Below are 57671 nucleotides of genomic sequence, written 5' to 3'. Positions count from 1 at the left end.
AGGACATCTTTTTCTTCAAAATTTGTATAGGGCATTTGTTTTTCAAATCCAAAAGCATCCCATAAATTTTCGTATTCTCCTTGGGTGGTCGCTTTTTTCACCCAATATTGATAGTGAGGCACCTCCTCCCTCTCAAATGGAACAATCTCTATATGATCCCATGATGGCAATGTCTTCTCACTTGCAATCAAATCGTACTGACCGCTTTGTGGTCCGCTGTTACTGCAACCTATAGATAATAATAATACAACTAAAAAGAGTGTTGATTTCCAATAACTCATTACTATCCCCTCCCCTTCTCAATAGGTTAGACGTTTCGGATATCCAAATGGTCCTATTAGTAAAGAAAACTTTGTAATGATGAGCCTTAGCGCAGGCTGAGCCTTAGTTGCCTTTATATTGAAGATTTTTAAATTTAAAAAGCCCGGATCTGCTCCGGGCTTTCGAATAATATGTATTAGTGCTGTAAATACGGTTGAAGCTTGGCTTGCATAAGGATGCTCCACGATGAAAAGGCTGGGATCAACTTCGATAAAACGATGTTCTTTTTACTATCCTCATTATGAAAATTCACTTCCAGCTCCTCGACGATTTCAATGATTGAGCTGAACATCTGGACTTCTTGTATAATCACATCTTTCCCGAATGCTTCCACTAAAGTCTGGTTCGCCATCTCGAATTGTGAAAATGCGAGAAACACATCTCCAAGCACTCGATCCCCGGCTTCAAAATGACTTAGCTCATATTTTTCCTGAATATGTTCAAAGCCCTCTTCCACAATAGCAAGTAAATCCACATACTGCCTGATAACTTCAAACTGTTTCTGATCAATTGCTAACATTCCGACCTACTTCCTCTTATCAAAAAACATCCCATCTGCACTGTTTCCTCGATAAGGATTTGCATATTTCGTATTGTTCGTCCGTTTCGTCCTGATCTTCATAAGCTGCGACTTGATTTCCTGCATCTGATTGTCTAGATAAGGCTGGATCAGCTTGTTGATCTCAACAAGCTGCTTTCCCAGCTCTTTTTCCTCAGAAGAGTAGTTTCCCGTCAATCGATCCATCAATTTTTGCCGATAATCGATGTACTCATTCAGCTCTTCGAAATAATGATCCGGCTCTTCTTCAGGCAGCCCCTGTTTCACATGATCATATATCTTTTCTGTATGCTCCAACAACTCCTGCACCACACTCATTACGCCTGGCCCCCTGCCCCATAACTCGCTTTTCGATTTTGCTGGATGACTTGCTTCCAGGTATCCCGGAATTCCACTGTCAAACCTTCGACCTCTTCAATGATCGCAATGTCATTTTTCACGTTCGCTTCCATTAAACGGCGGTTCATATAATCATAAAGCTGCATCATCTGTTCACCTACAGGAACATCGGTATTCAACGTCACCATCAATTCCTGGATGATCTTTTGCGCTTTTAATAGATTGGTGTTTTTCTCTTCGACTTTTCCGGCTTCAATCGCACCTTTTGCCTGTTTTAAAAATTTCAAGCATCCGTTATAGAGCATTAACGTCAATTCCCCTGGAGACGCCGTTCCGACTGAGTTCTGTTGATACGTTTTGTATGCATTTAAAGACATGGTCAATCAAACAACTCCTTAGAAGTTTTCACGGCTTACATGCCGCCGCCAAATTGATTCATCAAAAACATAGACTGCTGGTTCATCCGGCTGATCGCCTTTTCCATCGCCGTAAACTGACGCCAATACCGATCCTCGATGCCGACCAATTTCCGTTCAAAATTGTCGATCCGCGAGTCAAGATCGTTCAAGTTACGGCCCATTGTGAACTGCTGATTTGTTTTTAACGCGTTTCCAGCTTTTCCTTCGACTTTTTTCATCGTGTCTGAAATAGATTCACGAAGACGACGCGCAATCCCCTGTTCACTGGTTGTCGTCCCTTTGCTCATGAACAACTCGTATACAGCATTCGGATCATCCTTGATCGCTTTTTTGAGCTTATCCGGGTCGATAATCAGCTTTCCGCCGTCACGATAATTGCTTGAAGTCGTAATCCCGATTTGTGCCAGCTGGTTATAGTTAGAAGAAACGTTCGCTCCTGTAACCTGAGAGTAAAGACCTGAGCGCATGGCGTTCAACCCGCCTGATAAAATCGTGTCGCCACGCAGCATCCCACTCTTCGCCTTCTCTTCCCAAAGCTCGACTTCACGATCTTCCATACCCTCTCGTTGCTCTTTCGTCAAAGGTTGGAAATCACGATACCGCTGTTCACCAATCTCACCATTGATCTTCTCAATCGTCTCATTGTACTTATCAACGAACTTGACGATAGAGTCAAAGATCGAATCTGTATCCTGGCTGACAGAAATGTTCGCGGATCCAACCTGTTTTAAATTGTATGTCACATCGTTGATGGTGAAAGTGTTAGAAGCTCGAGACGTTTGGAAACCATTGATTTTGAATGAAGCGTCCTCACCAGCTGTTTTACCAGTAAGATCTGTCCCAGTGGTAGCATTGCTGAATCCAAGCGCCTGGAAAAAGTCTCTCGTCGTGTCATCTCCGATCGAAATGGATGCATCTTTCCCGGTATTCTTCATGGTCAGAACAACTTTATTAGTTGCTTCATCATAAAAAGCGGAAACCCCTAACGATGTATGTGCATTGATCTTGGCCATGATATCATTGATGGAATCAGTTGAAGGATCGATGTCCAATGAGATATCACTAGCCTGGGATTCGCCAGGTTTGATGACACTTAATTTTAGACTAAAGGGCGATGTAAAGCTTTTGTCTCCACTGGTAGTACCGAAAGTAACATCCTGTATGTTAGTATCTCCTGAAACAACATTTCCATTGTTATCTAAAACTTTTGCTTCTGAACTATAAACCGCTACTTTCGCTAAACTCAGAACCTCAATATTCGTACTTGTTGCTGTCGCATTATTCCCTGCTGACGCTGTTACAGCAGATTCATTTGAACTACTAACCGACTTTGTCAGGTAAGTCGATTGTCGATATACCCCGTCAAAAATAAACTGATCGAGGTCTTTCAACAATTTATTCATTTCACGATAGTCGTCACGTTTCCACTCAAGAAACTGCTTGTCCTGATTCATTTTATCAAGTGGAATCCGTTCTGCTTTCATCAGATCCTTGACGAGCTGATCAATGTCCATTCCACTGGCAAGGCCACCAATACGCATGTCCATTCCATTTCACCTCTAAATTTTTTCGTCTACGACAATTCCTACTAATTCCGCCATCGCCGCATACATATCCAAGAACTTTTTATTCGGAATCTCTCGGATTACTTCTTTTGTTTTGTCGTTAATAACCTGAACATAATAACGATCTAACTTTTCATGGAGCTCGAATTTTAATGAAGTATGTGTAGGTACTAGGAAGTCGTTCATGCTCTCCACTTTTTCTTTTAAATCCTGTTTCGATAAAACTAGATCCTGTTCTTTGTGATTCTCTTTTTGTACCGATCGATTTTCAATATTTTGAGTTTCTAATCTTCCATCTTGTTTCGGAAAAACCGAAGGAGATGAACCGACATTCCCTACACTCATAACCTCTCCCCCTATTAACTTATCTCTATCTTTTTTATCGGTATTAATACCAATTTCTTAAGTAAATTATGTTATAATTTACAAGAACATACATTCCCATAATTAGAGGTTAAATATGAGTGAAATAGACACGATTGAAATGCTAAATAATATACTTCCGAAAAATATTATAGAAATGTTAACAGGAAAATTATTGGGTGATGGGAATATAACAATTGAGAAAGGAAAAAGAGGTAGATTGAGGTTTACCCATGCATCCTCAGATAAAGAATGGTGCAAATATTGTTATGACATGTTAAAAGAGCATCTCCCCTTTAATGCTCCTAAGTATCGAAAGCTGATAGACCCTAGAATGAAACAAGGGTTTACCGAGTGTTATTATGTACAATCCAAAACTGCAGAATCTATTGATTTCCTTAAAGCATTATGGTATCCATCAGGAAAAAAGCAACTTCCAAAGGAATTCATAAGAAAAAATCTATCCCCATTATCACTTGCATGGTGGTATATGGATGATGGGAATTTAAAGGTTCAAAACAATAATGCAACCAAAGTTATTCTCTCTACCGACTCTTTTTCAAATAATGAGGTTAATTTTCTTCAAGAGGTATTATTTTCTTCCTTTCAATTAACGTTTAAAACAGATAAACAAAATCGTCTGTTGTTATATGATAAAGCCTCCATATTTTACTTTTTAAGTATCGTAAAACCACATTTGATTCCTTCAATGGGTAGAAAATACTTTCAACCAATTCCAGCGTCACAGAATAAACCCCAGAGAACAACGATTTATCTCCCTCACGAAATTATCCTTAATAAGCCAACTAAACAAATTAACAATGTAATCACGCGTAGCCCACCTCTATTACTAAAACTAGATTCAGATATTTATAGAAAACAATTTTATGTAAAATATCAAAACCTTATAAATGCGAGAAGAGGCTATCAGATTATTATTACTTCATCTAATCAAAACCTCTTAAACACTCTTCAATTAAAAACGGGGTTCGAAAAAAGTATTTGTGCCCAAGCTTGTTTTGATTATATAAGTGAAAATGGCCGCCTCAAATGAGACGACCATTAATGAGAAATAAATTATCTAAGAAGTTGTAAAACTCCTTGCGGCTGCTGATTGGCTTGCGCTAACATGGCTTGGGCCGCTTGAGATAGAATAGAATTCTTTGTTTGGTTCATCATTTCTTTCGCCATCGTGCGAACATTTACTTTCATAAATGACCAGACTATATCTTCACCCTCTAGCAATCTAGTAGGGGCCGGGCACTTCGGATCCACATTGTTGAACCGCAATGATTCACCTACGGATTTCATCATCATAGCATTTACCTTAGATGGTCTATCCTAGTCGTTGGACCTTCTCCACTTTTTCAAGACAGGAGCTTGGCTGCTGATTGCCCAATCTTTCCTTTTTTCAAACCATCACGCTTGTCGTTTCCAACTTCGTTGTGGCAAGAAAAGCTCTAAGGGGTTTCCAGCAATTCACCCGATTATGATCACTAGCCGTTACCAGCTAGGACGACTGTGCTTGTCACTGCTTAGGCAGCTAAAGCATAATCTACGTCACGGATACGAGATTCCGCAGCAGTTAGGTTTTCAGAAGAAGTACCTAAATTATTAATAGTGTGATCTAGTCGATTTTGATATGCACCTAGCTTAGAACGTTCAGCTGATACATCTTTAATCGCAGAGTCTATTGTAGAAATTGCATCTTTTGCATTTGAGTATGAGGATACATCGATACTATCTACACCTAATGCTGCAGATCGCATATCTGACATTGCTAATCTTATTGATTGATTATCATTAGCACCAATTTGAAATTGAAGTGCATCCCCTGTAACATCAATTGTAGCATCTGTAGCAGCTGTTAATGTATTATCTACGGTTAATTCAAATCCACCTACTGAAACTGAACCATCAGTTGTAGTTGCAGTTTTAGTATCAACAGTTGCACCACCACTATCTTTTACAGTATAGGTCGCATTCATTCCAAAATCAAAAGTTGAGGTACCATTCGCAGAAATAGCGCCTGATGCAATTGTAATTTCATCAGCACCACTAGAGTCTAATGTAATAGCACCAGTTGTACTTTGACCTGTCGCTGAAATAAGTGTATTACCATCTGCATCTTGTAATGCAATATCTGCCGTATTTGCTGATCCATCGTAATTTGTGACTACAAGTTTATAAGAGTTGTTCACATCAAAATTACTACCAGTTAGTGTAAGATCAGTATCTGCAATACCAGTTGTTCCTGCGTTAAAATTAGCTGCTACTTTAGAGACGGTTCCTACTTCAACATCATAAGTATCAATATTCATGGCACTTACCGCTTTAGAAGAAACAATATTAGTACCACCCGAAGTTAACTCTGCCTTTTGTGATGCATCTCCATTAATAAGTTTTTTCGTATTAAATTCTGTTGTATTACCAATTCGATCAATTTCATCAACTAATTGATCAATTTCTTTTTGAATTTCTGCACGGTCATCACTTGTATTTGTATCGTTTGCTGCTTGAACTGATAATTCACGCATCCGTTGAAGAATACTATGAGTTTCGTTTAATGCACCTTCAGCAGTTTGGATCATTGAGATTCCATCTTGCGAGTTTTTTTGTGCCATATCTAATCCTCGAATTTGTCCTCGCATTTTTTCAGATATTGCTAGTCCAGCTGCATCATCACCTGCACGATTGATGCGCAAACCAGAAGATAATTTTTCCATTGATTTTGATTGACCCGCATTTGCAGCTCCCAACTGCCGGTAAGTATTAAGAGCTGCGATGTTGTGATTAATTCTCATTATAAATTTCCTCCTTGAATTTTGATGAACCACGTCCATGTGGTTCTCTAATTTGTGAAACATCCAATAAAGTCGGCCGCCTTCATTGTTGCTTCAGTTACATTTTTTATATCGGCTTTTGAATAGAGATCTTAATATAAAATTACAATAAAAATAAAAGTTGCCCTCTACGCTTTAATTTGTAGAGAACAACCTGTCTGTTCATTGTTATTTATTTTTAACGATTTTTGATAACTTTTTGATTAAATCTGTGTCTACAGAAGCTGCACTGCTATTTTCGTCCTGGATAGACAAATATATCTCTTTTCTATGTATATCGATGTTTTTGGGGGCGTTTACACCAATTTTGACTTGTTCACCGTCGATTCCAAGAACCTTGATTTCAATCTCTTCTCCGATTTGTATGGATTGGTTCAGTTTCCGTGTTAGAACGAGCATTTATTTTTCCCCCTTAACTGTTGTCAAGGGTTGCGGGAACAAACTATGTTTCGTTCGATATTGATCTTCATTCAAAACGATCTGTTTACCTGAACCATTTTCTATATTCAACACTATCGGTGCTTTTAAATTCGCTGTTGTTTTTTCGAATGGATCTTGTATAGTCAAAATGACAAAGACAGCTACTTGCTTTTCATCTTTTATTTTCAACTGGTCTGTAACTGCTTCTGGAATGCTAAACTCGTAATCTTGGAAAAACAGAAACGGATTTGTAATTACAAATGCCAGGGTAGGTGTTTTTACAGATTGCAATATACTTAATGGTGTTTCTTCATCCGCAAATGGAAGAATAATAAACTGTTTTTCCTCCTTGAAACCTGGCAACCCTTGAACAAATTCCAATATCTCTTTCTCTTCTACTTCCATATCCCCGAAGTATTTCGTTTCAATTTTCATTACTAATCCACCACACTTTTAGTATTAGACAAAGTCGATCGAAAGTGAATTCCTCTGTTTTAGAAAGACCTCAACATCACCTGGTTGGTACGTATGTTCAGCATTCCTTGGAGTCGTCTCGATCTTCGGTTTGTTGACTTGGACATCGATATCCACTTTAGCAGGTTGGTAATTCAACTTCACACTTCCTGCTGAAGGAATCCAACCGATGTTCCACTCTTTCATTTCATCGCCACTGTTGATACGTGCTTGTTCAGCAATTGGATTTCCACCATTTTCAATCCTCATTAACTGATCACCTTCCTGAGCCCGACGTGCAATCCCCGCTAGTAAATCTTCCCGACCTAACTGTGCCGCTTCTTCGGTCCGCACAATAACACTTTTCAAATCCATATCGTTCCATGCTTGTGTCTGATCGATCGTCAGTACCCCGTTGGTCGTACTGATGGTCATGTCTGCTTTCGGCTGTTGAATGGATTGTTCTGCTTTGGGTTGTCTGATCTGCTGCACACTTTGTGTCGTTTTTAATCCTATTAAAGCAGGCTGTGATTGTATTCTGATTTGAGGAATTTGCAATAGAGTCACCTCTTTTAGTAAAAAAAGCTATCTAAATAGATAGCTTTATCGTAGGAAATCCATTAACGTCGGCTGAATGATGCGAGCTCCTGCCGCTAGTGCTGCACGATGGATACTTTCCTGAGTCTTCAGATCAATAATTACGCGTTCCATGTCCGCATCTTCATTATCGGATAGGATCCGGCTGGCAATGACCTCTTGTTCAGCCACCCGATCACTGATCATCTCAATCCGATTATAGCGTGCACCAAGCTCCGCTCTTTCTGCTGTATTGTTATCCATATGGTTATCTAAGTTTGATAGATATGTACTAATTTCTTCATCAGATCCGCCATTTTCAAGTTTTCCGACTAACTCTTTAAGATCATCAAAAAGCTCCTGAGAAAACACATTGCTTGGTGTGATATTCGTCCTAACCTTTATCCCTTTGGATACTTCAATCTCGACTGGATTGTCATTGGCAGTCGCAGATCGTGTCCCATCTGCCCCAACTGGTGCTTCCGTCGTATTGTTCCCATTAAAAATATACTTCCCTGCAACCTTCGTATTCGCGATATCAATCAGATGATCCCTAATCTGACTGATTTCCTTTGCAATCGCACTTCGTTGTCCATCTTCATACGTTCCGTTACTCGCTTGAACTGTCAATTCACGGATTCGGTGCAGCGCTTGTCCTGCTTCGTCCAAAGCTGCATCTGAATTATCCATCCAGTTATAGACTTCTGACAAGTTGCGCTTGAACTGCTCGACTTCCGTCAGGTTCGTCCTGTATTCCATGCCTTTCATCGCTACAACTGGATCATCAGAAGGTCTGTTGATACGTTTCCCTGTTGCAAGCTGATCCTGATACTTGCCCATCCGCTCATAGCTCTGGCTTAAATTACGAAGCATATTTCCTGTCAACATACTTTGCGTAACACGCATCTTTTACCCCTACCTTCCTACTCGACCCATGCCGTTGATGATCCGATCAAGCATTTCATCGATACTCGTGATATTTCGTGCAGCTGCGTTATACGCATGCTGGAACTGCATCATTCTAGTCATTTCCTCATCTAAAGACACACCGCTTACAGATTGACGGCGTTCTTCAACGGATTGTTTCAACGTTTCGGAGTTACCCTTTAAACGATTCGCTTGCTGAGTATCGACTGCCATTTCACCGATAACACCTTCATAAAAACTCTGGACGGTGGCTTCACCAGTACTGAAATCAAATTTTGAATCCTTCACTTCAGAAAGCAATAACGCATTACTTCCATCACCGGCAAATCCATTTTCAGAGGCGGCAATGTTATTCAACCCACCCTTTTCAGTAATGTCGGTATGTAGCTTGATACGTGATGCTGCTCCTTGTTCATCTGCCAATTCTTCGAAAAAAAGATTCCCTGTATTTTCACTCGGTACATTATCTGGATCCAATCCATAACCACCACTATGGACAGCATTAAATTCAGTGGCAAACTGATACGCCATTTCATCAAGCTTCGATAACATTCCCGGATAAACTTCGTTATGTGCTACCAGTTGACCCAATAACTTTCCTTTTGCTGTGAAATCAATTTCATCTGAATTACCTGTCGGATTCCCATCCTTGTTGTGCTCCGTCAGTGTAAACTGGCTGGTACTCCCGTCTTTTAACCCCAATTCATTCCAATTCAGCTTCTCTCCATCAACCAGCGTTCCGATCGTTGTTCCACTGTCATCCACCAACTGAATCGTGTACTTGCCTTCCGCAATGTCTAGATCATCGCCACCACTATCGACCTTCGTTACCTTCACATTCGCAAGTTCAGATAACTGATCGACTAACAGATCTCGCTTATCATACAAGTCATTCGGTAGATATCCGTGCGGTTCCAACTCTCCAATTTGTCTGTTCAAATCATTGATCTGTTCCGCAATCGAGCTGATCGAATCGGCTGAGTTATCGATTTGCAGTTTGATGTCGTCTTTGATCGAGTTGAGTGAACCCGATAAATAGTTGAACGTTTCTGCAAGTGCTTTCCCGCGTTCCCGTACGACTGAACGTGCGCCTGAATCCTCCGGGTTAACTGCTAAATCCTGCAGTGACTGCCAGAATCGGTCCATCGTTTTTCCTAATCCATGGTCAGACGGTTCATTCATGATCTCTTCCATCTTTTGAAGGGCATCACTCCGCGCAGACCAATATCCTGATTTCGTATTTTCACCACGAAATTGCAAATCCAAAAAGCTTTCGCGAACACGTTGAACAGACCCTGCTTCAACCCCGGTACCAAGTTGACCGGGAATCTGCGGCCGGTTACGTCCAGGAGCAGGGAATGCTTCTGTCTGCGTAAAATTGACACGCTGTCTGGAGTAACCAGGTGTACTCGCATTCGCGATATTGTGTCCAGTTGTTTGGAGTGCGCTTTGGTGGGTCCGCAACCCTCTGAGTGATGTTTCAAGTCCGTGAAACGTTGAAGACATGGTGTTTCCGCCTTTCCTATGCTTTAGAATCAAATATCGATCGTGATTTTTGATAACCGTTCTGTTGGGTCGTCTGGCCAGGGCGTCCATAATTCGCTGTGGGTTTCTTCGGCTCCATCAATGACAACGACGCATTGACGAATTGCAGCGATTGCCTAGTCAATTCATGGTTCAACTCATTCTGTTCTTGAAGCTCTTGAATCGTTTGCCTTAATTGGTTTTGCGCATGAATGAGCTTCGCTTGTCCCTCGTGATCATAGAACCGTAACAACTGTGCAAGCGAAGGGTTTTCATCAACGACAATGCCTTGCGCATTCAATAGCGTTTCGACTTCTCGGATCCGTTCATTTTCGATTCGCTCAATGGTTTGGAGGCACTTGTTCTCCTCACTCAACAGTTTATCCAACACAGTTATGTCGTTTTTCTTTAAGGCTTCCGTCTTCTCTACGGAAATTTCTAAAAGTAATTTGTGCTGACTATGTAAATCGGACAACAGCCCGACCATGCGATCCACCCTCATATGCTCACACCCTTAGCTCTTCGTCCAAAAATCGAAGAATTTCTTCGCGACTTTCCCCGAATCCACCTGATAGTTTCCTGATTGGATTTCATTCTTCAAATGCTCGATCTTTTCAGCACGCTCTGTTGAAGTCCCTTGATTCTTCTGCATTTCAAGCGCTTCTTTTGAAATCTGGATCTTATCTTGCTTCACTTGCTGTTGTGGCGTTTCTGCCGGTTTATTAAGCTGGTGTTTGTATGGGTTGTTTGAGATGTTTCCATATCGATTGATTTTCAATGGAATTTCCTCCTCATTTCCACATTTGGATTATTTTTCTGTATGATAAGTTATTCGTTCCTCTTGTATACGTTTTTGGGTCGATTCTTCATGTGAGTGCAAATCTTTTTTCATGCGATCGTTACAATCTCCACAAATCCGACCGTCTTGAATGTTCTTTCCACAACGTTCACATGGGTATGCGAGATTCGGTAATTGATGAGCACGGATCCTGCCCTCTTTTACGAATCGGATGATCGTTTTCTCTGGAACACCCGTTGCTTCGTGTACCTCCCATAAAGATGCTTCCCGGTTCGCTTTCTTGCGGATGAACTTATACACGAGTTCAAACATCTTTTCTTCTTCTTTATAACATGCATCGCACACTTGTCGAAACGACTTCGCGAATATGCGTCCGCATTGCGGGCAATTGGCCAACTCCGCCATGGATGCTCTCTCCTTCAATTCTACTATATCTAGTACATATATCGGTCATCTAAATTGAAAGTTTAGCCTTTTCATTTGTTTAGTAGGATTTACCCTCTTGCTACTGTAAAAGACATGACTTTCCGCGCACCTTGTTCTAGTAAAATCTTACCTGCAGCCTCGACCGTCGCTCCTGTTGTGTATATGTCATCGACTAAGGTAATCGATTTTCCACGAATGTCCGAGCCACTTTTAAAAGTAAAGACTGTTTGGTTTTCAAGGCGATCTGCCCGGGATTTCTTACTCTGTTTTTCTTCGTGCAAAGGCCTTTCTAAAGCATCTACGACCGTAGAGCCTACCGATATGGCAATCAATTCACTCTGATTGAACCCTCTCTCATAGTGTCTTTCCTCACTAAGCGGGATTGGAACAACAATTGTTCCACGAAATTCCTTTTTAAAAAGTGTTCGTAGCTCGTCGCTGAATGCCTTGATCAATTCTGAGTCTCCTCGATATTTGAATTGAGCCATAAACTCCTGCATGAATGGATTATACTGTAATAAGGAGCGATTTTTACTGATCGAGGGTCCTTTCTTGCTCCATCTAACACAATCCAAACAAATGTCGTTTTGGCGATATTTCTCGGGAAATAGCGAAAAAGAGCGTCCACACTGTCGACAAATCTCTCCTTCGATCAAAACCAGCTTCTCTCGACATTCCCCGCACAACAATGGCTCGCTGTCTAAACCCAACAAATCTCTCCAACCTACTGCGGAAATGAAGAAACTTTTGCAATAAAGGCATTTCATGTATTCACTTTTTCGGATGTACGCTTGTTATGCTGTTCAATCGACTGTTTCGCCGACACCATCGCTCTCGTTTTTCCATAATGGTAATAGACCACCTCACCATATGGGTCTTCTATACTACGGCCCACTCTCCCGGCAATCTGCTCAAGTGCATTGGCGGTGAATACTTCGTGATCAGCACCGAATACGGCAGCATCGATTTTCGGTACCGTCACACCTCGCTCGAGGATGGTCGTCGTAATCAACATCGTAATCTCTCCTTTTCGAAATTCATTTACTTTCTCATTCCGATCTGGATCCTCCGCATGGACGAAATCCACAGAACCATGATCTTTCAAACATTCAAATATATCGTCCATATGCTTTATAGTAGGAACAAACAGAAAACATTGCCTGCCGCTCTCGAGTCTTTCTTTCAACCAATCCGACACCACTTTCGGCAGGTGCTTTTTCTTCAATCCTTTTTTCCAATTCCCGCACCATTCGAACCTCGGCACAGGTAAGGGATAGCCGTGAAACCGTTTCGAAATGTGGATCACATCCAGGTCTTTCTTTTTTACACGGGACAACAGGTTTTCAGAAGGAGTTGCGGATAAGTAGATTCGTGCAGAATCCTCTTTACAAGCTTTTTCAACTGCAAACTGCAGAGTTTTGTCGAATGAATACGGGAAAGCATCTACTTCATCGACGATCATGACATCGAAAGCGTCTTTGAAACGGAATAATTGGTGAGTAGTGGATAAGACAAGTGGTGATGGCCTTTCAAGACTTGAATGCCCACCATAAAGAGCCTGGACCTCAATGCCCGAAAATGCGCTTTCAAATCTCGGTATAAGTTCTGTGACAACATCTGTCCGCGGGGTAGCAAGGCATATTCGTAATCCTGCTCGCAGCGCTTTTTCAATACCAGGAAATAAGATCTCAGTCTTTCCTGCACCACAAACCGCCCATACCAAAAGCTCACCATTTCGAACAACCAAATCACTGATTTTTTCAGCGGCAGCCAATTGCAATTCAGACAACTTCCCATCCCAACGTAAAATCGGTTCCTCTACTTTAAAGTGCGGACTCGGTCCACTCCATCTCAACAACGGTGTACATTCGCTAACCCGCCCCATCATGATGCAATTCCGACAATAAGTGCAGTTCGCTTTACAGCGGTAACAAGCAAAAGCAGCAAACAATTCTTTATCCTTATTCCCGCATCTTTGACAGGAGAATCCATGTTTTTCTTTTGTTATTCCTTTTTCATAACGAATGAAACCATGTAGGTAATGATCGTGAATGAGTTTAAGGGGATAAGGAATTTCATCTAAAAGGAGATGGCGTCCGCTTAAATAATTTTGCAGATCGCGATTGAAATTGAAATCAGGTTGTAGTGGTGGATGTGGGAGTTCATCGATTTTACCGATTGGAATGAGTGAGGTGTCGTATTCAAGCAGAGGTTCGGGGCAAAGGAGAGGTCCAAGTTTGGAAGGAACGGTGGCAAAACGCATCAGTCTTGCCACCTGTATGAATTGGATAAGTGCATTATTCTTTGACCCATGTCAGTCCGATACTGCCTTCACCAAGGTGTGTACCGATTACCGGGCCAAAATAAGTGATGATGACTTCTGAATTTGGAAAATCACGCTGTAACTCTTCCGCGTAACCCTTCGCCTCTTCCTCACGGTTGGCATGAATGACAGAGATCTGTGCCATTTCGTCTTTCCCAACATCATCATGAATCAGTTCAAATAAACGTTTGATTGCTTTTTTACGTGTACGGATCTTTTCAAAAGGAACGATCTTTTTATCGACGAATTGCAGAACCGGCTTGACTTGAAGCAGGTTACCGACGAAAAATTGCGCGCTGTTCAAACGACCTCCGCGATGCAAATGGCTCAGATCGTCGACCATGAAATAAGCCCGAATCCCTTTTGCACGGATGACCTTCAGGCGGGACAGGATGACTTTCGCCGCTTGTCCTTGCTCAGCCATTTTTGCAGCTTCTAAAACGAAAAATCCTTGCGGCATACAGCTGATTTCGGAGTCGAACACGTCAACATTAATCGAGTCGACCATCGATTTGGCTGTTTCTGCACTCTGGTACGTTCCGCTGATTTCGCTTGAGAGGGTTATGACGATAGCATCGGTATACCCTTCATCAGCCAGTTTTTCATAAAGGTCTGCGAACAACCCGACCGCTGGCTGTGACGTCTTCGGCAGCTTTCCGCCTTCACGTACCTGCTGATAAAAATCATCCACAGTAAGCTCTGTTTCTTCCTGATAGGATTCATTTTCAAAAATGACATTCAGTGGGACCATTTTGATATTGTATCGGTTCCGCAGGTCCTTCGGCAGATATGACGTACTATCCGTAATGATTGCAACTTTATGCATACATAATAATCCTTTCTATTTATTTACCTACACTATGTATTTGACTAAAACTCTTAATTACCTTCCCTATTTTACTGGAATAATGTCGAAATGAACATGAAAATTTCGATAGTCTCGTAAATCACCGATATATCTCAAATTTGCTCCGATAAATCCCAAATTTGCACCGTTAATTCTCAAAGTTGCACCGATAAATTCGCGGTTTGCACCGATAATCCGGAGCCCGCTCCTCTCATAACATCATTAGAACCGTAAAAAAGAACCTTCTGGCGCGCCAGAAGGTCCATCTAATCTTCAAAACCAATTTAATTCACTTTCACCCAGCCGTTTTTGATTGCTTCGACGACTGCCTGTGTGCGGTCGTTCACGTTCATTTTCTGCAGGATGTTACTCACATGGTTTTTGACGGTCTTTTCACTGATGTAAAGTGCTTCGCCAATCGAGCGGTTGCTTTTTCCATCAGCTAGCATTTGCAAGACCTCACACTCACGCCGTGTCAAAATGTGAAGTGGTTTGCGGTACTCCACCTCTTTAAAGCCAACTTCTCCGCCAGAATTCCCGCCGTGTGTCTTGATGCGACGGAATTCACTTAACAAGTTCACGGTTACCTTCGGGTGCAGGTAAGCTCCACCGTCAGCAACCACCTTGACAGCTTCGATCAATGCATCCGCATCCATTTCTTTCAACAAGTACCCAGATGCGCCTGTTTGTACAGCATGTGTCACATAAGCCTCGTCGTCATGGATGGAAAGGATGACGACTTTGATTTCAGGAAAACGTTCAACCAAACGGCGAGTCGCTTCAACACCGTTGATATTCGGCATGTTGATGTCCATCAACACGACGTCAGGCGAAAAGGAATCAATCAAGTCGACAGCATCCTGTCCATCGTCACCTTCAGCTACTACTTCAAAATTTTCTTCCATGTCTAAAATACGTTTTACGCCTTCACGGAACAGTTTATGGTCGTCAATCAATACGATTCTTGTTTTCACGGCGTTTACTTGTGTCATTTCCATGCCTCCTGCTTACTTAATGGTATTTGAATGAATATCATAGTTCCCTTTCCAGGGTTACTTTCAATTTTGATGGTGCCTTCTAATAGATCGACTCGTTCCTTCATTCCGATGATGCCGAAAGATTGATCTTTTTTCTGTGTCTGATCGAATCCAACACCATCATCACGGATCAAGATCGACAATAACTCATCTTGAAACTCGACCTTCACCTGGATCTCAGCCGCCTGTGCGTGTTTACATGCGTTTTGCACCGATTCCTGGATAAGCCGGTATGTCGCCACCTCCATTTTCGATGGCAGGCGCCGTTCATTACCGAGACTTTTCAAACCGATTTGGATGCCCGTAGATTCCGAGACTGTACGAAGATATTTTTCCAGTGTCGGTATCAGCCCCAGGTCATCAAGTGCCATCGGCCGTAGATCATAGATGATCCGCCGGACTTCGATCAAAGCATTCTTGACCATCTGTCTCAAATCCTTCAATTCTCTATGCGCCTCGTCAACACCTTTTTGCATGTATATTTTTTCAATCAATTCTGAGCGTAATAGAACGTTCGCGAGCATCTGAGCTGGGCCATCATGGATTTCCCGTGACACGCGCCCTCGCTCTTCCTCTTGCGCTTCGATGATCTGTAAACCGAAATCCTGCTTTTCTTTGGCATCTTTCACGATTTCACCGACTTTACGAAGGTCGCTGTCCAGATAACTTAAAACGACGCTGATCTGACTGACCAATCGTTCTGCCCGCTCAACCGTTTCTTCCAACGTGAGGAGCCTCCGCTCGATATCATCTCTACGCTCCCGTAAAGACGCTTCCTTCTGGCGTGTAGAAATCAATTCCACTTGAAACTGGCTGGCAGCTTCATAAGCTTGTTTGATTTCTTCTTCCCCATACCGCTCAAAATGTTTACTGACCTCAGCAAGCTTCGTCCGAGCAAGTCGAGCTTTTGTTTCCAGGACATCCCCGCGTTGAATCGTTTCTAACACCAATTCTCGGATTTCTTTCAATTCTCTCGATAAACGTTCAAATTCTTCTCTTGATTGTTCGCCAATATCAAAGATTTGTTCTTTACTTTCAGTAACGGTGGCGATCGTTTTATCCAGGATTGAATCGATACTGCTTGGATCAAACGTTTTTGTAGGGTTCATGATAATCTGCCTCCAATACTACTGTAACGAACAATCCCCTCTAGGCACTAGGTCCTTCTTACCCATTTAACCGAAAAGTCCTATATCCAAAATTTTCCCCTATCAATTATTACACATTTCGAAATAGTTGTGGAATTTATGACTTTCTTACTCAATTTTTTTCTATTATTTCTAAAATTTGATGGGAGATAAGTCCAGATATATAATTGAAAAAAGAATCAACTAATCTGGAGGTTTATATGCTCTCATCATATTATACCGTAAAAGGTTACGGAGAACACGAAATAAACGTTCAAAAATCAAGATTTATCGCATACGTCGAAAGGGCTGAAACAGAACAGGCAGCTCAAGACTTCATCCAATCGATCAAAAAGAAGCATCATGACGCGAATCACAATTGCTCAGCCTATCTTATAGGCGAAAATGACCAAATTCAAAAAGCGAATGACGATGGTGAGCCGAGCGGTACGGCTGGAGTCCCGATTCTCGAAGTTTTAAAAAAGAGAAAATTGAAAAATACAGTGGTAGTAATTACCCGTTACTTTGGGGGAATTAAACTAGGTGCAGGGGGTCTGATCCGCGCATACGGGACTTCTACATCAGAAGGACTTGATGCGACAGGAATCGTGGAACGGAAATTGATGAATATCGTGGCTTTTCGGGTGAATTATTCCCTCTTAGGCAAATTCGAAAATGAAATCAGAAACTCGTCTTACCCGCTTAAAGCCATCAATTACTTGGATGATGTTGAATTTCAAGTCTATGTACCTGTTGATGAAAGGGACACACTTATTAACTGGATTATTGATTTATCAAGTGGAAACGCTCATATATCTGATACAGCTGATACAGAGTATCTGGAGCAAGATGTATAGAATACTGACCCTAAGACATGGAGCGGATGGATACCGCTCCAGCCTCAGTCTCTGAAAACTTCCGGCACAGCGAGTATGAAAACATTCAGCATCAGACCGATAATAACGCTGAATATTCCTCTCTTCACCGCTTCGCCATCCGTAGTTGTTACTGACATCTCTTTATGGATTTCCGTTTCTCGCAGGTTCAATAATTCGTCCGTGACCTTTGGTAAGGATTCTGCACCCGGATTGTGTTGTTCCATGTCTTCAACTTGTTTTTTCAGCATCTCTTCCTTTTGTACATAAACCTCTTCACTCTTATCTAAAAGAGACGCAACGACCATATGCAATCGTTCGCCCGCTTTCATTTTGTCCTCATCCGTCAATGAAAGCGTAAGGATCTTCCCATCTTTCAACTCAACGGATATATCCGAAAAATCTTCGTCGGAAGATGTCAACTGTTGCAAATATCGCTCTGCCTTCAGTTTTTCCAACATCAATGTATCATTCGTTAAGATACTGTCCTGGAAGTTCCCAAGCATGATTTCTACCGTTGCAGTACTGACAACAGGGGCTTGGGCTGCTAAATAGTATGAAATCGCTCCGGTAAGAAGCGGTATCAGAAGCAGCAGCCATAATAGTTTTTTTATCCTTACTCTTGTCCGATCAATGATATGACGCATAATCTTCAAAGGCTCCCTCACGTATTTTTATGTTCAGATGCATGTAATTCAAAAACCCTAATCCGAAAGCGAACAATAACCAGGTATAACTTAACGTCATGATCGAGCTTGGGCTGACACTTGCGATGGAAAAAACGACTAGCCCTAGAATTAAACTCTCACTGATCATCTTCACCTTCCAAGAGGCATATGTTCGATTGATTCTAAACAGTTTGATGACCATCCCGATATATAGAAGCAAATAACACGTAAAGATGAAGACACCATAATTCACCATGATCTCTGCCCACCAATTATGTAGATTCGTTTGGCCGAACGTCGGATAAATGCTTTCATTTTTTATATAGTACTCCGCATTCCCTGCTCCTATACCGATGCCATACGTATCCTGCAGAAAAGCCATTCCGTTTCTCAACAAGTTTTTCCGGATATCCACAGAACCTTCTTCAACCCCAGGGTCACCTACAACACTCGATACCTCAGTAATAACGTTTCCAACTGCAACCTTCACGCGCTCAAAAAACAACACCGTTCCAAGGAACACCGCACCTAATCCTAGAAATACTGTCCTTACCTTCTGTTTAAGATTCGCTAAAAAGATGAACCAAACGCTGAAACCGAGTAGGATCGCAATGATACTTGCACGCGAAGTACTGACCAATATCAGATACAATCCAGCTAAGGTGATGAACAGACCTAAGCCTTTCAACCAGAGTTTTTTCACGTGGTTAAAAAGGGCAAACCCGAAAAAGATTCCGATTACCATGAAGCTGGCAAAGTCATTTTCATTCGTAAAAACTGCCGACGGCCGTCCTCTGATGTAATCCGGCGCTGTTGCAAGCCTCGATATCGGCAAATGCTGATGAGTCAGATGATTCCAAAATCCAAGTAAGATGAAAAGCAGAACCGCACCAATCCAAATCGAAAAAAACACGACGTAATCCCGTTCTCTATAAAAGAAAAAGACGACGAACAAAATAGTCAAAATCCCTGAAGTCAAAAAGATGAAGTCCCTGGCTCCGTAGGATAATGATTTTACCCAGCTTAACGACAAAAGACCATAACCCACCCAATACACGAAGAAATAGAGGGCAGGTTTAACGTAAATCGAGTCGGTTGTTAATTTATGTTTCGGTCTGACAAATTCGAACAAAAATAAAATCCCCATTACCATCAGGAAAATGCGGTAAGGAAAAATACTGATCGGGCCTGCGGTTACATTAATGATCCCCGGTCCGATGAAGAAACTTGCGATTAAAAGGTAAAGCACCAGAGAAGTGAAAGACACCTGGTATTGGAAAATTTTCTTCACCACGTGAAGGATTGCTAGAGAAGAAACCACCAACATTCCCGGCCAAACCAGGTCGTTCCATGAGTTCAACATATACACGTGTTGAAAGGTCCAGCCAAGTATAAAGGAAAATAAGATTGCCAATATGATCTGGTTTACTCTGGTGTACGCTGCATCTAGATTCCTCATGGTTAACTCCTTCTGGTTTCTACTATCTTTAAAAAAGAGGCAAGACGCCAACTTTTAGATTTATTGGTTCCGAAGCAATTGGTTTTTCGGCACATCCCGAAGTTTCTTTGCAGGAGAACCGGCCACCAGCTCTTCTTTCCCGACATCTTTCGTTACGACACTGGCAGCAGCCACTGTCCCGTCTTCTTGTATCGTTTTTCCAGGTAAGATCGTCGAGTTCGCTCCCACTCGCCCACCATCTTTGATTGTGACACCCTTGAACTTATCGTACCGTTCTTTTGACCGAGACATATAATTATCATTCGTCGTCACAACGTATGGGGCAATGAAAACATAATCGCCTAATTCCGAATAAGCAGTGATGTAAGAGTTGGTTTCCAGCTTACATTTTGTACCGATCTTGCAATCATTTTCGATTGCTACGCCTCTGCCGACAATCGTCTTAGCGCCGATCGCTACCCTTTCACGAATCGTAGCGAGATCAGCTACAAAAACATCTTCAGCTATTTCAGCATTCGCATAAATGATCGAAGATGTTCCGATTGTGCATCCCGCACCGATCTTAGTAGGAGGCAGTTTTTTCACATCAGGAAGAATCGAGTTTTTAGCACGGGTCGGCTGTTTTCCGATTACGACATTGTCCTGTATAAGGACATTGTCCCCAATTACGGCTCCTTCATAGATCACGACGTTGTTCCCGATTGTTACATTCTCTCCGAATGAAACATCTTCTTTTATCACAACATTTTCGCCTAAAGTTGGAATGGACATTGCACATGACCTCACTTCTTTTACTTTTTCTGAAAATCAGTGAATCTAACGGACATCAGAGCCGTTATTTTTGCTAAAACACCAACATTTCAGGATCTAACGGACATGAGAGCTCTTATTTAAGGAAAATAGAGCTGATATACCACGAAAATTACAAAATAAGGTCCCTAGTGTCCGTTAGTTCAAAAAATCAGTGTAATAATCGTCAAATAAGGTCTCCTGTGTCCGTTAGCGTGTGATACATCAATGATTATTTATAAAATTTCGCGATCGTTTCTACGACATATTCCTGCTGTTCTTTTTTCAATTCCGGGAACATCGGTAAGGATAGAACTTCGTCGCATGCCTTCTCAGTCTCCGGAAGATCGCCTTCTTTATAGCCTAGTTCAGAGAATACTGGTTGCAGATGGAGAGCTTTCGGATAATAGATCATCGACGCAACTCCGTTCTCCTTCAAAAACGTTTGCAGCTCATCCCGTTTTTCAACCCGGATCGTGTATTGATGGAAAATATGGTTATTATGTTCCTCAATGAAAGGTGTCACAACCTTCTCTCCAATGTTTTCTTTCAAAAGTTTCGTGTATAGTTCAGCATGTTGTTTCCGCAGTGAACTCCACTCATCCAAATGAGGAAATTTCACGTTGAGAATCGCTGCCTGGAGTTCATCCAGCCTGCTGTTATATCCAAGAATATGATGATAGTACTTAGGTTTGCTGCCATGGACACGGATGACGCGCATCGTTTCGGCAATGTCATCATCTTTACTGACAATCATCCCGGCATCGCCATAAGCTCCGAGATTTTTCGTCGGAAAGAAACTATAACATGCGGTCGTTCCGAGTTCACCGGGTTTCTTCCCTTTATATTCTGAACCGATTGCTTGAGCGGCATCCTCAACAATTGCAAGACCATGCTTTTCAGCTATCTCAACAATTGCATCCATATCGGCCATCTGTCCATACAAATGGACCGGGATGATCGCTTTCGTTTTATCTGTAACCGCTTCTTCAATTTTTCCAGGATCGATATTATACGTTTTCGGATCGATATCGACGAATACAGGGATAGCCCCAATCCGGGCGATCGCTCCTGCAGTCGCAAAAAAAGTGAAGGCCGGACAGATCACTTCATCACCAGCTTCCACGCCGCATGCTAATAAAGAGATATGAAGTGCATCACTGCCGTTTGCTACACCTACACCGTGCATTACGTTGCTATAATCCGCAATGTCCGCTTCCAGCTTCTTGACATTGTCCCCTAAAATAAATCTTGAAGAAGACATCACTTCCTCAAGCGCCGCGTTTATCTCTTGTTTCAAATTGAAATATTGTTCACTCAAATCCAGCATAGGTACATTCATTTCCGAAACCTCATTTCAATCATTTAAATTGTTATATACTTCGAGCAATCTTTCACTCTCTTTTTCCCAATTGTATTTCTCTGCAACAGCTTTTCGGCCGTTCTCCCCCATTTGCCTGCAGCGCTCTGGGTCACCCAATAATTCGAGAATCGCTTTTGAGACTTCCGCTTCATCCAGTGGATCGACGCATATCCCGCAATCATTGTTTTCGACGATTTCCTTCCAAAGCGGAAAATTCGAGGCGATGACCGGTAACCCTGCTGACATATACTCGAACATTTTGATCGGCAAGGAAACGACAAAGCGAGGTTCCGGATGGAGCAGAACTAATCCGACCTGCGATTCAGCAAGCGTCTGTTTCACTTCCTCACGTGATAAAAAGCCTCTGTAATCGACATGTTTCCATCCAGATAACTGCTTTACCTCATCTTCGAGAGCAGGCGGCGCAAAAGTGCCACCAAGCACCAGTTCAGCTGGACGGACTTGATTGACCCACTCCAAAGCGTTGATCATCTCGACAATTCCTCGTAAGCGATAAATCCCCCCGAGGTAGACGACCTTGCCGCTTTCCATACTAGCCATCCCTGAATTTTCCTCATCGATAAGTTCACGAAGAATCGGATAGTTATGGATCGTCACTGTATTTGGGTTAAAGGGACGGAATTTCTCCATGATATAAGGCGTTGCGGTTATGACAGCATCAAACTTTCTTGAAGCTTTCTTCTCATATCGTGCAAAAGCTTTCGACATCAGTTTCCGGACTCTTTTCGGAATCCATTGCTTCGATAAAATCTGTTCCGGCACATCCTCGTGGACATCATAGATCACTTTTTTCCCTAGCTTTTTCAACTTCATTCCGATTGGAATAAGCTCTGGATCGTGAAAATGGTACACATCTGCATCCACTGATTTCGCCGCTTCGAAAACGGATCGTGTCGTTTTTAAAATCCGCTCAACCGGATGCCGTGGACTAGATGACACGCCAACAATCTTGACCCCATATTCTGTTCGGTTTTCTTCTTTCGGGACGATGTAGCTTACGTCATGCCCGGCTTTCGCCAAGGATTGGCACTCTTTGATGACGATTCGGGTGTCCCGTCCCGAATGGACGGAGGTTATATGACAAATCTTCATTGGATCAACAACTTTCAAATAGTTCAACTGGTTCTTCTTTAATATTTTCCTCCAGGTCATCGACGATACTTCTCCACGAATATTCCCGTTCTACGAATCGCCGTCCATTCCAGGAGAGTTCTTCATAGTTCTCTTCACTCATCTCCGCACATTCAATCACTTTTTCTGCAAGATCTTCAGGGTTCTCGGGTTCAGAGATGATCCCGCACTTGTTTTGTGTGATCAGTTCTTCACTTTCTCCTACACCTGAAAAAATAACCGGAACACCGGAAGATAACGCTGGGAAAATTTTAGAAGGTCGAGCCCCTTTGAACAAATCAATGTTTTTCAAAGTTACGAGGCAGAAATCCGAAATTGCATAAACATCAGGCATCTCACTGACTGGCACAGGATCATGGAACGTGACATTCCGCAAATCCATTTGCTTCGCCATTTCAACGATTTTTTGTTTTTCAGGTCCATCACCAATAAATAGGAACGCGATATGATCCAATTGTCGATCCTGAACCAATTTCGCGGCCTTCAAAACGGAATCCAACGCCTGAGCATAACCCATTCTTCCTGCGAAAGTGAAGACCTTTTTCCCGCTCAAGTTCAGTGATTCAAGCTTTTCAATATTTACATTTCCAGGCGTGAATTGGTCGGTATTTACACCATTAGGCAGCAAGAAGACATCCTCTTCGTCTTTGCCCTGCTTAAGCATGTACTCCTTGATCCCTTCTGTTGCGGTCGCAATTTTCCAGGCTTTTTTATATAAAAATCGTTCAAGCTTTTCAGCAAATCGGATACACGTTTCATTTTTCAAAATGCCCAGCTCCACAGCTGATTCTGGCCAAATATCCGCCACATTGAAGATGAATTTGGCCCGCTTCAATTTGGAAGCGAGATACCCGGTGATTCCCAAAAACAAGGGCGGCGACGTGCAAATGATGACGTCTGCAGGCTTTGCCTTGAACACAGAATAAAAGGCACTGAATGTAAAAGAAAAATAAGATGCAAGTCTGCGTAAGAAACTCCCTTTTGGAGACGGATAGATCCACGTCCGATGTACTGGAATTCCTTCATAGTTCTCAAACTGATAAAACTTACCCTTGTATTCTTCAGGAATTTCACCATGCGGGTGATGAGGGAATGCTGTCAATACCTCTACTTGATGTCCGCGTGCGATCAATTCTTTTCCTACCTCATAAAGTCTGATCTGTGGTGCGCCAACTTCTGGTGGAAAGTTTTCACTTAATAGGATGATTCGCATTTCTTCTCCCTCACTTTGTCGAGTGACTTTTAAAGAAAACCTAGTAAAGCCATGCTCTAGCGCAGGCTGAGCCTTTGTTGCCCTAATATTGAAAAGTATTTATACTAAAATAGGTCTATGTCAGCTCATCAACGATCTTCTCTGCTGCATCTGCTGATCCGAAATAAGGCTTATAGGATGGTTCAACTTCTTTTAACACTGCTTGCACAATTTCGTTTGTATTGGTTCCGACTAGAATGTTTGCATCATCTTCCAACGTCTCGACCCACTCGGTCTGTTCTCGCATCGTGACACAAGGCACTTGAACGAAATAGGCTTCTTTCTGCACACCACCTGAATCAGTCAAGATCTTTTTCGCATTCGATTCCAGCTTGAGCATATCAAGATAGCCGACCGGCTCGATGATCTTCAAATTCGGGATTGCAGAAAGTTCAAGGCCATACTCCGATATTTTATTTTTCGTTCGTGGATGGAGCGGCCACACCTTCATTTCTTCTATTTGTGCAAAAGCTTCTAAAATATTGGATAGCTTGATCGGATCATCCGTGTTTTCAGCTCGATGAACGGTGAGCAAATGATATGAACCTGATTCAATCTGTTGGTCTTTTAAAATTCGAGACTGTGTTTCCGCGAGCTGCCGGTTATATTCGACCGCATCATACATGACATCACCGACATTGATGATCTTTGCATCCACATTTTCGTTTTCCAAATTCTTGACCGCTGTCTCGGTTGGACAAAACAAGTACTCCGAAACATGGTCCGTCATGATCCGATTGATCTCTTCTGGCATCCTCTTATTAAAACTGCGCAAGCCAGCTTCAACATGGACGACAGGGATGTGCAACTTACAAGCCGCAAGCGCGCCAGCTAATGTGGAATTCGTATCCCCATAAACCAGTAGATAGTCCGGGGTTTCCGTAAGAAGGATGTCCTCGATTTTTTCCAACATCCGGCCTGTCTGCTTTCCATGCGAGGAACTTCCGATTTCCAAATTGTAATCCGGCTTCGGGATGTTCAATTCCTTGAAGAAAATATCCGACATGTTTTTATCATAGTGCTGGCCTGTATGCACGATCAGCTCTGTATGCTGTTTCCTCAGTTCCCGCGATACAGGCGCAGCTTTAATGAACTGTGGTCTTGCACCTAAAATCGTAATGAATTTCATGTGATTGCTCCCATTATTACAACTTGTAGTACTTTTCAGGCTTAGTATACTCTTTCAAAGCGTTACGTGTATCGAAAATGACCGGGCTCAGTTTGCCGATCATCTCATAATCGAATTGACTATGGTCAGTCGTCAGAAGAACGAGATCCGCTTCGTGCAGTATGTCTTCTGATAACGACACAGGCTCGATGATTTTTTCGCCAAGCTTGAATGATTTCACATGAGGATCCACCACTAAATAGTCCGCACCTTGTTCATCGAGCTTTTCGAGGATCTCCAGTACTGGTGATTCCCTCACATCATCAATATCTTTTTTATAGGCGACACCCAGCACGACCACCCGAGATCCATTCAATGGCTTTTTCTCTTTATTTAAAATTTGCATCGAACGTTCCAGTACGAATTCAGGCATGCTGTTGTTGATTTCTCCAGCGATTTCGATCAACCGGGTGTGATAGTTGTATTCACGCGCTTTCCAGGTTAGGTAGAACGGATCAATCGGAATACAATGTCCGCCGAGTCCAGGTCCTGGATAAAACGCCATAAACCCATAAGGTTTCGTAGCAGCGGCGTTGATGACTTCCCACACATCGATCCCCATCTTGTTACAAAGGATCGCCATTTCATTGGCCAGTGCGATATTCAGATGTCTGAAGGTGTTCTCAAGGATCTTTTCCATTTCTGCGATAGAAGGACTTGAGACTTCATGGACATCCCCTTCAAGCACATTGCGATAAAGGGCGGCCGCAATCTTCGTACAGGACGGCGTGATGCCACCAACCACTTTCGGCGTGTTTTTCGTGTTATAGACTTTGTTTCCAGGATCGACACGTTCAGGGGAATAGGCGATGAATATATGCTCCCCACAAACCAGGCCTGTACTTTCTAAAATCGGCTTCAACACTTCTTCTGTGGTTCCCGGATATGTCGTACTTTCAAGAACAATGAGCATTTCCGGATGCAGATGTTTCGCGATCTCCTTACCTGAGCTTTCTACATAAGAAGTATCTGGTTGCTGGTACGTGTCAAGAGGTGTCGGTACACAGATCGCTACAGCATCCACTTCCTTGATCAATGAATAATCCGTCGTCGCTTTGATCTTCCCGTTTTGCGTATATTTGACGAGCTCTTCATCCACGACATCCCCGATATAGTTCACACCGAGGTTCACCATATCTGTCCGTTTCTTTTGGATATCGAAACCGATGACATCATATCCTGCCTTCGCTTTTTCTACTGCAAGCGGCAGCCCTACATATCCGAGTCCAACGACTCCGATTGTTGCTTTTTTACTGAGGATTTTATCTAACAGAGAACTTGCGCTTTGATTTAAAATTGCCTTTTCTGAAATAGCCATGGGACAATCCCTCATTTCTTATAGTTTGATTGGTCTATTGGTGTCAGCAGACTCTTCAAGTAATTTAACTGGACGATTATTGTCTGCAGATTCATAAAGAGCAATGACTAATGCTAACGCGTTCTTTCCGTCTTTTCCTGTAACAATCGGTTCCCGGTTATCCTTGATCGCTTCGACCATATCTTCAATGATCCATTGATGCCCTGGTTTTCCAAACGGATCCGATTTGACGCGATCGATAAGATCATTTGAAACCTGATCATCAATGCCTTCAACATTGATATGCTCGATCAGATTGGCTGTGGTCCCTCCAATTTTCAGGGTTCCAGATTCACCGAAGATACTCAGTGTCTCTTCCAGGTTTCTCGGATAAATGGTCGTCGCTGCTTCAATGACACCTAGTGCGCCATTTTTGAAGCGGACAATACCTAAGGAAACATCCTCCGACTCAATATCTCGGAGCCGTGTCGCACCCATACTGAACACTTCATCGACTTCGCCCATCAGCCAGATAAGCAAGTCCAGATTGTGTATCGCCTGGTTCATGAGGACTCCGCCATCCAATGCTCTTGTCCCACGCCAGGGCGCCTGGTCGTAATAAGCCTGATTTCGGTTCCAACGGACAGTTGCATTGGCATGACTCAATTTCCCGAATTTATTTTCATCCATCAATTTTCTTGTTTCCATGATGACCGGTCGAAAGCGATTCGGATGCACTACGGACAACTTTACGCCGTACTCCTTACAGGCAGAAATGATTCTGTTGGCATCCTCCAGTGTCAACGCAATTGGTTTTTCAACGACAATGTGCTTTCCAGCTTGAGCTGCTTTGACCGCAATATCGGCATGAAACCCGCTTGGCGTACAAATATTGATGACGTCAACCTCTTCTTGTTCTAACAGTTCATCCAAGCTTAAAAATCCTTTTACACCGTATTCTTCAAAGAAAGGAACCATCTTTTCCTGGACAGTGTCACAAACCGCATACAATGATGCTTCCTCACTTTTGTTGATAGCTTCTGCGTGCTTCTTGGCAATATGTCCGCATCCTACAATAGCGAAATTCATGATTCGTTAACTCCTTTATGATCAAGTTCGTTTATCATGCTGTTGATTCCAGCTTCAACGGAATAGACTGGTACCCACCCTGAAGCTTTTTTGAATTTAGAGTTATCGAGACAGCTCCGGTAAATGTCGCCTTTACGAGCTGCGATATGCTCAGGGGTGACATTTCTCCCCATCGCATCAATCATGTGTTTGCATAGTTCGTTAATCGTGATTTCAGTGTTCGTGCTCAGGTTATACGTCCCGCTTGGCGTGTCTAGTGCATATAAATGAGCCCGCGCAATATCTTCTACATAGATGAAATCTCTTGTCTGATTTCCGTCTCCTTCGATTTTCGGGGTCTTCCCTTCATTAAGAAGATCGTAGAAAATCTTGATTACGCCACCCTCACCTTTCGCGGTCTGCTTTGCTCCGAACACATTGGCATAGCGTAGAATGACGAAATCGATACCATACATACCGCATAAAATCTCGACATATTTTTCAGCTGTCATTTTTGAAATGCCATACGGTGACATCGGTTCTAGAATACTTTCTTCCTTTATCGGTAATTGATCATTGTCACCGTAAACAGCTGCCGATGATGCGAAAATTACCTTCTTAACATTTGCTTTTTTCGCGAATTCTACTACTTTGATGGTTCCAGCAATGTTCTGTTCCATATCGAACATCGGGTCTTGAACAGAGACAGGGACTTGAATCTGAGCTGCAAGGTGTATGATGACATCAATGTCGTCTACCCCTTTCAGATCGCAAAGGTTCTGGATGTCACCTTTATAGAAAGTGTCATCCTGTTCAATATTGTCGGGGTTGCCTGTAGACAAATTGTCCACGATCAAAACCTGATGCCCTTTTTCCTTCAAAAGATCCTTCGTGTATGTTCCTATGAAGCCTGCTCCGCCTGTTATTAAGACCTTCATTCAGAAAACCTCCGATTATCTGTCAGCCATTTTCGTTTTCAATTGCTTGAACAAATTCGAATAGAGATGAAGATCCTCCCTTTGTATCAAAAGGAAACTTCGATAATTCGAACTTGTCACTTTCTTATATAAATAGATTTTGATAATAAGGCTTAAAATATAAGTGGCTGTAGTCGCAACCGCAGCCCCGACCACACCATGAATAGGTATCAAATAGATGTTCAACCCGACGTTGAATAAAACATTGAAAAGTGAAACATACATGTTCACTTCAGGTTTTCCACGTCCGGCGATATCATTTGATAAGAGCCTGTCGATCGATAATGCCGCTACTCCGGGGATTAGCCATTTCAATAAGCCAGAACTTTTTTCATATTGAGCCCCGAATAACAATTCGATCACCCAATCGGCGAAGAAAAAAACACCAATGGTCAAAAGAAGTACAAAGACTAGAAAGTTTCTCGTCAGGATCGATGTAACGCGATTGCGGTCCCTTTCATCATCAACGGATGCAATCCGAGGTAGCAGGACCGTCGATAGTGATTGCGATAAAATCGAGATCCGCTCTCCAATGTTCACTGCTGTCACATAAACCCCTACCGCTGCAGGGTTCAGAAAGTACCCTAACAAGAGAAGGTCGATTCGATAATTTAAAAAGGACATCACGTTACTTATATGAGCTTTCAATCCAAACAAGACTGATTTTTTGAAATAGGCAAGATTGAAAACTCCACTTTTATACCTGAAGCCGAACTTGGCATAAAGGATATAAACAATTGAAACTGTCGTGATCAAATGCCCTAAAATAAAGGCGACGACAGCTCCAGTGAGTCCATAATCCAAAACAATGATGAATAAGCAAACAAAAAATAGTGTACCTAATTGCGTAATGATCAAAATCGTATTGAACACACCGAATTGCTGTAAACCCTGGAATACGGTCTGAAAATAGATATTCAAAAACATGAATGGCAATGCAATCAAGCTCACTAACAAAAATGTCGTTGACGCTTCTTCAAAAAATCGATCTGAAAAAAAGAGTGCAATCACCATTCCAATCAGAATCGAAACAAAACTTAAGAAAATACCAATATATAAATTATTCTTTACTGCGGAATCAACGTCGATCTCGTCACGACTCACATAATAGATCGTCGATGTATTGACCCCTAGATTCAAAAATGTCATCAACAGCTGGGGCAATAAAATGACGAGTGTATATTGACCTTGTCCTGATGGGCCAAGAAATCTTGCGAGTACGATCAATAGCAACATCCCAAGAAGGATACTGGTGAATTGTCGCGTAATCGTGATGAAACTGTTTTTCGCAAAGCTATTCCTAGCCTTCATGTTGTTGGTTTCCTCCTAATAGGACTAGCTGCCTGGAAAATTCAGCGTAATTTTTCTCAGCATTATAATTCTCATCCCACATTTCATACGCATGTTTACTTGCTGAATCATAATCAAGTTCCGACATAGCAGCAAACGCCTCGATTGCCTCCGCAATTTGTTCTGGTGAGGCATCCTTCTCCAACAGTTTTCCGTTCTGATCATTGACCAGTTCGGACGTACCTCCAACATCTGTTGCCACTACAGGGATCCCGTAGCTGAACGCTTCCATGATTGAAACTGGGACTCCTTCGCTCGCACTCACGTTCATGAATACATCAACCGGGGTATGTTGATAGTACGCTCGGATTTGAGCATTATTCATAAACCCAAGAAACTCCCACTCCACATTAGGTGGAAGTTTTTCTGCTGCGAGTTCATTAAGCTGATCCCATAAAGGACCATTTCCTATATGCGTCCACTTCACGTTCACCGTTGTTCGACTCAGCGATTCAATAAGCAGGTCAAGCCGTTTCACCTCGACCATATAAGAGCAAGTAACGATGTGCAGTTGCTCATCTATATTCCGGGGACTGATTTGCTCTCCCCCGACGGTTCCCAGTCTACTAACCGAAAGTTTAGATGGAATTAACTCAGGATATTGATTTTGTAAATAATGTTTCCCATCAGCTGAAATCGTGTAAAGCTCGTAAAGGTTCGTAATAGTCTTTCCTTGTAATGGAAGGTACGGAGGTGTATGTCTATAAGCATAGAGATCTCCCCCATGTGCTCTGGAAACACCTTTAATAGCTTCCCCATATTTTTCCTTCAGCATTCCGAGTGCAATGGCCGCAGGGCTGAACCAATACGAGTAAAAAACACACTCTGAAAGGTTTGTGTTGTTTTTCATATAATTCTGTTCAATTTGCTTTCGTATATTGACGGCTAGACTCAACCAATTGATCAGCTTCAAAACACCTTTTGAGCCATGTTTTCGAGCTGAGCCGAACTCCTCATTGAACCATTTCATAGCTTGAGAATCAGACAATACAGTCAGCCTTCGTAAATATGTAAGAGCTTTTACCGACGTCACGTTTCGTCTCAATGGTTTTACATGTACATTTTCAGGCACTTCTCTTTGTTCGTTTTCAGGTTTATAAGCAACAGGGGATATTATGATTTCATTGAAATCTTTCTTTAGGTAATGCAATTCCGTTTCAAAAAAATGCTCGCCAGGTAAATATGGAAAATTCTGTGTTAAAACAATCAATGTTGAATTCATGTAAAATACCTCATCTCTTCATTAGTTTCATTTTTAGCTCAGTGTTCCAGTTTTTATACCAAAAAGAAAGAAGCACTATTACTTTTAATAGTTGAATATCTGCGTGGAAAGTTTAACGGACATGAGAGCCGTTATTTGTATCAAAAAGCCATATTTCAGAATGCTAACGGACATGAGAGACCTTATATGTGAATAAAGCCACTTATTTTGTATGATAATCACAAAATAAGGTCCCTGGTGTCCGCTATTTTTATAATTATGGCCAAAATCGGCTAAATAAGGTCTCCTGTGTCCGTTAAAAGTTTTCGTCCTGGAAAAAGTGGTCCTTCCATACAAGTCGGCTTCACTCCCCTATAAAAGTAAAATTCGCATAATAAAAAGGAGCTGACCCAAAGCCTGCAGCTCCAAAACATTGAAGAGCCAAGCTTATTGAGTCAACCCCTTATATGAACATAATTATTGTCTGCTTTTAATGACTTTTCGATAAAACCGGAGAAACGGTTTATATCGATCACTTACAAGGCCAACGGTTTCAGCAACGAGCTGAAACGCAATGAATAAACCGAATAAGATCAACAAAGACCCGATCAACGTCGTCTCTGTCACAAGTACTGCACAAAGGCTGAAAATGATTCCGAATGCATAAATGACTAATACAGTATTCCTGTGCGATAAACCAAGAGCTAAAATACGATGATGCAAATGTGACTTATCTGGTGCTGAAATCGGCTTTTTATTAACAATCCGCCGTATTATAGCAAATGACGTATCAAAAATCGGGACCCCAAGGATAAGAATCGGTACGAGAAAACTGAACAAGGTCACACTTTTATATAGCCCTAAGAGCGATAGGATTGCAATTGCATACCCTAAGAACAATGCTCCGGTATCACCCATGAAAATCTTTGCTGGATGGAAGTTGTAAAAGAGAAAACCGATGATACTTCCAATCAAGATCAAGGCTAAGGTCATAATCAGTCCTTTACCAGCAGCCCCTGCCATAAATGCTATCGTTGCAATTCCAATCAAAGATATACCTGCAGCCAGTCCGTCTAATCCATCAATCAGATTGATCGCATTCGTAATGGCAACAATCCACAATACGGAAATCGGATACGACCATATTCCAAGTTCATAATTTTCAACAAGGAATGGGACACTTAGGACATTTATCGTCAAACCTGTCGAAACGACAAGGGTTGCAGCGATCAATTGCCCTAAAAGCTTCACGATAGCTGATAATTCCAAAATATCATCCAGGATTCCTAAAACGATGATTAAAAAAGCCCCTATCAGAATCCCGGTCATTTGCTCTTTATAGAGACCCCCAGCAAAGTATCCAGCAGTACATCCGATAAATATCGCCAGCCCACCTAAACGCGGCATCACTTTTTGATGGACTTTCCGATTATTCGGTTTATCTGTTGCCCCTATTTTATGAGCGAATTTTATGACGAATGGAGTAATGATCAGTACGGTTATAAATGAAGTCATCAGTGCTATGATCATGTTCTGGTCCATAAACTGGATCTCCTTTTCAAAAACATTCTAGGTAAGCGTATCATATAATTATTGAAAATCAATTCTCTATTCAGTAAAGATTGTAAAGATTATAATTCAATTTATTAAAACTAATTAAACACTTCGAAACACACTGATCGTTACTGACGATATTCCCTATTTTTACAGTTCACAATCCTTATTCTTTGAAAGTAGAAACTGTTTGATGTAGGAAAAAAGCCTTTCCTTTTCAAGTAAAGATTGGAAATAAAATAAGTCTTTAAAAAAGTGCAGAAAAACATTCTGTCCCTCTACACTTTGAAGTAATGATAAAAAATTAATGAGTACTGGTCGCAATCTTTTCTTTGAAAACCTTTAGTAGAAACTTAGGGATTTCCAACATCCTTTTTAAACGCCACGGCTGACTCAGAAGTCTATAAAACCACTCGAGGTGGAGTTTCCTCATCAGATGCGGAGCCCTTGCCACTTCACCGGATAATACATCGAAACTTCCTCCTACTCCCATAAAGATACCCTTCTGGAAGTGCGAAAAGTTTTCGAAAATCCATTTTTCTTGTCTCGGACAGCCTAAACCTACAAAAACCATATCAGGTTGAAGCTGTTTGATATCATCACGGATTTTTTTGCTTTCCTTATTCGAAAAATACCCGTTCCGAAAACCAACTACCCGTAAGCCTGGAAATCTGGCATGTACGTTTTTTACTGCTTTTTTCATAGTTGTGTCTTTCGCACCTATAAAGTAAACAGAATGATGATTCTTCCCGGCCCTCTCAAGTAATCCTATCATTGTTTCAAAACCTGTAACCCTTTCAGGAATAGGCTTCTTCAACATCTTGGAAGCGATGATGATTCCAATTCCATCTGGAGTAACATAAGAACTCTGTTGAACAATCTGTTTAAATGATTCATCTTTAAAAGTCTGCATCACAATTTCTGGATTTGCTGTAATGACAAACTTCTTTTCTTTCCTTTTGACATGAGTGTGGAGAGTCTCTATAAATTGATTCTGTGTTGCTTTCACAAAAGGAACATCCAGAATCTCTACACTTTGCTCATCTTGTATATTAATTTTCGCTGTATTTTGCATTGAACATCACCTAAATGTACTTTTTGGCGTACTAACTCTAATTGTAATTATCGACAATTATTAATGATATGTAAAGATTTTAGGTGAAATTGTCATATACAAAAAATCTAACATGCATTTTTTTCCACTTCTTTTCCATACGACTTAGTTTGATTGGAGCGAAATTTGCGACACTCCAACGGAAAAAAGACCTAAGCGAGACTCCGCAGCAAGGAACTCGTGAGGAGGCTTGCGGATCGCCCGTGGAAAGGGAGTGAATTTCGTAAAAAATCAACATAAAAAAGAGCTGGCTTCAATCATATTAGAAACCAGCACTTTCACTTTATCTTGATACCGTATGGTTTACTGAACCATACTGAGATTCAGGAATACGTACAGATTTGTTTTTTCTCTTAATGTTGCCGACTATATATGATCCAAATGGTAATAGAGATATGGATTTAATAATCAGCATAGATAGTATGAGGCTGATAATGAACAATCCGATCACACGTGTACTTGTATGCTCGAAAAAGCTTGCTGTATAAGGACCCACATATCGCTGGACTTGCCAGTGTAATAAATAGATTCCGAATGAATAATTACTGATTGTATTAATAATTTTCGAGTTAGGAACGAATTTTCCAAACGTAAGAATCGCCAGACTACCTAAGATGACAAATGGGAATAAATCAAACCGTTTAGAATTAACACTTGTAAAACCGAATTTATAATTCATTGCGATGAAATACACAGCCACCAATAGGCCGGTTAGAATATACCATTTATATTTTCTTGAGAAATCAATGACCTTTTTATAATGCCGTCCAATCAAATAGCCTGTAGTGAAATAACCAAACCAGGCTGTAAACGGCAATTTCAAATAATGCCGGTTATCCTTTATGAACGCTAACTCAGAGTAATTCAAAAAGTGCAGGTGAGCAAACATTACGACATAACTGATCGGAAGTAAAATCTTCATCGGAATATTGAACTTAATGACTAAAAAATGCAAGATGTAAAATTGCAGGATGATCAACACAAAATAGCCCTCAAACATACCGAACAAAACGTTATCAAGAACTTTATCCTTCAACTGGATCGTGCCGCTCAAATTGAACGTGACCAGTGCATCAATAATCGCGAACGAAACAAAGGGAAAATAGATCCACTTTATTCGTTTACTGAAAAACTCCTCTCCCAAACGATCCGGATAACGGTTTGCCAAAATAATTTCTGATAAGACAATGAATGTTGGAGTAGCGTAGCACAATAACAGTCGGGCCAGGTTATAAAATTCAGTTTGCGGATAACCCGCAGATATCCCTGTTTGAGTAGTACTATGAAGAAAGACAATACTCAAGCAAGCAACAAAGCGTAATAGGTTCCATTCCTTTATCATTTTTATCACCTACGAACTAAAATCAAGTTTGTCGAATTTTGTCGAATTTTTATCATACTAGGTTACTTTAACAAATTGATTCTAGTACCGCAACGCAATTATCCAAATCATAACGAAATCTTTACAAAGTAAAATCTTTACGAGGAAAATTTTTACTTGCTTAAAGTACTTACTTAAACAAATAAAGAACCTTGACTTAAAGTTGTAGTCAAGGTTCTTCATTCAAATTGTAGCTGTTTTTAGCTCAGCATTCTTTTTGGTCGCTTCTTTTCTATACTTTTTCTTCTCTTTTTTAGACATTTTTTTATATTTCTTTAGAAATTCTTCATATTTCGGTAACACTTCATCTACTGGACCGAAATCTTTGACGGTTCCAAATTCAAGCCACAGGATTTTTTCACAGAATTTTTTCATCTGACCAATTGAGTGGCTTACAAAAATCATCGTTTTCCCTTTCGCTTTGAATTCTTTCATCTTTTCCAGGGATTTTTCCGCAAACGCTTTATCTCCTACAGATAATGCTTCATCAATGATCAGGATATCAGGGTCGATATTTACTGAAATCGCAAAACCTAAACGTGATTTCATTCCGCTTGAATAGGATTTTACTGGTTGATCAATAAATTTCTCTAATTCTGCAAACTCAATGATATCCTCTTCCATTTCTTGAATCTCTTTTTTGGAGAATCCAAGCATAAGACATTTGAGCTCGATATTTTCTCTACCAGTCAGATCACCTTTCAAACCTGAAGCAACCGCAATCAATGCTGCTTGTCCATTCAAAGTCACAGAACCGGTTGTTTCCGGGACGATCCCCGCAATGATGTTTGATAATGTCGATTTTCCAGAACCGTTGATTCCGACAAACCCTACAACATCACCTTTATCAGCCTCAAAATCCACATGATTTAAAGCATAAAAATCTTCACCATAGCTTTTAGGTGTAAGCAAATCCAAAATTTTCTCTGAAGACTTCTTATATAATTTGTATTTTTTCGAAACGTCTTTGACGATAATCGCTTTTTCCATATTGATTCCTCTCATCTATAGAAAGTCGATGAAATGCCTTCTGAATTTCACATGTATGGTCGCACCAATGAAAAGGAGCAGACCCGTTACAGCCCAGAAATACAATGTGTATTCCCAGTTTTCAATAAAGTACCAACCTAATCCGAAAAATCCGGCGCGATACCCTTCAATTAAATAATACAGAGGATTGATCTTCATAACCAACTGTATAAACGCATTGTCGATATTTGAAACCTGCCACAAAATCGGTGATAGATAGAGCAGCATACGTAGCGTCGCTTGTAAAAACATTTGTACATCACGAATGATGGTTGCAAGTGTTGATGTCACTAATGCTAGTGCAAAGATAAACATGAACGTTGCAAAAGTAAAGTAGATGAACTGCAAATAGTAAACATTTATCGGATATCCTGAAAATTGCATGACCAAGACCGTGATGACAAACATGGCTGCATGGATATAAAATTGTGAAAAAATAATATAGTTAGGAATGACACTCATAGGAAAGTTCATCTTTGAGAGCATTCTCAGCCTCGTATAAATCGATTTTGAACCCTTTATTGTCGATTGATAGAAAAAGAACCAAATGATGATTCCAGCAAGCATCCATTGAAGAAATGGAACATCCAACCCATTTTCCAAGGGGATATCCGCTCTCTTTCTAATACCATATCCAAATACAAACCAATAAATCGCTACTTGGATTAGTGGATTGATGAGCTCCCAAGCCATACCTAAATAATTATTACTATTTGAACTTTTCAATTCATATAAAGATAACCTTCTAACCAAGTAGAAGTGTTGAATCTGTTCTTTAATCACAGTGATTACGGATTTCATACTTTAGTCCTTCCTGTGTAACTTTTGAATGATAAATACTTCTCAAATTATACGTTCATACTTTTTAAAACACAACAAATGATACATAATTGTAAACTTGACCCTGATGCTCCGTATGCCAATTAGTAGTTCGTACATATTTATAGAAATTTAACCGCACCTTTACAGAAAAAATATAAAATCTGCAAGGTTAGAGAGGTACAACTACTAAATATTCTAAGTTAATAAAACAGGCCGTCGATCAAATTCGACAGCCAAACGAAAGACGTAAGATGTTATGATTTATTTTCCAAACACTTCATCTACAACTCTCTTCGAAGATTCCCCAGATTCTAAATAACAAAACTTTTTGTAAAACTCTTTCGTAGTTTCAGATGGTAGGAATCCATTTTCTTCAATAAGTTTTATCTCTTTAATAATCTCTTCAGTTGTTTGTGTCAAAGGTCCTGGTGCTTTTTCTTCGAAATCGAAATAGAATCCTCTTAAGTTATCTCTATAATCATCAATATCATAGACAAAGAATAACATCGGTCTTTTTAGGTTCGCATAATCGAAAAAGACGGATGAATAGTCCGTTATCAGAATGTCTGATATCAAGTACAATTCTCTGATGTCTTCATGAAATGAAAAATCATAAACAAAATCTTCATAACCGGATAAATCCAGGTTTTCAGCTACAAGATAATGCATCCTTAATAAAACAATGTATTCGTCCCCAAGTTCCTCTCTGATTTTATCCAAATCAAGCTGGAGATCGAACTTGTACTTCCCTTTGGCATAAAACTGATTATCACGCCATGTAGGAGCATATAGAATAATTTTTTTATCCATAGGAAGATTCATTCTTTCTTTCAACTGATTCATGTTTTCCAGATCATTGCAATTTATAAGAAAGTCGTTACGTGGATAACCCGATTCAATCATCTTTTTATCAAACGCAAATGCTCTTTGGAATATTTCACTGGAATAAGCGTTAGGCGATACTAAATAATCCCACTTGCTTGCTTCTCTCAAGAAATTTTCTTTATATTTTCTCGTATTGGTTCCTGGCATATGGACCTCATCCATATCAGCAGCCAACCTTTTTAATGGTGTACCATGCCATGTTTGCAGATAGATTGTATGCTTCGGTTTAGGGATCCAGAGAGGTAATCTACTATTTGAAACCCAGTATTTCGCTCTAGTCATCAATAACAACCAGCTGATGGAAAACCTTCTTACATATTTCACATCTTTGTCTGCAAAGAATTTTAGATGCCTTCGATCGACACTCCAATACATTTTATAGTCAGGATGGTTTTCCAACATATATTCATAAATAGCTCTTGGGCTATCACTATATTGTTTTCCTAAAAAGCTTTCGAACATGACCAACTTCTGATCAGCTGGCATGATTCTTCCAAGTAAATAGAAGACAACCTTGTACATTTTTTTCAAGTCGTCGCTTCTTCTTATTTTCACCCATTTGGATTTTATATTGGTTAATGTCTCTTTGACCATATTATAATCAACGACATTCACTAAAAAATACTTTGATTTCTTTGTAACGCTACAATATATTTTTTTCTTTTTACCATTCAACGTTAGGAGCGATTTATCTGGAAGCTCGGTCTCATGCGACAATCGCACTCTTATGCTCCTGATTGTTTCAATCCTGCCTTCATGTTCATATTCAAGTTCCAAGAAAAACTTGAAGCTTTTTTTATTACTACCATTAATATATTTTTTGACATCAAAAGATCCTTCAAAACCGATTTCTTTAAATGCAAGAGTGTTTGTATATTTCGAATAGAGATCTGGGCGGGCAACGCGTTTTACATCAATAGACTTTTCCTCTTCACCATTATTGTTGATCACCAGCTTTAATCTTTTAATGTTATAGCCTCCAACTGAATGGAATGGTGGATAGTTGAAAAATCCTGATACTGAAATTTCTCCAGAGTTTGTTAATTGGATATCATCAAATGTTGCAAATAAATTATATTGATTAAATCTAAAAGATAGATTCCCTTCTTTCGTAGTGAATGGATAGAACATTTTTTGATTTTCCTTAGTGACAATAGCCAATATCCTCAAGTGCTCAAAATTACTTTTGATTCTGCTTTTTTTCAATCCATTCTGGGTTTCACGTATGACGTATAAATCCCAGATATCATCTTCAGATAGTTTAAAAGCATCGAAAGGGATCTCTATTTCAAAAATGGTAAATTCATTTAATGAATCTTTACTTGATGAAGTCAAAACGATTTCCTCGTCATCTTGCCTATTTGCCAGGACAAATTGCATTTGAGCTGCATCAACCATGAAAGTATCCTTTACAGGTATGTCGATTCTATAGATTTTATTTTCTAAATAGAGATTCAAAATCTTGATGTTTTCCAAATCTTGTGGTCCCATATTTTTGCTTGTGCCCCTCTCTCTTGACATTATACGATATTATATGCCGTAAACTTTCGATTTTCAAATGGAGATTTTCGCCAGTCATAAACGCCAGTCATAAACAAATGATTAATGCGAAACCTTTAGGAAGATTTAATTTATTAACTTTACACAGGAAACTTTTTACAATATATTTAAAATTACGAAACCAAACCCTATTTGAATCGTCAACATAATACAGAGTCTATTCAGTTTTACTTTGTTCTAATAAATTTTGAATAGACTTTTATTTATGGCTTTAGTCCTGCAATTAACATTGATTACATGATTTGACAAGCGTATGTATATTTATGGTATAATCGACGTTTTTATTGGTAAATATTATTAATTGATCGATCCCTATTGTAAATTTTTTATAAAAAGTTTTAATTAAGGTTAAACGTGGTATAAATAAATCCGAAGTATTGTTAATAGAATGTAAAGGACATGTTACAGTCTTGCAAATTTGTTATATTAATATATACATTGTGGACGTAACAATTATTTGAGTCTTTATATCTAGCAAACTTATAGGAGGAACCAAACAATGAAAAAAGTATTAACATACGGTACGTTCGACTTACTCCATAATGGCCATATAAATCTACTTCGTCGCGCTAAAGAATTAGGAGATCATTTGACAGTAGCAGTTTCTACTGATGAATTTAATGCTCTTAAGGACAAAAAAGCATATCACAGTTACGAAAATCGAAAAGTGATTCTTGAATCGATTCGTTATGTAGATAAAGTGATTCCTGAAAACCACTGGGATCAAAAAATTCAGGATGTCATTGACAATGATATTGATGTTTTCGTTATGGGTGATGATTGGGAAGGTAAATTCGACTTTCTAAAAGAATATACTGAAGTAGTATACCTCCCTCGTACAGTCGGCATTTCAACAAGCAAGATTAAAAAAGATCTCCTATTAGTCAATAATGGTTAGAGAATTATTAATCGGAACATATTTGATGATTTTCAAACTATTTTTTAATATGTTCCAGTTATTTCCCCAAAAGGAAAAGACAACTTTTGTTGCTTCTTTTGGGGATAATATTTTTCATGTAGCCGACCAATTATCAAAAACACAAAATCATGAAATCATTTTCTTGATAAATCCTAAATGCCCGATTAATTTCGACAATATAAAAAACTCTAAAGTATACTTTTTTGAATGTATAAACCTATTTCATTGGATTATTTCTATCTATCATATAAGTACCTCTAAAATGGTGTTTGTAGATAATTATTACGGGTTTTTATCTGTTACGAATTTCAAACCGAATGTACAATGTGTTCAGCTCTGGCATGCAGCTGGTGCAGTAAAAAAATTTGGTCTTAAGGATCCAACAATTAAGGGTAGACCTGATACTGCGAAGAAACGAATTGAAAGTGTCTATAAACGACATTCTCATATTACTGTAGGATCTGAAAAAATGGCGAGTATCATTCATCATAGCTTCGGAGTAGATGACGAGGCCATACTACGAACCGGAATACCCAGAACAGATTTCTTCTTCGATGATGAAAAAAAACAATTAGTAATAGAACAAACTAAAGATGAATTTCCTGTAATCGAATCAAAAAAGGTGATTTTATACGCTCCTACCTTTAGAGATGGGGAATTTGACCTGACGGATATCAATTTGGACCTTCAATCTATGTATGAAGAATTGAAAGATGATTATGTCGTATTTTTACGAATACATCCTGCAGTGAAATTTAACTTGAAAAACAACTATTCAAGTTTTGTTTATGATGTCTCGGATTATTATTCAGTAAATCATTTACTTTTGATAACGGACTATCTAATTACTGATTACTCTTCAATACCTTTTGAGTTCTCCTTACTGAGGAAACCAATGATTTTCTATATGTATGATCTGGATGAGTACAAGAAAAAACCCGGTATTTGGATGGAGTTTGAAAATAACATTCCAGGGCCTGTCGCCCAAAACACAAGTGAAATCATTTCTATTATTAAAGAACATAAATTCGATTACACTACTATTGAAAAGTTTGCTGCTGAATGGAATCAGTACTCTAAAGGAAATTCGAGCGAAACCTTGATTAGAGAGTTATATCCTTCAAAGGTTGACGAAATAATTGTTAAAACTAATTAGAAAATTGTATTGATATATAGTTTTTTATAGGATAAAATTTTAAAAGTCAGTAGAATCTCAGAGACCACATGACGGTCTCTTTTTATTATTAGATGATTTTTAAATCATAACCCTGAGGAGAAAAACAAGTATGTATCGTACAGAAATTCGCAAGAGAAAAAAACGTCGTCGCAGACGCTTAATATTAATTCCATTATTTTTACTAGTATTTAGTACAATCGGTTATGGTTCCTATTTAACTTTTAAACTAGCTAATGCTACAGATAATTCTATTGAAGAATTAAAACGTGGTGACAAATCTGAACTACGTGATGAAAAGGTCGATGTCAACGAAGATAATTTTTCTGTCTTATTCATAGGAATAGATGCTCGTGAAGGTGAAAGGGTTAGCCGGTCTGATGCACTGATTTTAGCAACCTTCAATAAAAAAGATAAATCTGTAAAAATGGTCAGTATCCCACGTGATTCTTATGTGGAAATACCGGGAGAAGGAATGGATAAGATCAACCATGCTCATGCATATGGCGGCGTTGATCTTGCTGTAAAAAGTGTGGAAAACTTGTTTGATGTACCGGTCGATCATTATGTAAGAGTGGATTTCAAAGCCTTTATCGACATTGTTGATGCACTTGGCGGAGTTGACGTAGATGTCCCTAGCACATTCTCTGTTCAAGATAGTAATGATCGTCATAATGCTATTACGCTTCATGAGGGTAACCAACAATTGGATGGTGAAGAGGCTTTAGCATTTGTTCGTATGCGAAAGCAAGATCCTAGAGGTGATATCGGCCGCGGAGAAAGACAACGTCAAATCATTAAAGCGATTATTGAAAAAGGAACATCATTCAGTTCACTCACCAAATATGATGATGTCATCGATGGTTTAGACGGAAATATACAAATGGATATGAACTTTAAAGAAATTGTTAGCCTCCATGGTTATGCAGGAAAAATAAATCAAATCGACTCACTTGAATTGAAAGGTGAGAACTCAAATAATGGGGTCTTTTACTATATGTTAGATGATACTAGCATCGAGGAAATTTCTAATAGTTTAAAGACACACTTGAATATTGATGAAAATACAAATGAAAGCAGTTCAGCTGCTTCAACTAAAGAATCAAAAAGTCATTAACCAAAAAAGGCTGTCCCAAAAGTGTTCGACACTTTTGAGACAGTCCTTTTTTACTGCACTTAAAGAAAGTATAAAAATACTCTTCTTCAGTATAAGCGCAACTAAGGCTCAGCCTGCGCTAAGGTTTGGCTTTGCCAAGTTTACTTTATTCTATGTTTTCAAGTTTCTCTATCGCTAATCCAAGAAAATAATAGGCTTCGGCACGATTGAGTTCTTTATCCTCTGTTAAGTGCTCCATCAATTTTTCATCTACGAGATTCAACTTCCTCGCTCCAACCCAGGCTACATCACCTTTTACTGGGTTATCTCCAAAAACTTTTACTAATATACTGCTGGCCTGATTTCTTGTAATCAGGGTTTCTGCTTCTTTTTTCATAATTTTGATCAATTGATCATTGTTCTCATTAAATTTTTCTTCATCAATTCTTGATAAGGCATTTCTTAATATCTTGGCAAACCCGCCTTCGGTCATCTCTTTTTCTAAACCGAAGTCATTTTCATAACCGCCGGAAATCAAACCCCAGGAAAGAAGATTTTTGATTTGTGGGTAAAACCATTCACCTTCGTACGCAAAATCAAGGTTGAACTCATAAAGATTAGCACCCTGATCCTTCAATGTTTTTTGAAGCTGCGAAATCAATCCTTTATCCTCAGTCATCTCCCTGAAAGTGATCTCTTCTTTGACAGCAATTGCTGCTGCTGTACCTGCCGCCTGTCCAGCCGTCATACCAGTTGGAATGACACGTGCGCTTCCTGCTGCTAAAGACGTATATCCTGACGCTCTACTTGCAATTAACAAACCATCAATCTTTTTAGGTACAAGAGATCGAAATGGAATTGCATATTGAACTGGATCTGCAATAACATAACCCCAGTCTTCAACAGATGTAGCTTGGACATCTACTGGATAAGCCCCTAAACCGATACTGTCCCATTGGTCATTATTCTGCCAAACATCGATGATTGAAAGCTGATATTCTGCTTCAAAGTGCCGTGTTTCACGGACATACAATTCCGTTGGATAACTGGCTACTTCAGCATTTTCAAATCCTGGGAACTCTTTTCTGAGATATTTTACGATATGCTGGATTTCTTTCTTTCCTTTTTCTAAAGCTGCTTGTTTGGATTCTTTGTCCAACCCATTAACCTCGAAAATTTGTAAAGCATTAATTACGACAGACCCATCAGAGTTCCGGGCAATATTCAAGCCGCGTAACCGTGTTTGTTCCTCCACAGGTTCATACATGTGATGGAGTTTACCGAACCCCCAAGCTACATTTGGAGTTACTACAGCCTCTCCGAACTTTTGTGAATCGACTGCTTTTTGCATATCATCCCATTCGACATTTTCCAAATGAATCATAGGCGAAACAGCCATACGGTTATCCTCAATGCCAATGTCTTCTCTCCCTACAAAGAACGGTGCATCAGTCATTACTGCAAGGTCGCCGTCTTGTGTCGAGTCGATGAATTTTTTTGCATTCAATGTATGTACACCTTGTGCATTTTTAACAATTACAGTTTCAAGTTTCCCATTATCATTCAATTTCACATCCGTCAACTTCGTATCCAAAGCTACCGTCAATTTTTCCTCATTATTAGTAAGGGTTAAAAACGCCTTTTTTGCAAGTTCGATATCAAAAGCAACCTTTCCCCCTACTAACTTGTGCCATTCTTTAAAAATACCTGCATTAGCATTATTCCCTTTAGAATCATTGGCGATATCAAGGAAATTCAACATACCGAAGGTCATTAACCCCCCGAGTCCATCACGCTCTTCTACCAATAATGTCTTTGCACCATTTCTAGCCGCTGAAACAGCCGCAGCAACACCTTCGGGTTCACCTCCGATGACAATGACATCATAATTAGTGGTTTCCGGGTCGTTGTTAGTATCGAATGGTTCAGGTTGGGTAGAATTCAATTCACCACTAGTACTTGTCTCATTATTTGAAAATTGTTTGTAAGCAAGTACCCCGGTAAATCCAACCAGTAAAATCCCAACCAAAATAAGAAGGAGGTTTTTTTGGGTCAATTTACTCCCTCCTTCGATTTCAATAAACCTTTATTTGAACTTATGCTTGAAATAGCTAATTTTGCAGTTTCCTTAGCTGTTAATTTCATTTCATCTGTTGTTCCTCTCATTAACTCTAATAACACTTTCCTGCTTTTAAAGTTTTCTAGTAAAATTGTATGGAGGTCATTCAGTTCATCTTTTTCTACATGTCCTGCAACTGGTTGATGAGTCAAATTAGAATATGAATCGATTTTAGGATCATAAGATAAAGCCAAAAATGGCGTCCCTACCACACCTGCAAAAATTAATGAATGTAATCTCATACCAAACAAGAATTCAGAAGATCCAATTATAGCGATTTTTTCTTCAATAGAAGCGTCATAAGGAGCTATTCTGGAAGGAGTTTTCATTAATCTTGCAACTTCAACAGATGTGTTGTGGTCATGAAATCCGTGCATTGGGATGAATATGATGTCAACTTGCTCATTATCTACCAAACAATCCAATGCTACTGCGACTTTCCTTTTAAAATCCTCTAGACCTTTCCAATCCCTGACTGATACAGTAACAGTCGGTTTCTTGAAGTCTTGCCCAGCCAGCCAATCGCTGTTTAAATTATCTGCTTTGTACCCCATTACTGGATCAGGTACGATACTGATATTTTTCTTGACTTTTAAAGTTTCTAGTAGTTTTTTCGATTCTTCATCCCGAACGGTGATTCGATTGATTTTGTTCAATACGACTTTCACAATCCATCTGTTGAAAAATCTGTCTAATGGACCAATTCCTTGCGCATACATGTAGACCGGCTTTTTTAGAAGCTTAGCAAGGTACATGATGCCGGAATAGTATGGGACGCTTTTCCAGCCTGTTTGATCTTGTAACAGACTTCCTCCTCCACTAATCAAACCATCACTATCTTTCAAGGCTTTCAAGATAACTTTGAATTTCCAACGGTCAATAGCCTCTACCCCATATGTCGACTTTGTAACTTCCGGTTTATTTGAAAGGACTACAATCTCTATATCCGGTTGTATCTCTCTCAATGATTGAATAATAGAGGCCAATATGGCTTCATCCCCTATGTTGTTAAAGCCATAATAGCCTGAAATAACAAGTTTCAAACCTTACCACCTTGCTCTCAATTTTAAATAATAGTTGTACCCTGCTTTAAAAATGATGATGAAGAGAATTCCAACTAACAATCCCAATGATAGACTATAAAAACTTCTTAAAATAGAAACGTATAAAGGGATATGTAAATGTGTAAATGTATTGACTAAAGAAAGCCAACCGATCATAGCAGGAATCAGACATATATACGCCGCTTTCTTCATCTTGATCAGAAATAAATACAACGAAAGAATATAGAATGGCAATCCTATCAAGAATTCCTTTGTTCTTGGTCTAGCATACATGAGATCCTCCAGCTTTTGCCTAAGGATCAGTTCATAAGAAGATACCGCAGCGAAACTTCCAGTTCTGTCGATATAATAAAAAAGTATAAGTCCCAAAATACACAACAAGATAAAATGCCCATATTTGATTGGCAAAGCTAACAGGTGTTTTAGCTGCTTGAAATTGAATTTTTTATCGTTATAGATGTGATATACAACAAAAAGTGTTGTAAATACGATCGGGAACACATATAGAAGTTTTACACCTCTAAAACCTTGCCCAATGTGTAATGAATATTCATTTCCATATAAAAGACTTACACCAATCCAGATACCAGTAAAACTTACAACAATAGCTCGTAAATACTGATAAAAGATATCTTTTTTAGTTTCAATCGGTCTTAATACTAAAGCGGCGTATACAGGTGTTATTACAGCTACTGCTAATGCAATTAATTTAAGTAGCACGGATGAATCTATAATCAGATATGCTACTGCCATCACTAAGATCCCTAGTCCAGAAACTACTGCTATGTTTCTTTTTAGTAATGACTCGATGGCTAGTATCACAAATACCACTGCACTTAGTAATGCGGCTGCTACTAAATAAAATGGCTTTGATAATTCCTTGAAGGTATCCGGATCACCTAACCGGAATAATCCAGGCATATTACTGTTTAAACTTTTGAAGAAGCTCATATTGGTCTCTAAATTCTCATCTGGTTCTCCCTTAGCTGTCAGATGAAAATATAGCACACGGATATTTCGTTCTTTTACTGCTCTGATCGCTTTCTCATGGTTATCTATCAAGGAATCTTTCTCAAGATCAAAACTCCTTAACCTGATAACATTGTGATTGTTGGATCTTGCAAGGCTTTCAAATCCTTTTTGGTTGAAATCTTCTATTGAAAGCGTTGAAATCCCATTCTCTTTCAACTTTTCTGCCCATTCCACATGACTGGTTGGGTAACCAAGAGCTTCCTCACCGATAAACAACATCTGGTCTGCATTTTCATCAATATTGAAAGCTTGTTCCCAAATGAATTCATTTCCTTCTAGTACATCTGCGACCGGAACATGAAGAATCGTTGAATATCCATATTTATTGATCAAATCTATCTTTTTCTCTGAATAACCTAAATACGTTTTTTCAATCTTTTCAGGATCTCCTTCAATGTAGATAAATTCTCTATCATTGATCTCGACTTTCTGTGTATTGCCTTCAAATACTTTTCCCACCGACTCAATTACAGGAAATGAACTGTCCAGAAGGCTGATGAATAAACCTTTCTTCTCTGGCAATGTGTCAGATGAATACCCAGAAAGGAGGGCAAAGCGAACGAACTCATCTTGTTTTAGAGATAAGATTTCACCCCGATCCTCTAAACCATCGATCGATTCAGGGCCAATACTAATTGCATTGACACCTGAAGATTTCAACCCCTTAAAAACGTCCTCTTCATTTCCCCCTTTATAGATCAGGGCTTCTACTTCCTTAAAAGGTACCCCCACTTCATATGTATTATAATTCCATTCAGCTTCCATACGTTCATATAAACCGACCGACGTAATCAATAGAGAGAATAAAAGAATGATCCATAACAACTTTTTCAAAGAAAACAATCCTTTCTTGCATTTCATGTTCGTAGGGAAGAATATTAACAAGGGGCGGCCGCTTAAATGTCTGCGCCTCCGTTCTTAACTAATGACTAGCAGTGTCTGGCTCTTTCCTGCATAACAAATAGTGATAACAATGTTATGTGAAGCCATCTTACTCTACACTGGTCATTGTGCTGGAGGTGTTTGACACTCTACTTTTGGGCCATCCCCTTGTCAGATTGTATATTTATCTATTCTGTGAAACTTATATTTTACGTGTATTCGCTACTCTTTCGAAAAAGTTTAAAATAGGTTTGTAATTCGTATCGACTAAACCGACGATTTCGACAATCAATTCGACAAACAGTAAAAGGACGAACAAGATAAGAAAAGATCCCCATAAGGTGGTTTGTTCGATAAGAACAGCTGCAATTCCGAAAATCGCACTCATCGCATAAATGATCAATACAGTTGTAGTATGTGAAAACCCTAATCGTTGTAAGCAATGATGTAAATGTGATTTATCTGGAGCAGATAATGGTTTGTTGTTTACATATCTACGAATGATTGCAAAGATTGTATCTGAAATTGGTACTCCGAGAATAATGATTGGAACTAATAACGAGAATAAAGTAATGTTTTTGAATCCTAAAAGTGAAGTTACTGCTATGATGAACCCTAGATATAAAGACCCTGTATCTCCCATGAAGATTTTTGCAGGATGAAAGTTATATACAAGAAAACCTAAGGTGCTTCCTAGAACTGCGAATCCTATAGCAACCACAAATACATTACCATTTACAATCGCCATTGTTGAAATTGTAATCAATACGATGGATGAAACCCCGGCCGCCAAACCATCTAAACCATCAATCAAGTTTATCGCATTGGTAATACCGATGATCCATAACAACGTAATTGGGATACTCCATATACCAAGATCTAAGCGAACATCAAACGGCAAGTTGATGAAATGGACGACTACTCCACCGTGTATGACAATACCTGCAGCAATTATTTGGCCCAGCAGCTTGACTTTTGGTGATATCTCGAAAATATCATCAAAAAAACCAGTAGCCACTATAATCAAACTGGCTGCAAATAATGGAACCATGTACTGTTTATCAGGGGATAGCAAATAAAACCCAATAAGTGAACTTAAATAGATGGCCAGCCCGCCTAAACGTGGCATGACTTTTGTATGGACTTTCCGATTATTAGGCTGATCTGTTGCTCCAATTTTTATCGCAAACTTTTTAACTAATGGTGTTAATAGTACTGACGATAAGAAGCATAAGAATAACGTTAGATACAGCATACTTACAAACACTCTCCCTGCAAACTGTTCCCTTTATCTCTGTTAGAAAAATACCCTAAATTTTTCAATTTAAAGCATGAATTTCTTCTATTTCATCATAATGAAAATTATATCACAATTTTTTTCAAATAAAATGAAAAACTTCAAACAAATTCGTCGAAATATCAACTAATTTGTTAAGTTTGGTAGATTTATTGTTTGATCCATTATTTAACTATCAATCTCTTTCTTCTTTATAAATGCACCGACCCCAGGAATCCTCATTAATTCTTCGTTTGAGATCCCTTTGAATAGAATCACCATAAAAATATAGATAACGGCACCTACTCCTGCTGCCCCTAAACTATAAAGGAGAGCATCGATCCGTCCCCATCCTTGTATGTTGAAAAGTAAAGTCGGAACCCCTATGATCAGCCCCATTAATATTGACGATCCAAACTGAACAAAAGTTTCTCTTGAAACGAATTTCACCCTTGTTTTTTTCCAAATAAAATAGGCATTAGTTAACCAAAGCAAGATATAAATAACCAGGGTCGCTATTGCGGCGCCAATAAGTCCATAAAATTGGATAAAAATAAAATTCAACAACATTTTCACGAGGGCACCAACGACAATAACCCAAGCAGCAATTTTAGATTCTTCAAGCCCTTGCAAAATCCCTGTCCCAAGTACAGTCAAGGAAGTGAACACAGAACTGAATCCAATTAATGCAAGTACTTGGCTTCCGTTTAAATCTGTAAACAATCCAAGATTAAGTGGTAAAGTCAATGCTAACAGTCCGATTGCAGCTGGCCATGAGAAAAGGTGTGCCAGGTTTTGGGATTTAACAATAACGTTATTAGTTGTTTCGTATTCTTTTAGTGCTAAGTTTTTACTGATCAACGGGATCAAAGGAAGAACAATGGAAGTAGAGAAAACTGTGGCGATCTGCACCAAAGATAAACCACGGCCATACAGACCATATTGATAATTTATCTCTGTACCTTCCCCTCCTGCCAACTTGAGACTGAAAGGAATCGATAAAGAATCGACTACATTTAAAAGCGCCATCGTCAATGCACCTACACAAATCGGCAAGGAAACTTTCAATATCCTTCTACTTGTAATTTTAAAATCACCCCAGCTGTATTTTACTTTTGAGCGGGGTTTTAGAGAAGAAATTTGAAAAAGATAACGTAAATATACGAGGGAGAGAAGAGCGCCAATTGAAGAACCAATCATCACTCCTCCAGCAACGATCTCATTGCTGAGATCCATACTTACGGTGTAATAGGCGATAGCAATAACTAAAGCTACACGAACGAATTGTTCGAGCACCTGTGATAAAGCTGTTGGTTTCATATTTTCATAGCCCTGGAAAAAACCTCTGTAGACAGCCATATATGGTGCAATCAACAACGTAATCGAGACAATGATAATGGACAATCTCGTTTTTTGGCCTCCCAATACTTGAGCTAATTGTTCAGATAAACCTGTGAGTAAACTGAAACTCACTAATCCAAATAGAACAGCCAAAATACTTGATGTGACAAAAATATTCCTGATTTCCTGTTGATCGTTTTCCACTCTAGCCTTTGAGATAAGCTGTGAAATAGCTAAAGGAATACCTGCTACAGATAATATCAATGCCGTCATATAGACTGGGTAGACCAGTGTGAAAATTCCTAATACTTCATCACCAGCAATATTTTGTAATGGAATTCTGAAGACGCTTCCGAGTATCTTAGAAACCAATGTTGCTATCGTTAAAATAATTGTGCTCTTTACAAATGTTCCGTTCATTTTCTTCCCTTTACTTTCTGTTCAATCACTTTGATCATGAACTTTGGTAATGCTAACATCCTTTTAGCCCTTGATGGTTGCTTCACCAATCTATAAAACCACTCTAAATTCAAGTTTTGGTAGATTACAGGCGCTCGCTTCACAATTCCAGCAAACACATCAAAACTACCTCCCACTCCCATAAAAATGCCTTTATTGAAATGATGGATATTCTCTGCAATCCAATTTTCTTGTCTTGGTAACCCAAGTGCCACAAAAACCATATCTGGTTGAAGCTGCTGGATATCTTTCACAATATCATCATCTTCCCAATTAAAATAGCCATTGTGCGAACCAACGATGCCTACGTTTGGATAAGTTGCTTGAATATTTGCCTCAGCAGATTGTAAAACCTCTTCTTTCGCACCTAATAAGTAAACTGAAAAATGATTTTCATTTGCTATCTGTAAAAGATTGCACATGATATCGAACCCAGATACTCTTTCTTGAATCGGAGTCCCGAGAATTCTTGCTGCTTTTACAATCCCGATTCCATCCGGGGTGACATAATCAGCATCATTCAAGACGTTCTTATAACTAACATCTTCACTCGCATACATGACAATTTCAGGATTTGCCGTAATGACAAACGCTTTATTTTCTTTCTCTATATGTGATTCATGCAGGTGTTTAATGAATGAATCCATTGAGGTATTGACAAATGGTACACCCATCACATCTATTTTGTTTAACTTCATAAATTCTTCCCCTTAAAATATGGTTCTATTAATCTAAATTGTTGATTTTTGCGACCTAAACCTAAATTTAACATGTTAAAAAACTAACATTACCATAACACAAGGGAATGCAACTAGAAATAGCCGCATTCCCTAATTTTTATTTTGCTACATTTATTGTTTTGGATAAAGTACCATATTTCCCATTTCCATATATATATGCTTTAGGATTCGATTTCTTTGGAACGATTTGGTACCATACGCCATCTGATTGTGAGGATTCGTTTACAATAGCGACGCTTGTCCCCGATTTTGGATACTTATAAATGATGTTGCCATCCGCAACCTTAGACTCAGATCTTACATTCAACGAAACAGCATTCGTCAATCCTAATTGATAGATTCCTAAATCTCCACCTTTTAGAAAAAGCTCTGCTTTATACATATATGCTCCGATTTTCTCAGCCCAATATGGATCTGATGCGTATTTCACGTTCATCCCCATGGTCTTATTCCCTAAGAATGCCCCATGATAAATCGGGTTGCTTTCTGTGAAGTATTTAGGAATGATATATTTTACCGCAGCTTCCTCAATACCTTCTTCCAAAGAGTCAAAGGTTATGGCATTTTCATAAGGGTTGCTGTCTACAGCCCCTAATCCAAACAAGTTATTCTTATCCACCGCAATACGACTTGTCCCCCAAGCACTTTCATGAATTGCGTGAGATAAGAAGTATAATGCGTTCACACCATATTTCTCTTCTACCATCTTGAATATTTCCCCAGTACCTTCTAACGGTGATGTAGGGTACTTACTTTTATAAGTGTCTGGGTAAGAACTTTTAATGAAAGAGTCTAATTGTGCAGCTGTATAAGTTGTTTTGGTATACAGAGGCACGTACTGATAATATTGATAAGCTTGTCCTACTTTATTACCAGCAGTATTATAGAACTCATTTCCATCCCAGCTGTAGTACTTCGTCCCTGAGGTCATGAATGATGGAGCTTTTCCAATTAAAATTCCACTATATTTGTTAAGTGTAGGACTATAAATGTAATGATAAAGGTGTCCTGAACTTGCATAATAGTAGGATCTTCCTTGTAACATTTGATATGGGGTCAAGGTAACATTGTCCTTTTTCACATATCCTTTGGTATCAGCCACAGTGACTTCCACCCATGTATCCCCTGCAGAATGGTATTGCATTTCTGTTCCTGTCGTTACATAAGTGTAGTTGGAAGTGAATTTTGTGCTGTCGTAAATGATCGTAAATCCGTTAGAGGTTGTAAGACCACTCTTCATCCAGACGATTTTTTTCCCCTTCATGACGACTTGGGATGCAGGTGATTTTATTGCATTTTTAGCATCCGTATACGTTTCATACTTTTTCACTTCATTTAGTTCTCCATCAGAAGTGATATTGGCAACACTGTATTCAAGAACAGGCGGTGGGGTGATGATGTTGAGCATTCGATAGATTACGATTGCCGCATCAGCACGTTTTGTATTGTCTTTAGGTCTGTATGTATTATCTGGATAACCTTCAATCAGTTTGACCGATGCAACCTTGGAAACTTCATCAACAAAATCCTTATGGATAGTATCTTTATCTTTGAAACCTAAAGACATCTCTTCCATCTCTATACCCTTGAATTGCAATGCACGGTACATAATTACTGCCATTTCTTCACGTGTGATTTTTTGATTTGGTCTAAAATCACCCTCTGGATACCCTGTGATGATTTTTGCAGCTACTGTTTGGTTTACTGCGTCATAAAACCAATCTCCCGGCTCCACATCACTAAAAGATTCTGTACTTGGATCAATCGGAATGTTCAGTTCTAGAGCCCTTTTCACAAATGCTGAAAACTCTGCACGTGTAACAGCACGTTCAGGTGAAAAGGTCCCAGGACTATCTCCCTTCATGATTCCCTTTTCATTTAAAGCTCTCATTTCTTTTTCAGCATAGTGTCCTGTTATGTCATCCGCTGCCTTTACACCAGGCATAACAACCAATGACATCATCAAAACCAAGACGACTGCAGAAAGAATCTTCTTCATATGCACTTGCATACTTCAACCCCCTAATAAATTACTATTCTATTACATTATCAAAGTGTCCGTGCAAATACTACCAACTTTTTATCTATTTCTACAAATTATCCCTATTTATTACATGGAATTTTTGTTATTTTTAAAATTTATTTCCTCATATTCGACAAACCCTCAATAGTTGGTTAATTTTGTAGAAGTTTCTATGATATACTAGTTTTACCAAGGAAATAGGGAGAGAAAGGTTTATGCTTACTTACATAAAAAAGATGGTAGATTCTGATAATCGATCGTTAAAAAAATATCTTAAAATAGTAGATCAAATTAACAACATAGAACCAGACATTGAAAATCTTTCTGATGCACAACTGCAAGCTAAAACCATTGATTTTAAGTATTCATTACAAAGCGGCAGTACTATATATGATATTCAGGTAGAAGCTTTCGCTGTGGTCCGTGAAGCAGCTAAACGTGTGCTGGGTCAAAGACATTATGATGTTCAACTTATTGGAGGATTGGCTTTAACTGATGGAAACATTGCCGAAATGGCCACTGGAGAAGGAAAAACACTCGTTGCTTCTTTACCAAGTTATTTAAGAGCTTTAGAAGGCAAAGGAGTTCATGTCATTACAGTGAATGAATACCTCGCCAATAGAGACAAAGAAATCATTGGGAAAATACATGAATTTCTTGGACTTACTGTTGGATTGAACGTCCCTCAAATCACTCCTGCTGAAAAGAAAGCTGCCTATAGTGCAGACATTACATATGGTGTAGGAAATGAATTCGGTTTCGATTTCTTAAGAGATAACATGGTTTATAACCCACAGGATCGAGTTCAACGCCCTTATCATTTTGCACTCATAGATGAAGTGGACAGTGTATTGATCGATGAAGCGAAAACACCTCTGATCATTGCTGGTAAAACAAATCTAAGTGCAGAACTTTTCAATGTAGCATCAATGGTCGTCAAACAATTTAGTGAAGAAATAGATTTTACATACGATCCAGAGACGAAATCTACAAATCTTACTGATGATGGAATCAATAAGGTTGAAAAAGCTTTTGGTATCGACAATCTTTATGACCTGGAGCATCAGACACTTTACCATTACATAATCCAATGCTTACGAGCACGTGTCATGTTCCGCCGTGATGTTGATTACATTGTCAGAGAGGGAAAGATCGAGCTTATCGATCAGTTTACAGGACGTATAATGGAGGGTCGTACATTAAGTGATGGCTTGCATCAAGCAATTGAAGCTAAGGAAGGTCTTGAGATAACTGAAGAAAACAAGACCCAAGCAACGATTACGGTGCAAAACTACTTCCGTATGTATCCAACGTTATCAGGTATGACTGGTACAGCAAAAACAGAGAAAAAAGAATTTGAACAAACATATGGAATGGATGTTATCACTGTCCCTACCAACAAGCCGAAAATTCGTGTCGATATGGATGACCTTGTCTTTGAAACGGCTGATCAAAAATATCGTGCTATGGCTGCAGATGTGAAATCCTGTAATAGTAAAGGTCAGCCGGTATTGATTGGAACGACTTCTATCGAGCAATCGGAGAAAGCGGCCAAATATTTGGATGAGTTCGATCTCCCGTACGAAATTCTAAATGCAAAAAGTGTTGAACGGGAAGTCCAGCTTATATCCATGGCTGGTCAAAAAGGGCAAATTACCATCGCTACGAATATGGCAGGAAGAGGAACTGACATCATTTTAGGTGAAGGAGTCGCAGAATTGGGCGGACTTCGAGTCATCGGTACTGAGCGCCACGAGAGTCGACGAATCGACAATCAACTTAAAGGAAGATCCGGCCGTCAAGGTGATCCTGGCTCTTCCCAATTCTTCATTTCGATCGAAGATGACATGTTCCGTAGGTTTGCAATGGATGAAATTGAAAAACGCAGACCTAAGCTCAAAACAACTTCAAATGGAAAAATACTCAATAAAGATATTCACGATTTTGTAGCACGTACTCAAAGGATATGTGAAAGCAGCAATCATTCGATAAGAGATTATAATTTGAAACTGGATGACATCGTAAATGAGCAACGTACTGTGATATTTAAGCAATTGCGCAACCAATGGCTCCTGAGTGAAAAGGATTTTATTGATTTGATCAGACCTGTTATGGAGCATTCTATTATTCGAACGATTGAAAACCACTGTATCTCGGATATACCTGAAGATTGGGACCTTCATCGTTTAAATAGTGCCTTAGATCATTTGATTCCTATTACGATATCCGAACTTGCTAGTGATCATATTGAGGAAGTAAAGGATATCCAAGCAATTGTTTTGCCAAAAATGGAAGAATCTTTGAATTTGTTGGAAAGAATTTTTGAAGAAAAGCCCCATTGGGCACAGAGATTCAGACAGATTATTTTACAATTCATCGATCAAAGCTGGGTTGAACATCTTGAAAAAATGAATCGATTAAAAGAAGGTATCGGTTTGCGAAGCTACGGCCAAGAGGATCCAATGAGATTATACGAAAAGGAAGGATACGAAATCTTTCTATTCACTTATCAAAAAATAGAAGAAAAAATCAGTAAGCATGCCACGATCATGGCACGTTCATACTTGAAAACTGATCAAAATCGTTAAGGAGGAACAAGATGTTATTTTCACTCAAAAAGAAGAAACAAGGAAAAGACAGCTCAATCTCTTCCAAAGAATTGATTGGAGAACATACACAAATAGAATCAAATGAAGAAACCGTAGAAACCCCTTTATCGTTCCACCCTTCCTGGGAAGTACCTTCAGAAAAAAAGTATGTGTATCAGTTTTTAAATAACGAATGTGAAAATTTAAAACCGAATCAGATTTCTTTATCAGGAATTGAAATAATAAAGAACGAAGCAAAGGATGAACACATCGTAACGGCCTTCGTAAGAAACAGTATACCAAAGCCCATCCAATTACAAGATTCTACCTTATTATTAATGGCTGAATCAGGAGAGATGCTCGGCAGGAAACGCTTCTCTTTTCAAGAGTTTGGTGAATTACCGCCTAATAGCAGCCGCCCTTGGAACTTCATTTTTAATTCCAAAGACTTATACGTCGATCATTTACCTCGGGAAGGATGGAAGCTGGCATTCGAAATAAAACAAACCAAACCACACCAACTCGATCTTGAAAAAAGTTGGGAGCAAAGTCTTTCTGAAGATAACAAAAATAAATTAGAAGAAATCATGCAGAATATGAATCCTCCTAAACCAGGTGAGATAAACTTTTTAGGTATACAAGCGAGTAAGAAGAATAATGGAGATCTCCATATAACGATATTGATCAGAAATGGCTCTGAAAAGAACATTCAGCTTGAAAAATTACCGTTGATCGTTGAAGATGCAGATGGGGAAACGATTGCTAAAGGTGGTTTTGAACTGGACAATTTAGAAGTGAAAGCAAACACTAGTAAACCATGGACGTTCATATTTCCAAAATCGTTAGTTCTTAAAGAGGAATATGATTTATCGAAATGGAAAGCATATCCCCCTCAAAATAAGTAAAGAAAATAAAGTGAGGCTGTCCAATGCAAAAGAAAATCTAGCATTGAACAGCCCTTTTTATATAATCGCCTTTCCCCTTATTCAAAATCAATGTTTTGCTTAATCAATTGATAGACGGCATTTGATTCGGGCATCGTCTTTTCGATATTTTCCATCTGGTGAAGTAAATAGGAAGCTGCAAATCCTATAAAGACACTTTTACTGATCCCGGTTTCCTCTGC

General features: G+C 39.5%; 53 protein-coding genes and 1 pseudogene (2 of these 54 running past the window's edge). 7 read left to right on the top strand and 47 right to left on the bottom strand.

The genetic code is table 11. From position 1 onward, the window contains the following. From N8M93_RS11130 to flaG, 6 genes are all read right to left on the bottom strand, one after another. Window positions 1-281, bottom strand: the 5' portion of a protein-coding gene (locus N8M93_RS11130) for a hypothetical protein (RefSeq protein WP_261131809.1). It extends 235 nt beyond the left edge of the window; only the first 281 of its 516 coding nucleotides appear in the window; its start codon is at window positions 279-281; the stop codon falls past the left edge of the window. Window positions 282-457: 176 nt separating this feature from the next. Continuing rightward, window positions 458-841, bottom strand: a complete 384-nt coding sequence (locus N8M93_RS11125) for a hypothetical protein (protein ID WP_261131808.1) — start codon at window positions 839-841, stop codon at window positions 458-460. A 6-nt stretch (window positions 842-847) separates the two neighbouring features. Next, a complete protein-coding gene (locus N8M93_RS11120) occupies window positions 848-1198 on the bottom strand; it encodes a hypothetical protein (RefSeq protein WP_261131807.1) in 351 nt (116 codons plus the stop codon). Further along, entirely contained in the window at window positions 1198-1596 is a 399-nt protein-coding gene (fliS, locus tag N8M93_RS11115; RefSeq protein WP_261132000.1) for a flagellar export chaperone FliS, read from the bottom strand. The genes N8M93_RS11120 and fliS overlap by 1 nt, the downstream gene beginning before the upstream one ends. Before the next feature lie 35 nt (window positions 1597-1631). Beyond that, window positions 1632-3179 carry a flagellar hook-associated protein 2 gene (locus N8M93_RS11110; RefSeq protein ID WP_261131998.1) on the bottom strand — a complete coding sequence of 516 codons (1548 nt, stop codon included), beginning with the start codon at window positions 3177-3179 and terminating at the stop codon, window positions 1632-1634. An 18-nt stretch (window positions 3180-3197) separates the two neighbouring features. After that, window positions 3198-3548 carry a flagellar protein FlaG gene (gene flaG, locus N8M93_RS11105; protein WP_261131805.1) on the bottom strand — a complete coding sequence of 117 codons (351 nt, stop codon included), beginning with the start codon at window positions 3546-3548 and terminating at the stop codon, window positions 3198-3200. Between the two features lie 115 nt (window positions 3549-3663). Between flaG and N8M93_RS11100 the strand changes: the two genes are divergently transcribed. Next, complete coding sequence (locus N8M93_RS11100; protein ID WP_261131804.1) at window positions 3664-4620, top strand: endonuclease; 957 nt, start codon at window positions 3664-3666, stop codon at window positions 4618-4620. Between the two features lie 23 nt (window positions 4621-4643). Here N8M93_RS11100 and N8M93_RS11095 read toward each other — a convergent pair. The 15 genes and pseudogenes from N8M93_RS11095 to N8M93_RS11020 all read right to left on the bottom strand — a co-directional run. Beyond that, window positions 4644-4760, bottom strand: a pseudogene (locus N8M93_RS11095) (flagellin); the annotation flags it as partial. A 341-nt stretch (window positions 4761-5101) separates the two neighbouring features. Next, on the bottom strand, window positions 5102-6370 hold the full coding sequence (locus N8M93_RS22800) for a flagellin (protein WP_314728280.1): 1269 nt from the start codon (window positions 6368-6370) through the stop codon (window positions 5102-5104). A gap of 207 nt (window positions 6371-6577) precedes the next feature. Further along, window positions 6578-6808, bottom strand: coding sequence for a carbon storage regulator CsrA (gene csrA / locus N8M93_RS11080; protein WP_261131803.1), 231 nt, complete (start codon window positions 6806-6808; stop codon window positions 6578-6580). Then, a complete protein-coding gene (gene fliW / locus N8M93_RS11075) occupies window positions 6809-7264 on the bottom strand; it encodes a flagellar assembly protein FliW (RefSeq protein WP_261131802.1) in 456 nt (151 codons plus the stop codon). Window positions 7265-7288: 24 nt separating this feature from the next. After that, on the bottom strand, window positions 7289-7840 hold the full coding sequence (locus tag N8M93_RS11070; RefSeq protein ID WP_261131801.1) for a DUF6470 family protein: 552 nt from the start codon (window positions 7838-7840) through the stop codon (window positions 7289-7291). A gap of 45 nt (window positions 7841-7885) precedes the next feature. Further along, on the bottom strand, window positions 7886-8764 hold the full coding sequence (flgL, locus tag N8M93_RS11065) for a flagellar hook-associated protein FlgL (RefSeq protein ID WP_261131800.1): 879 nt from the start codon (window positions 8762-8764) through the stop codon (window positions 7886-7888). Window positions 8765-8773: 9 nt separating this feature from the next. Continuing rightward, the gene (gene flgK / locus N8M93_RS11060; RefSeq protein ID WP_261131799.1) at window positions 8774-10291 is read right to left on the bottom strand and encodes a flagellar hook-associated protein FlgK; all 1518 of its coding nucleotides are present in this window, start codon (window positions 10289-10291) and stop codon (window positions 8774-8776) included. 16 nt (window positions 10292-10307) lie between these two features. Then, the gene (locus N8M93_RS11055; RefSeq protein ID WP_261131798.1) at window positions 10308-10811 is read right to left on the bottom strand and encodes a flagellar protein FlgN; all 504 of its coding nucleotides are present in this window, start codon (window positions 10809-10811) and stop codon (window positions 10308-10310) included. Between the two features lie 12 nt (window positions 10812-10823). Beyond that, on the bottom strand, window positions 10824-11087 hold the full coding sequence (gene flgM / locus N8M93_RS11050) for a flagellar biosynthesis anti-sigma factor FlgM (RefSeq protein ID WP_261131797.1): 264 nt from the start codon (window positions 11085-11087) through the stop codon (window positions 10824-10826). A gap of 30 nt (window positions 11088-11117) precedes the next feature. Next, on the bottom strand, window positions 11118-11513 hold the full coding sequence (locus tag N8M93_RS11045; RefSeq protein ID WP_261131796.1) for a TIGR03826 family flagellar region protein: 396 nt from the start codon (window positions 11511-11513) through the stop codon (window positions 11118-11120). Window positions 11514-11602: 89 nt separating this feature from the next. Next, window positions 11603-12022 (bottom strand): ComF family protein, encoded by a 420-nt coding sequence (locus N8M93_RS11040; protein ID WP_261131795.1) that lies wholly within the window; start codon window positions 12020-12022, stop codon window positions 11603-11605. A gap of 275 nt (window positions 12023-12297) precedes the next feature. Then, complete coding sequence (locus N8M93_RS11035; RefSeq protein WP_261131793.1) at window positions 12298-13797, bottom strand: DEAD/DEAH box helicase; 1500 nt, start codon at window positions 13795-13797, stop codon at window positions 12298-12300. Between the two features lie 34 nt (window positions 13798-13831). Next, window positions 13832-14683, bottom strand: coding sequence for a DegV family protein (locus tag N8M93_RS11030; protein WP_261131792.1), 852 nt, complete (start codon window positions 14681-14683; stop codon window positions 13832-13834). 305 nt (window positions 14684-14988) lie between these two features. Next, window positions 14989-15696, bottom strand: coding sequence for a response regulator transcription factor (locus tag N8M93_RS11025; RefSeq protein WP_261131791.1), 708 nt, complete (start codon window positions 15694-15696; stop codon window positions 14989-14991). Next, window positions 15693-16850: a sensor histidine kinase gene (locus N8M93_RS11020; RefSeq protein WP_261131790.1), complete on the bottom strand. Its 1158-nt coding sequence runs from the start codon at window positions 16848-16850 to the stop codon at window positions 15693-15695. The genes N8M93_RS11025 and N8M93_RS11020 overlap by 4 nt, the downstream gene beginning before the upstream one ends. 239 nt (window positions 16851-17089) lie before the next feature. Between N8M93_RS11020 and N8M93_RS11015 the strand changes: the two genes are divergently transcribed. Further along, window positions 17090-17725: a YigZ family protein gene (locus N8M93_RS11015; protein WP_261131789.1), complete on the top strand. Its 636-nt coding sequence runs from the start codon at window positions 17090-17092 to the stop codon at window positions 17723-17725. 44 nt (window positions 17726-17769) lie between these two features. Here the strand turns inward: N8M93_RS11015 and N8M93_RS11010 are convergent, their stop codons facing one another. The 18 genes from N8M93_RS11010 to N8M93_RS10925 form a co-directional block, all read right to left on the bottom strand. Continuing rightward, window positions 17770-18390, bottom strand: coding sequence for a hypothetical protein (locus N8M93_RS11010; protein WP_261131788.1), 621 nt, complete (start codon window positions 18388-18390; stop codon window positions 17770-17772). Next, window positions 18374-19870, bottom strand: a complete 1497-nt coding sequence (locus N8M93_RS11005; protein WP_261131787.1) for an O-antigen ligase family protein — start codon at window positions 19868-19870, stop codon at window positions 18374-18376. Before N8M93_RS11005 ends, N8M93_RS11010 begins: the two co-directional genes overlap by 17 nt. A gap of 60 nt (window positions 19871-19930) precedes the next feature. After that, window positions 19931-20641, bottom strand: coding sequence for an N-acetyltransferase (locus N8M93_RS11000; protein WP_261131786.1), 711 nt, complete (start codon window positions 20639-20641; stop codon window positions 19931-19933). Between the two features lie 250 nt (window positions 20642-20891). After that, window positions 20892-22001 carry a DegT/DnrJ/EryC1/StrS aminotransferase family protein gene (locus tag N8M93_RS10995; RefSeq protein WP_261131785.1) on the bottom strand — a complete coding sequence of 370 codons (1110 nt, stop codon included), beginning with the start codon at window positions 21999-22001 and terminating at the stop codon, window positions 20892-20894. 15 nt (window positions 22002-22016) lie between these two features. After that, a complete protein-coding gene (locus N8M93_RS10990; protein WP_261131784.1) occupies window positions 22017-23195 on the bottom strand; it encodes a glycosyltransferase family 4 protein in 1179 nt (392 codons plus the stop codon). Continuing rightward, window positions 23140-24387: a glycosyltransferase family 4 protein gene (locus tag N8M93_RS10985; RefSeq protein ID WP_261131783.1), complete on the bottom strand. Its 1248-nt coding sequence runs from the start codon at window positions 24385-24387 to the stop codon at window positions 23140-23142. Before N8M93_RS10985 ends, N8M93_RS10990 begins: the two co-directional genes overlap by 56 nt. A 115-nt stretch (window positions 24388-24502) precedes the next feature. Further along, on the bottom strand, window positions 24503-25555 hold the full coding sequence (wecB, locus tag N8M93_RS10980; protein WP_261131782.1) for a non-hydrolyzing UDP-N-acetylglucosamine 2-epimerase: 1053 nt from the start codon (window positions 25553-25555) through the stop codon (window positions 24503-24505). Between the two features lie 16 nt (window positions 25556-25571). Then, complete coding sequence (locus N8M93_RS10975; RefSeq protein ID WP_261131781.1) at window positions 25572-26912, bottom strand: nucleotide sugar dehydrogenase; 1341 nt, start codon at window positions 26910-26912, stop codon at window positions 25572-25574. An 18-nt stretch (window positions 26913-26930) separates the two neighbouring features. Further along, window positions 26931-27983, bottom strand: coding sequence for a Gfo/Idh/MocA family protein (locus tag N8M93_RS10970; RefSeq protein WP_261131995.1), 1053 nt, complete (start codon window positions 27981-27983; stop codon window positions 26931-26933). Beyond that, window positions 27977-28897 (bottom strand): NAD-dependent epimerase/dehydratase family protein, encoded by a 921-nt coding sequence (locus tag N8M93_RS10965; RefSeq protein ID WP_261131780.1) that lies wholly within the window; start codon window positions 28895-28897, stop codon window positions 27977-27979. Before N8M93_RS10965 ends, N8M93_RS10970 begins: the two co-directional genes overlap by 7 nt. A 15-nt stretch (window positions 28898-28912) precedes the next feature. Next, window positions 28913-30247, bottom strand: a complete 1335-nt coding sequence (locus N8M93_RS10960) for a flippase (RefSeq protein WP_261131779.1) — start codon at window positions 30245-30247, stop codon at window positions 28913-28915. Further along, window positions 30237-31508 carry a glycosyltransferase gene (locus tag N8M93_RS10955; RefSeq protein WP_261131777.1) on the bottom strand — a complete coding sequence of 424 codons (1272 nt, stop codon included), beginning with the start codon at window positions 31506-31508 and terminating at the stop codon, window positions 30237-30239. The genes N8M93_RS10960 and N8M93_RS10955 overlap by 11 nt, the downstream gene beginning before the upstream one ends. 456 nt (window positions 31509-31964) lie before the next feature. After that, the gene (locus N8M93_RS10950) at window positions 31965-33029 is read right to left on the bottom strand and encodes a glycosyltransferase family 4 protein (RefSeq protein WP_261131776.1); all 1065 of its coding nucleotides are present in this window, start codon (window positions 33027-33029) and stop codon (window positions 31965-31967) included. A gap of 316 nt (window positions 33030-33345) precedes the next feature. Beyond that, window positions 33346-34116, bottom strand: a complete 771-nt coding sequence (locus N8M93_RS10945; RefSeq protein WP_261131775.1) for a WecB/TagA/CpsF family glycosyltransferase — start codon at window positions 34114-34116, stop codon at window positions 33346-33348. Window positions 34117-34438: 322 nt separating this feature from the next. Continuing rightward, window positions 34439-35497, bottom strand: coding sequence for an acyltransferase family protein (locus N8M93_RS10940; protein ID WP_261131774.1), 1059 nt, complete (start codon window positions 35495-35497; stop codon window positions 34439-34441). Between the two features lie 222 nt (window positions 35498-35719). Next, window positions 35720-36526, bottom strand: coding sequence for a teichoic acids export ABC transporter ATP-binding subunit TagH (gene tagH, locus N8M93_RS10935; protein ID WP_261131773.1), 807 nt, complete (start codon window positions 36524-36526; stop codon window positions 35720-35722). A 15-nt stretch (window positions 36527-36541) separates the two neighbouring features. Then, on the bottom strand, window positions 36542-37366 hold the full coding sequence (locus tag N8M93_RS10930) for an ABC transporter permease (RefSeq protein WP_261131772.1): 825 nt from the start codon (window positions 37364-37366) through the stop codon (window positions 36542-36544). 282 nt (window positions 37367-37648) lie between these two features. Then, window positions 37649-39763: a CDP-glycerol glycerophosphotransferase family protein gene (locus N8M93_RS10925; RefSeq protein WP_261131771.1), complete on the bottom strand. Its 2115-nt coding sequence runs from the start codon at window positions 39761-39763 to the stop codon at window positions 37649-37651. Between the two features lie 568 nt (window positions 39764-40331). Here N8M93_RS10925 and tagD point away from each other — a divergent pair. The 3 genes from tagD (at window position 40332) to N8M93_RS10910 (ending at window position 43042) form a co-directional block, all read left to right on the top strand. After that, window positions 40332-40730: a glycerol-3-phosphate cytidylyltransferase gene (tagD, locus tag N8M93_RS10920; RefSeq protein WP_261131769.1), complete on the top strand. Its 399-nt coding sequence runs from the start codon at window positions 40332-40334 to the stop codon at window positions 40728-40730. 25 nt (window positions 40731-40755) lie between these two features. Next, window positions 40756-41907, top strand: coding sequence for a CDP-glycerol glycerophosphotransferase family protein (locus N8M93_RS10915; protein ID WP_261131767.1), 1152 nt, complete (start codon window positions 40756-40758; stop codon window positions 41905-41907). Between the two features lie 130 nt (window positions 41908-42037). Then, window positions 42038-43042: an LCP family protein gene (locus N8M93_RS10910; RefSeq protein ID WP_261131765.1), complete on the top strand. Its 1005-nt coding sequence runs from the start codon at window positions 42038-42040 to the stop codon at window positions 43040-43042. A 145-nt stretch (window positions 43043-43187) separates the two neighbouring features. Here the strand turns inward: N8M93_RS10910 and N8M93_RS10905 are convergent, their stop codons facing one another. The 7 genes from N8M93_RS10905 to N8M93_RS10875 all read right to left on the bottom strand — a co-directional run bounded on the left by N8M93_RS10905 (window position 43188) and on the right by N8M93_RS10875 (window position 53945). Next, window positions 43188-45077, bottom strand: coding sequence for an FAD-dependent oxidoreductase (locus tag N8M93_RS10905; protein WP_261131763.1), 1890 nt, complete (start codon window positions 45075-45077; stop codon window positions 43188-43190). After that, window positions 45074-46183 carry a polysaccharide pyruvyl transferase CsaB gene (gene csaB / locus N8M93_RS10900; protein ID WP_261131762.1) on the bottom strand — a complete coding sequence of 370 codons (1110 nt, stop codon included), beginning with the start codon at window positions 46181-46183 and terminating at the stop codon, window positions 45074-45076. Before csaB ends, N8M93_RS10905 begins: the two co-directional genes overlap by 4 nt. A 3-nt stretch (window positions 46184-46186) precedes the next feature. Continuing rightward, the gene (locus N8M93_RS10895) at window positions 46187-48070 is read right to left on the bottom strand and encodes a DUF5693 family protein (RefSeq protein ID WP_261131761.1); all 1884 of its coding nucleotides are present in this window, start codon (window positions 48068-48070) and stop codon (window positions 46187-46189) included. 250 nt (window positions 48071-48320) lie between these two features. Further along, on the bottom strand, window positions 48321-49373 hold the full coding sequence (locus N8M93_RS10890; protein WP_261131760.1) for a glycosyltransferase family 4 protein: 1053 nt from the start codon (window positions 49371-49373) through the stop codon (window positions 48321-48323). Window positions 49374-49583: 210 nt separating this feature from the next. Continuing rightward, a complete protein-coding gene (locus N8M93_RS10885; RefSeq protein WP_261131759.1) occupies window positions 49584-51155 on the bottom strand; it encodes a polysaccharide biosynthesis protein in 1572 nt (523 codons plus the stop codon). After that, window positions 51152-51892 (bottom strand): WecB/TagA/CpsF family glycosyltransferase, encoded by a 741-nt coding sequence (locus tag N8M93_RS10880; protein WP_261131757.1) that lies wholly within the window; start codon window positions 51890-51892, stop codon window positions 51152-51154. The genes N8M93_RS10885 and N8M93_RS10880 overlap by 4 nt, the downstream gene beginning before the upstream one ends. 139 nt (window positions 51893-52031) lie before the next feature. Next, a complete protein-coding gene (locus N8M93_RS10875) occupies window positions 52032-53945 on the bottom strand; it encodes an S-layer homology domain-containing protein (protein WP_261131755.1) in 1914 nt (637 codons plus the stop codon). Window positions 53946-54172: 227 nt separating this feature from the next. Here N8M93_RS10875 and secA2 point away from each other — a divergent pair, with 227 nt between their 5' ends. Continuing rightward, window positions 54173-56545 carry an accessory Sec system translocase SecA2 gene (secA2, locus tag N8M93_RS10870; protein ID WP_261131754.1) on the top strand — a complete coding sequence of 791 codons (2373 nt, stop codon included), beginning with the start codon at window positions 54173-54175 and terminating at the stop codon, window positions 56543-56545. An 11-nt stretch (window positions 56546-56556) separates the two neighbouring features. Next, window positions 56557-57450 (top strand): accessory Sec system S-layer assembly protein, encoded by an 894-nt coding sequence (locus tag N8M93_RS10865; protein ID WP_261131753.1) that lies wholly within the window; start codon window positions 56557-56559, stop codon window positions 57448-57450. A gap of 77 nt (window positions 57451-57527) precedes the next feature. Here the strand turns inward: N8M93_RS10865 and N8M93_RS10860 are convergent, their stop codons facing one another. Then, window positions 57528-57671: the 3' portion of a ribbon-helix-helix domain-containing protein gene (locus tag N8M93_RS10860; protein WP_261131751.1), read on the bottom strand. 60 nt of this gene lie beyond the right edge of the window; only the last 144 of its 204 coding nucleotides appear in the window; its start codon lies off the right edge, out of view; it ends in the stop codon at window positions 57528-57530.

It is taken from the genome of Bacillus sp. Marseille-Q3570, from assembly GCF_946151055.1.
GTDB lineage: Bacteria > Bacillota > Bacilli > Bacillales > Fictibacillaceae > Pseudalkalibacillus.
This window is presented reverse-complemented; position numbering and strand designations above follow the sequence as displayed.

What these genes read in the sequence shown, in the direction of transcription:
- N8M93_RS11125 (WP_261131808.1), bottom strand. Translation starts at nt 841, where the DNA reads ATGTTAGCAATTGATCAGAAACAGTTTGAAGTTATCAGGCAGTATGTG.
- N8M93_RS11120 (WP_261131807.1), bottom strand. Translation starts at nt 1,198, where the DNA reads ATGAGTGTGGTGCAGGAGTTGTTGGAGCATACAGAAAAGATATATGAT.
- fliS (WP_261132000.1), bottom strand. Translation starts at nt 1,596, where the DNA reads ATGTCTTTAAATGCATACAAAACGTATCAACAGAACTCAGTCGGAACG.
- N8M93_RS11110 (WP_261131998.1), bottom strand. Translation starts at nt 3,179, where the DNA reads ATGCGTATTGGTGGCCTTGCCAGTGGAATGGACATTGATCAGCTCGTC.
- flaG (WP_261131805.1), bottom strand. Translation starts at nt 3,548, where the DNA reads ATGAGTGTAGGGAATGTCGGTTCATCTCCTTCGGTTTTTCCGAAACAA.
- N8M93_RS11100 (WP_261131804.1), top strand. Translation starts at nt 3,664, where the DNA reads ATGAGTGAAATAGACACGATTGAAATGCTAAATAATATACTTCCGAAA.
- N8M93_RS22800 (WP_314728280.1), bottom strand. Translation starts at nt 6,370, where the DNA reads ATGAGAATTAATCACAACATCGCAGCTCTTAATACTTACCGGCAGTTG.
- csrA (WP_261131803.1), bottom strand. Translation starts at nt 6,808, where the DNA reads ATGCTCGTTCTAACACGGAAACTGAACCAATCCATACAAATCGGAGAA.
- fliW (WP_261131802.1), bottom strand. Translation starts at nt 7,264, where the DNA reads ATGAAAATTGAAACGAAATACTTCGGGGATATGGAAGTAGAAGAGAAA.
- flgL (WP_261131800.1), bottom strand. Translation starts at nt 8,764, where the DNA reads ATGCGTGTTACGCAAAGTATGTTGACAGGAAATATGCTTCGTAATTTA.
- flgK (WP_261131799.1), bottom strand. Translation starts at nt 10,291, where the DNA reads ATGTCTTCAACGTTTCACGGACTTGAAACATCACTCAGAGGGTTGCGG.
- N8M93_RS11055 (WP_261131798.1), bottom strand. Translation starts at nt 10,811, where the DNA reads ATGAGGGTGGATCGCATGGTCGGGCTGTTGTCCGATTTACATAGTCAG.
- N8M93_RS11045 (WP_261131796.1), bottom strand. Translation starts at nt 11,513, where the DNA reads ATGGCGGAGTTGGCCAATTGCCCGCAATGCGGACGCATATTCGCGAAG.
- N8M93_RS11040 (WP_261131795.1), bottom strand. Translation starts at nt 12,022, where the DNA reads ATGGCTCAATTCAAATATCGAGGAGACTCAGAATTGATCAAGGCATTC.
- N8M93_RS11035 (WP_261131793.1), bottom strand. Translation starts at nt 13,797, where the DNA reads ATGCGTTTTGCCACCGTTCCTTCCAAACTTGGACCTCTCCTTTGCCCC.
- N8M93_RS11030 (WP_261131792.1), bottom strand. Translation starts at nt 14,683, where the DNA reads ATGCATAAAGTTGCAATCATTACGGATAGTACGTCATATCTGCCGAAG.
- N8M93_RS11025 (WP_261131791.1), bottom strand. Translation starts at nt 15,696, where the DNA reads ATGACACAAGTAAACGCCGTGAAAACAAGAATCGTATTGATTGACGAC.
- N8M93_RS11020 (WP_261131790.1), bottom strand. Translation starts at nt 16,850, where the DNA reads ATGAACCCTACAAAAACGTTTGATCCAAGCAGTATCGATTCAATCCTG.
- N8M93_RS11015 (WP_261131789.1), top strand. Translation starts at nt 17,090, where the DNA reads ATGCTCTCATCATATTATACCGTAAAAGGTTACGGAGAACACGAAATA.
- N8M93_RS11010 (WP_261131788.1), bottom strand. Translation starts at nt 18,390, where the DNA reads ATGCGTCATATCATTGATCGGACAAGAGTAAGGATAAAAAAACTATTA.
- N8M93_RS11005 (WP_261131787.1), bottom strand. Translation starts at nt 19,870, where the DNA reads ATGAGGAATCTAGATGCAGCGTACACCAGAGTAAACCAGATCATATTG.
- N8M93_RS11000 (WP_261131786.1), bottom strand. Translation starts at nt 20,641, where the DNA reads ATGTCCATTCCAACTTTAGGCGAAAATGTTGTGATAAAAGAAGATGTT.
- N8M93_RS10995 (WP_261131785.1), bottom strand. Translation starts at nt 22,001, where the DNA reads ATGAATGTACCTATGCTGGATTTGAGTGAACAATATTTCAATTTGAAA.
- N8M93_RS10990 (WP_261131784.1), bottom strand. Translation starts at nt 23,195, where the DNA reads ATGACCTGGAGGAAAATATTAAAGAAGAACCAGTTGAACTATTTGAAA.
- N8M93_RS10985 (WP_261131783.1), bottom strand. Translation starts at nt 24,387, where the DNA reads ATGCGAATCATCCTATTAAGTGAAAACTTTCCACCAGAAGTTGGCGCA.
- wecB (WP_261131782.1), bottom strand. Translation starts at nt 25,555, where the DNA reads ATGAAATTCATTACGATTTTAGGTGCAAGACCACAGTTCATTAAAGCT.
- N8M93_RS10975 (WP_261131781.1), bottom strand. Translation starts at nt 26,912, where the DNA reads ATGGCTATTTCAGAAAAGGCAATTTTAAATCAAAGCGCAAGTTCTCTG.
- N8M93_RS10965 (WP_261131780.1), bottom strand. Translation starts at nt 28,897, where the DNA reads ATGAAGGTCTTAATAACAGGCGGAGCAGGCTTCATAGGAACATACACG.
- N8M93_RS10960 (WP_261131779.1), bottom strand. Translation starts at nt 30,247, where the DNA reads ATGAAGGCTAGGAATAGCTTTGCGAAAAACAGTTTCATCACGATTACG.
- N8M93_RS10955 (WP_261131777.1), bottom strand. Translation starts at nt 31,508, where the DNA reads ATGAATTCAACATTGATTGTTTTAACACAGAATTTTCCATATTTACCT.
- N8M93_RS10950 (WP_261131776.1), bottom strand. Translation starts at nt 33,029, where the DNA reads ATGGACCAGAACATGATCATAGCACTGATGACTTCATTTATAACCGTA.
- N8M93_RS10945 (WP_261131775.1), bottom strand. Translation starts at nt 34,116, where the DNA reads ATGCAAAATACAGCGAAAATTAATATACAAGATGAGCAAAGTGTAGAG.
- N8M93_RS10940 (WP_261131774.1), bottom strand. Translation starts at nt 35,497, where the DNA reads ATGATAAAGGAATGGAACCTATTACGCTTTGTTGCTTGCTTGAGTATT.
- tagH (WP_261131773.1), bottom strand. Translation starts at nt 36,526, where the DNA reads ATGGAAAAAGCGATTATCGTCAAAGACGTTTCGAAAAAATACAAATTA.
- N8M93_RS10930 (WP_261131772.1), bottom strand. Translation starts at nt 37,366, where the DNA reads ATGAAATCCGTAATCACTGTGATTAAAGAACAGATTCAACACTTCTAC.
- N8M93_RS10925 (WP_261131771.1), bottom strand. Translation starts at nt 39,763, where the DNA reads ATGGGACCACAAGATTTGGAAAACATCAAGATTTTGAATCTCTATTTA.
- tagD (WP_261131769.1), top strand. Translation starts at nt 40,332, where the DNA reads ATGAAAAAAGTATTAACATACGGTACGTTCGACTTACTCCATAATGGC.
- N8M93_RS10915 (WP_261131767.1), top strand. Translation starts at nt 40,756, where the DNA reads ATGATTTTCAAACTATTTTTTAATATGTTCCAGTTATTTCCCCAAAAG.
- N8M93_RS10910 (WP_261131765.1), top strand. Translation starts at nt 42,038, where the DNA reads ATGTATCGTACAGAAATTCGCAAGAGAAAAAAACGTCGTCGCAGACGC.
- N8M93_RS10890 (WP_261131760.1), bottom strand. Translation starts at nt 49,373, where the DNA reads ATGCTGTATCTAACGTTATTCTTATGCTTCTTATCGTCAGTACTATTA.
- N8M93_RS10885 (WP_261131759.1), bottom strand. Translation starts at nt 51,155, where the DNA reads ATGAACGGAACATTTGTAAAGAGCACAATTATTTTAACGATAGCAACA.
- N8M93_RS10880 (WP_261131757.1), bottom strand. Translation starts at nt 51,892, where the DNA reads ATGAAGTTAAACAAAATAGATGTGATGGGTGTACCATTTGTCAATACC.
- N8M93_RS10875 (WP_261131755.1), bottom strand. Translation starts at nt 53,945, where the DNA reads ATGCAAGTGCATATGAAGAAGATTCTTTCTGCAGTCGTCTTGGTTTTG.
- secA2 (WP_261131754.1), top strand. Translation starts at nt 54,173, where the DNA reads ATGCTTACTTACATAAAAAAGATGGTAGATTCTGATAATCGATCGTTA.
- N8M93_RS10865 (WP_261131753.1), top strand. Translation starts at nt 56,557, where the DNA reads ATGTTATTTTCACTCAAAAAGAAGAAACAAGGAAAAGACAGCTCAATC.